General features: G+C 71.2%; 54 protein-coding genes, 3 pseudogenes and 1 riboswitch (1 of these 58 cut by a window edge). Of the genes and pseudogenes, 39 read left to right on the top strand and 18 right to left on the bottom strand.

Annotated features, from left to right (window positions below):
• Positions 1–689 carry the end of a flavin monoamine oxidase family protein gene (locus ABD299_RS00280; RefSeq protein WP_344257778.1) on the top strand. 1,018 nt of this gene lie to the left of the window's left edge, so only the last 689 of its 1,707 coding nucleotides appear in the window; its start codon lies beyond the left edge, outside the window; it ends in the stop codon at positions 687–689.
• Positions 690–814: 125 nt separating this feature from the next.
• Here the strand turns inward: ABD299_RS00280 and ABD299_RS00275 are convergent, their stop codons facing one another.
• Complete coding sequence (locus ABD299_RS00275; protein WP_344257776.1) at positions 815–1,222, bottom strand: hypothetical protein; 408 nt, start codon at positions 1,220–1,222, stop codon at positions 815–817.
• 220 nt (positions 1,223–1,442) lie between these two features.
• On the opposite strand from ABD299_RS00275, the gene ABD299_RS00270 reads away from it, so the two are divergent.
• The gene (locus tag ABD299_RS00270) at positions 1,443–2,603 is read left to right on the top strand and encodes a MalY/PatB family protein (RefSeq protein ID WP_344257775.1); all 1,161 of its coding nucleotides are present in this window, start codon (positions 1,443–1,445) and stop codon (positions 2,601–2,603) included.
• On the opposite strand, the gene ABD299_RS00265 is transcribed toward ABD299_RS00270, so the two are convergent.
• The gene (locus tag ABD299_RS00265) at positions 2,553–3,806 is read right to left on the bottom strand and encodes an MFS transporter (protein ID WP_344257772.1); all 1,254 of its coding nucleotides are present in this window, start codon (positions 3,804–3,806) and stop codon (positions 2,553–2,555) included. The two genes, ABD299_RS00270 and ABD299_RS00265, sit on opposite strands and share 51 nt — an antisense overlap.
• A 111-nt stretch (positions 3,807–3,917) precedes the next feature.
• On the opposite strand from ABD299_RS00265, the gene ABD299_RS00260 reads away from it, so the two are divergent.
• The 9 genes from ABD299_RS00260 (at position 3,918) to ABD299_RS00220 (ending at position 11,482) form a co-directional block, all read left to right on the top strand.
• Complete coding sequence (locus ABD299_RS00260; RefSeq protein ID WP_344257771.1) at positions 3,918–5,117, top strand: ROK family transcriptional regulator; 1,200 nt, start codon at positions 3,918–3,920, stop codon at positions 5,115–5,117.
• A 70-nt stretch (positions 5,118–5,187) separates the two neighbouring features.
• Positions 5,188–5,318: riboswitch (FMN riboswitch) on the top strand.
• 184 nt (positions 5,319–5,502) lie between these two features.
• The gene (ribD, locus tag ABD299_RS00255; RefSeq protein WP_344257935.1) at positions 5,503–6,591 is read left to right on the top strand and encodes a bifunctional diaminohydroxyphosphoribosylaminopyrimidine deaminase/5-amino-6-(5-phosphoribosylamino)uracil reductase RibD; all 1,089 of its coding nucleotides are present in this window, start codon (positions 5,503–5,505) and stop codon (positions 6,589–6,591) included.
• Positions 6,592–6,594: 3 nt separating this feature from the next.
• Positions 6,595–7,221 carry a riboflavin synthase gene (locus ABD299_RS00250; RefSeq protein WP_344257770.1) on the top strand — a complete coding sequence of 209 codons (627 nt, stop codon included), beginning with the start codon at positions 6,595–6,597 and terminating at the stop codon, positions 7,219–7,221.
• A complete protein-coding gene (locus tag ABD299_RS00245) occupies positions 7,218–7,874 on the top strand; it encodes a nicotinamide mononucleotide transporter family protein (protein WP_344257768.1) in 657 nt (218 codons plus the stop codon). Before ABD299_RS00250 ends, ABD299_RS00245 begins: the two co-directional genes overlap by 4 nt.
• Complete coding sequence (locus ABD299_RS00240; protein ID WP_344257766.1) at positions 7,871–9,187, top strand: bifunctional 3,4-dihydroxy-2-butanone-4-phosphate synthase/GTP cyclohydrolase II; 1,317 nt, start codon at positions 7,871–7,873, stop codon at positions 9,185–9,187. The genes ABD299_RS00245 and ABD299_RS00240 overlap by 4 nt, the downstream gene beginning before the upstream one ends.
• A 40-nt stretch (positions 9,188–9,227) precedes the next feature.
• Complete coding sequence (gene ribH / locus ABD299_RS00235) at positions 9,228–9,740, top strand: 6,7-dimethyl-8-ribityllumazine synthase (protein ID WP_344257764.1); 513 nt, start codon at positions 9,228–9,230, stop codon at positions 9,738–9,740.
• A gap of 7 nt (positions 9,741–9,747) precedes the next feature.
• Positions 9,748–10,020: a phosphoribosyl-ATP diphosphatase gene (locus ABD299_RS00230; RefSeq protein ID WP_344257762.1), complete on the top strand. Its 273-nt coding sequence runs from the start codon at positions 9,748–9,750 to the stop codon at positions 10,018–10,020.
• 110 nt (positions 10,021–10,130) lie between these two features.
• Entirely contained in the window at positions 10,131–10,982 is an 852-nt protein-coding gene (hisG, locus tag ABD299_RS00225; RefSeq protein WP_344257761.1) for an ATP phosphoribosyltransferase, read from the top strand.
• Between the two features lie 26 nt (positions 10,983–11,008).
• Positions 11,009–11,482, top strand: coding sequence for a PH domain-containing protein (locus ABD299_RS00220; protein WP_344257760.1), 474 nt, complete (start codon positions 11,009–11,011; stop codon positions 11,480–11,482).
• Positions 11,483–11,496: 14 nt separating this feature from the next.
• Here the strand turns inward: ABD299_RS00220 and ABD299_RS00215 are convergent, their stop codons facing one another.
• Both ABD299_RS00215 and ABD299_RS00210 read right to left on the bottom strand, forming a co-directional pair.
• Positions 11,497–13,347, bottom strand: coding sequence for an AAA family ATPase (locus ABD299_RS00215; protein ID WP_344257759.1), 1,851 nt, complete (start codon positions 13,345–13,347; stop codon positions 11,497–11,499).
• Positions 13,348–13,399: 52 nt separating this feature from the next.
• Positions 13,400–13,987, bottom strand: coding sequence for a uridine kinase family protein (locus ABD299_RS00210; protein WP_344257757.1), 588 nt, complete (start codon positions 13,985–13,987; stop codon positions 13,400–13,402).
• Between the two features lie 115 nt (positions 13,988–14,102).
• Here ABD299_RS00210 and ABD299_RS00205 point away from each other — a divergent pair, with 115 nt between their 5' ends.
• Positions 14,103–15,497 (top strand): peptidase C39 family protein, encoded by a 1,395-nt coding sequence (locus ABD299_RS00205; protein ID WP_344257756.1) that lies wholly within the window; start codon positions 14,103–14,105, stop codon positions 15,495–15,497.
• A gap of 210 nt (positions 15,498–15,707) precedes the next feature.
• Positions 15,708–16,892, top strand: coding sequence for an acyl-CoA dehydrogenase family protein (locus ABD299_RS00200; protein WP_344257755.1), 1,185 nt, complete (start codon positions 15,708–15,710; stop codon positions 16,890–16,892).
• A gap of 20 nt (positions 16,893–16,912) precedes the next feature.
• On the opposite strand, the gene ABD299_RS00195 is transcribed toward ABD299_RS00200, so the two are convergent.
• Positions 16,913–17,287: a hypothetical protein gene (locus ABD299_RS00195; RefSeq protein ID WP_344257754.1), complete on the bottom strand. Its 375-nt coding sequence runs from the start codon at positions 17,285–17,287 to the stop codon at positions 16,913–16,915.
• A gap of 241 nt (positions 17,288–17,528) precedes the next feature.
• On the opposite strand from ABD299_RS00195, the gene ABD299_RS00190 reads away from it, so the two are divergent.
• From ABD299_RS00190 to fxsA, 5 genes are all read left to right on the top strand, one after another.
• On the top strand, positions 17,529–17,969 hold the full coding sequence (locus ABD299_RS00190; RefSeq protein WP_344257753.1) for an Lrp/AsnC family transcriptional regulator: 441 nt from the start codon (positions 17,529–17,531) through the stop codon (positions 17,967–17,969).
• A gap of 45 nt (positions 17,970–18,014) precedes the next feature.
• The gene (locus ABD299_RS00185; RefSeq protein ID WP_344257751.1) at positions 18,015–19,655 is read left to right on the top strand and encodes an amidohydrolase; all 1,641 of its coding nucleotides are present in this window, start codon (positions 18,015–18,017) and stop codon (positions 19,653–19,655) included.
• Positions 19,656–20,120: 465 nt separating this feature from the next.
• On the top strand, positions 20,121–21,845 hold the full coding sequence (gene lnt / locus ABD299_RS00180; protein WP_344257750.1) for an apolipoprotein N-acyltransferase: 1,725 nt from the start codon (positions 20,121–20,123) through the stop codon (positions 21,843–21,845).
• On the top strand, positions 21,838–22,596 hold the full coding sequence (locus ABD299_RS00175) for a polyprenol monophosphomannose synthase (protein WP_344257747.1): 759 nt from the start codon (positions 21,838–21,840) through the stop codon (positions 22,594–22,596). The genes lnt and ABD299_RS00175 overlap by 8 nt, the downstream gene beginning before the upstream one ends.
• Before the next feature lie 3 nt (positions 22,597–22,599).
• Positions 22,600–23,244 (top strand): FxsA family membrane protein, encoded by a 645-nt coding sequence (gene fxsA / locus ABD299_RS00170; protein ID WP_344257746.1) that lies wholly within the window; start codon positions 22,600–22,602, stop codon positions 23,242–23,244.
• Between the two features lie 69 nt (positions 23,245–23,313).
• On the opposite strand, the gene ABD299_RS00165 is transcribed toward fxsA, so the two are convergent.
• On the bottom strand, positions 23,314–23,688 hold the full coding sequence (locus ABD299_RS00165) for an RNA polymerase-binding protein RbpA (RefSeq protein ID WP_344257744.1): 375 nt from the start codon (positions 23,686–23,688) through the stop codon (positions 23,314–23,316).
• A 233-nt stretch (positions 23,689–23,921) separates the two neighbouring features.
• Positions 23,922–24,653, bottom strand: coding sequence for a membrane protein YczE (gene yczE, locus ABD299_RS00160; protein ID WP_344257742.1), 732 nt, complete (start codon positions 24,651–24,653; stop codon positions 23,922–23,924).
• Between the two features lie 95 nt (positions 24,654–24,748).
• On the opposite strand from yczE, the gene yczR reads away from it, so the two are divergent.
• A complete protein-coding gene (yczR, locus tag ABD299_RS00155; RefSeq protein ID WP_344257934.1) occupies positions 24,749–26,269 on the top strand; it encodes a MocR-like transcription factor YczR in 1,521 nt (506 codons plus the stop codon).
• Here the strand turns inward: yczR and ABD299_RS00150 are convergent.
• The gene (locus ABD299_RS00150) at positions 26,257–27,732 is read right to left on the bottom strand and encodes a hypothetical protein (RefSeq protein ID WP_344257741.1); all 1,476 of its coding nucleotides are present in this window, start codon (positions 27,730–27,732) and stop codon (positions 26,257–26,259) included. The genes yczR and ABD299_RS00150 overlap by 13 nt on opposite strands.
• Positions 27,732–27,926: a hypothetical protein gene (locus ABD299_RS00145; protein ID WP_344257740.1), complete on the bottom strand. Its 195-nt coding sequence runs from the start codon at positions 27,924–27,926 to the stop codon at positions 27,732–27,734. Before ABD299_RS00145 ends, ABD299_RS00150 begins: the two co-directional genes overlap by 1 nt.
• A gap of 201 nt (positions 27,927–28,127) precedes the next feature.
• Between ABD299_RS00145 and ABD299_RS00140 the strand changes: the two genes are divergently transcribed.
• The 4 genes from ABD299_RS00140 to ABD299_RS00125 all read left to right on the top strand — a co-directional run bounded on the left by ABD299_RS00140 (position 28,128) and on the right by ABD299_RS00125 (position 32,072).
• Positions 28,128–29,366, top strand: a complete 1,239-nt coding sequence (locus tag ABD299_RS00140; protein WP_344257739.1) for a MurT ligase domain-containing protein — start codon at positions 28,128–28,130, stop codon at positions 29,364–29,366.
• Between the two features lie 16 nt (positions 29,367–29,382).
• Positions 29,383–30,108 carry a type 1 glutamine amidotransferase gene (locus ABD299_RS00135; RefSeq protein ID WP_344257737.1) on the top strand — a complete coding sequence of 242 codons (726 nt, stop codon included), beginning with the start codon at positions 29,383–29,385 and terminating at the stop codon, positions 30,106–30,108.
• An 87-nt stretch (positions 30,109–30,195) separates the two neighbouring features.
• Positions 30,196–31,149 (top strand): cytochrome c oxidase assembly protein, encoded by a 954-nt coding sequence (locus tag ABD299_RS00130; protein ID WP_344257736.1) that lies wholly within the window; start codon positions 30,196–30,198, stop codon positions 31,147–31,149.
• Between the two features lie 107 nt (positions 31,150–31,256).
• The gene (locus ABD299_RS00125; RefSeq protein ID WP_344257734.1) at positions 31,257–32,072 is read left to right on the top strand and encodes an SAM-dependent methyltransferase; all 816 of its coding nucleotides are present in this window, start codon (positions 31,257–31,259) and stop codon (positions 32,070–32,072) included.
• Between the two features lie 60 nt (positions 32,073–32,132).
• Here the strand turns inward: ABD299_RS00125 and ABD299_RS00120 are convergent, their stop codons facing one another.
• From ABD299_RS00120 to ABD299_RS00110, 3 genes are all read right to left on the bottom strand, one after another.
• Positions 32,133–33,458: an NAD(P)/FAD-dependent oxidoreductase gene (locus ABD299_RS00120; protein ID WP_425581216.1), complete on the bottom strand. Its 1,326-nt coding sequence runs from the start codon at positions 33,456–33,458 to the stop codon at positions 32,133–32,135.
• Positions 33,459–33,578: 120 nt separating this feature from the next.
• Complete coding sequence (locus ABD299_RS00115; protein ID WP_344257730.1) at positions 33,579–33,890, bottom strand: GPP34 family phosphoprotein; 312 nt, start codon at positions 33,888–33,890, stop codon at positions 33,579–33,581.
• A 6-nt stretch (positions 33,891–33,896) separates the two neighbouring features.
• On the bottom strand, positions 33,897–35,288 hold the full coding sequence (locus ABD299_RS00110) for an FAD-dependent oxidoreductase (protein WP_344257729.1): 1,392 nt from the start codon (positions 35,286–35,288) through the stop codon (positions 33,897–33,899).
• 372 nt (positions 35,289–35,660) lie between these two features.
• Here ABD299_RS00110 and ABD299_RS00105 point away from each other — a divergent pair, with 372 nt between their 5' ends.
• From ABD299_RS00105 to ABD299_RS00095, 3 genes are all read left to right on the top strand, one after another.
• Positions 35,661–36,974 (top strand): SGNH/GDSL hydrolase family protein, encoded by a 1,314-nt coding sequence (locus tag ABD299_RS00105; RefSeq protein ID WP_344257728.1) that lies wholly within the window; start codon positions 35,661–35,663, stop codon positions 36,972–36,974.
• A 200-nt stretch (positions 36,975–37,174) separates the two neighbouring features.
• Positions 37,175–37,591, top strand: a complete 417-nt coding sequence (locus ABD299_RS00100; RefSeq protein WP_344257727.1) for a cold-shock protein — start codon at positions 37,175–37,177, stop codon at positions 37,589–37,591.
• A gap of 175 nt (positions 37,592–37,766) precedes the next feature.
• On the top strand, positions 37,767–38,141 hold the full coding sequence (locus ABD299_RS00095; protein WP_344257726.1) for a DUF1330 domain-containing protein: 375 nt from the start codon (positions 37,767–37,769) through the stop codon (positions 38,139–38,141).
• Here ABD299_RS00095 and ABD299_RS00090 read toward each other — a convergent pair.
• Entirely contained in the window at positions 38,108–39,670 is a 1,563-nt protein-coding gene (locus ABD299_RS00090) for a carboxylesterase/lipase family protein (protein ID WP_344257725.1), read from the bottom strand. The two genes, ABD299_RS00095 and ABD299_RS00090, sit on opposite strands and share 34 nt — an antisense overlap.
• Before the next feature lie 284 nt (positions 39,671–39,954).
• Positions 39,955–40,728, bottom strand: a complete 774-nt coding sequence (locus tag ABD299_RS00085) for an NmrA family NAD(P)-binding protein (RefSeq protein WP_425581215.1) — start codon at positions 40,726–40,728, stop codon at positions 39,955–39,957.
• On the opposite strand from ABD299_RS00085, the pseudogene ABD299_RS00080 reads away from it, so the two are divergent.
• From ABD299_RS00080 to ABD299_RS00055, 6 genes and pseudogenes are all read left to right on the top strand, one after another.
• Positions 40,648–41,335: pseudogene (locus ABD299_RS00080) on the top strand (IS3 family transposase); the annotation flags it as partial. The gene ABD299_RS00085 and the pseudogene ABD299_RS00080 overlap by 81 nt on opposite strands.
• A 93-nt stretch (positions 41,336–41,428) precedes the next feature.
• Positions 41,429–41,740, top strand: a complete 312-nt coding sequence (locus ABD299_RS00075; protein WP_344257723.1) for a hypothetical protein — start codon at positions 41,429–41,431, stop codon at positions 41,738–41,740.
• Positions 41,741–42,086: 346 nt separating this feature from the next.
• Positions 42,087–43,411 (top strand): annotated as a pseudogene (locus ABD299_RS00070) (IS1380 family transposase).
• Positions 43,412–44,115: 704 nt separating this feature from the next.
• Positions 44,116–44,874: an ATP-binding cassette domain-containing protein gene (locus tag ABD299_RS00065; RefSeq protein WP_344257722.1), complete on the top strand. Its 759-nt coding sequence runs from the start codon at positions 44,116–44,118 to the stop codon at positions 44,872–44,874.
• Positions 44,871–46,115 carry a hypothetical protein gene (locus ABD299_RS00060; protein WP_344257721.1) on the top strand — a complete coding sequence of 415 codons (1,245 nt, stop codon included), beginning with the start codon at positions 44,871–44,873 and terminating at the stop codon, positions 46,113–46,115. Before ABD299_RS00065 ends, ABD299_RS00060 begins: the two co-directional genes overlap by 4 nt.
• Positions 46,109–46,759, top strand: coding sequence for a hypothetical protein (locus tag ABD299_RS00055; protein ID WP_344257720.1), 651 nt, complete (start codon positions 46,109–46,111; stop codon positions 46,757–46,759). The genes ABD299_RS00060 and ABD299_RS00055 overlap by 7 nt, the downstream gene beginning before the upstream one ends.
• A gap of 796 nt (positions 46,760–47,555) precedes the next feature.
• Here ABD299_RS00055 and ABD299_RS25080 read toward each other — a convergent pair.
• The 3 genes from ABD299_RS25080 to ABD299_RS00045 form a co-directional block, all read right to left on the bottom strand.
• Complete coding sequence (locus ABD299_RS25080; RefSeq protein ID WP_425581221.1) at positions 47,556–47,801, bottom strand: tetratricopeptide repeat protein; 246 nt, start codon at positions 47,799–47,801, stop codon at positions 47,556–47,558.
• Positions 47,802–47,830: 29 nt separating this feature from the next.
• Positions 47,831–49,117 (bottom strand): hypothetical protein, encoded by a 1,287-nt coding sequence (locus ABD299_RS00050; RefSeq protein WP_344257719.1) that lies wholly within the window; start codon positions 49,115–49,117, stop codon positions 47,831–47,833.
• A 176-nt stretch (positions 49,118–49,293) separates the two neighbouring features.
• Positions 49,294–49,932 carry a hypothetical protein gene (locus ABD299_RS00045; RefSeq protein WP_344257718.1) on the bottom strand — a complete coding sequence of 213 codons (639 nt, stop codon included), beginning with the start codon at positions 49,930–49,932 and terminating at the stop codon, positions 49,294–49,296.
• A 435-nt stretch (positions 49,933–50,367) separates the two neighbouring features.
• On the opposite strand from ABD299_RS00045, the gene ABD299_RS00040 reads away from it, so the two are divergent.
• Both ABD299_RS00040 and ABD299_RS00035 read left to right on the top strand, forming a co-directional pair.
• Complete coding sequence (locus ABD299_RS00040) at positions 50,368–51,798, top strand: helix-turn-helix domain-containing protein (protein ID WP_344257717.1); 1,431 nt, start codon at positions 50,368–50,370, stop codon at positions 51,796–51,798.
• Complete coding sequence (locus ABD299_RS00035) at positions 51,798–52,376, top strand: transcriptional regulator (RefSeq protein ID WP_344257716.1); 579 nt, start codon at positions 51,798–51,800, stop codon at positions 52,374–52,376. Before ABD299_RS00040 ends, ABD299_RS00035 begins: the two co-directional genes overlap by 1 nt.
• A 348-nt stretch (positions 52,377–52,724) precedes the next feature.
• On the opposite strand, the gene ABD299_RS00030 is transcribed toward ABD299_RS00035, so the two are convergent.
• Positions 52,725–52,976 (bottom strand): hypothetical protein, encoded by a 252-nt coding sequence (locus tag ABD299_RS00030; protein WP_344257714.1) that lies wholly within the window; start codon positions 52,974–52,976, stop codon positions 52,725–52,727.
• 110 nt (positions 52,977–53,086) lie between these two features.
• Here ABD299_RS00030 and ABD299_RS00025 point away from each other — a divergent pair, with 110 nt between their 5' ends.
• The 5 genes and pseudogenes from ABD299_RS00025 (at position 53,087) to ABD299_RS00005 (ending at position 55,984) form a co-directional block, all read left to right on the top strand.
• Positions 53,087–54,211 (top strand): hypothetical protein, encoded by a 1,125-nt coding sequence (locus tag ABD299_RS00025; protein ID WP_344257713.1) that lies wholly within the window; start codon positions 53,087–53,089, stop codon positions 54,209–54,211.
• 276 nt (positions 54,212–54,487) lie between these two features.
• The gene (locus ABD299_RS00020; RefSeq protein WP_344257712.1) at positions 54,488–54,757 is read left to right on the top strand and encodes a hypothetical protein; all 270 of its coding nucleotides are present in this window, start codon (positions 54,488–54,490) and stop codon (positions 54,755–54,757) included.
• Between the two features lie 28 nt (positions 54,758–54,785).
• A complete protein-coding gene (locus ABD299_RS00015; RefSeq protein WP_344257711.1) occupies positions 54,786–55,292 on the top strand; it encodes an RNA polymerase sigma factor in 507 nt (168 codons plus the stop codon).
• Positions 55,292–55,696, top strand: a pseudogene (locus tag ABD299_RS00010) (acyl carrier protein); the annotation flags it as partial. The gene ABD299_RS00015 and the pseudogene ABD299_RS00010, both read left to right, overlap by 1 nt.
• A gap of 36 nt (positions 55,697–55,732) precedes the next feature.
• A complete protein-coding gene (locus tag ABD299_RS00005) occupies positions 55,733–55,984 on the top strand; it encodes a helix-turn-helix domain-containing protein (protein WP_344257932.1) in 252 nt (83 codons plus the stop codon).
• The last annotated feature ends 249 nt before the right edge of the window (positions 55,985–56,233 follow it).

Here is a 56,233-nt window from a genome sequence, read left to right as displayed (position 1 = left end):
CATGGCTGCTGCTCAGCAAGATCGACTGCGCCGACGCCCTGCTGCCCATCGATCACTGGACGGCGGTGGAGCGCACCCACTACATGGAGTCCTCGAAGCTGTTCGTCCCCGTCGACCGGCCCTTCTGGCTGGACAAGGACGAGCGGACCGGACGTGACGTGATGAGCATGACGCTGACCGACCGGATGACCCGCGGCACCTACCTCCTGGACGACGGCCCCGACCGCCCCGCGGTCATCTGCCTGTCCTACACCTGGTGCGACGACAGCCTGAAGTGGCTCCCTCTCACCCCCGGGGAACGCATGGAGGTGATGCTCAAGTCGCTGGGCGAGATCTATCCCGGCGTCGACATCCGCAAGCACGTGATCGGGGACCCGATCACGGTGTCCTGGGAGAACGAGCCCTGGTTCATGGGCGCTTTCAAGGCGAACCTGCCCGGTCACTACCGCTACCAGCGCAGGCTGTTCACCCACTTCATGCAGGACCGGCTGCCGGCCGGCCGCCGCGGGCTGTTCCTGGCCGGGGACGACATCTCCTGGACGGCCGGATGGGCCGAGGGGGCGGTGCAGACCGCGCTCAACGCCGTGTGGGGCGTCATGCGGCACCTCGGCGGCGCCACCGACCCGGGCAACCCCGGCCCGGGGGATCTCTTCGACGAGATCGCGCCCGTCGAACTGCCCGAGGACTGAACCACGTGCCGTGGGGCCGGCCGGCGCCCGGCCGGGGGGTCAGCGGGTGGCGGCCTGAAGGGCCCGCTGGGCCCGCGCCGTGGCGTCCCCGGCGGGGGTCTCCCCGAAGTCTCCCCGAAGTGTCTTCAGCGCGTAGCGCTCGGTGTCGATCTCCCCGCGGGTCCGCACGCCGAGCGTCGGAAGAGACTGATCGGCGGGCGCCAGCCCTGCACGGCGTGCTGGACGAGGAAGGCGGTCACCACGCCGGGCAGTAGCAGCCAGCGGCGGTGGTGCACACCGGCCAGCACGGTGCCCGTGAGGGCCAGTGCCGCCGCATTGGCCCCCAGGATCCGCTCGATGTCGGATTCCTGCTCCAGCTCGGCGATGCGCTCGGTGACCGCGCCGTCGTCCCCGGAATCCATGAGCTCGGCGCTGTGCCGGACCCGCGCGGCCAGCTGGGCGTCGAGGCCGGCCTGCACCGCGGTCGCGGTGTGCTCCCGGACCCGGTCGGCCCGCTCGGTGAGGTGCAGATCGATCATCTCGGTCTCGGTCACGGCTTGCTCCTTCGTCCCGTCCTTGTCCGCGTGCGAGTACCCGGTCGCCGGCCCGGCACGCCGCACTCGGCATGGCACCACCCGGGGCGGCAGTGTTCTCCCGGACGGTGCGGGAGCCGCGTGCTGCCTCCTGGCCCCGTCGGCCCGGTTGATGTGATCATGGGATTGGTTGCCCGGCCCTTCCTCCCTGCCGGCCGGCGGGGAACGACTGGAGGCGCACATGACGGACCCACTGCCCCCCGACCGCAATCCCCTGCGGCTTCCCCTGGCGGAGCTGCGCCGCCGGACCAGCGTGAAGTGGCGCACCTATCCCGAGGACGTGCTGCCGATGTGGGTGGCGGAGATGGACGTCCTGCCGGCCCCGCCGGTCCGGCGGGCTCTTCACGAGGCCGTCGATCTCGGTGACACCGGTTACCCGGCCGGCACCGGGTACGCCCGGGCACTTGACGCCTTCACGCGGGAGCGCTGGGCCTGGGAAGTGGTGCCGGAGCACACCGCCGTGGTTCCCGACGTCATGCTGGGCATGGTGGAAGTGCTGAAGCTGGTCACCGGTCCCGGTGACGCGGTCGTGATCAGCCCTCCGCTCTACCCGCCCATCCGCCAGTTCGTCGGTCACCTGGGACGCCGGGTACTGCACGCCCCGCTGGATTCGGCCGGCAGGCTGGACCCCGAGGCGATCGAGGAGGCCTTCCGGGACGCCGTCGCCGGTGACCGGCCTGCCGCCTACGTGCTGTGCAGTCCGCACAATCCCACCGGTACCGTGCACACGGCCGAGGAACTGGCCACCGTCGCCCGGCTGGCTTCCCGGTACGGTGTCAGGGTCGTGTCCGACGAGATCCACGCCCCGCTGGTGCTGCCCGGCGCGGTCCACCTGCCCTATCTCTCGCTGCCGGGCACCGAGGACGCCTTCGTGCTCATCTCGGCGTCCAAGGCCTGGAACCTCGCCGGGCTGAAGGCCGCCCTCGTGGTGGCCGGCCCCACGGCCGTCGCCGACCTGGCCCGGATGCCCGAGGAAGTGAGCCACGGCCCCAGCCACCTCGGGGTCATCGCCCACACCGCGGCCTTCCTCGACGGCGGCCCCTGGCTGGACGACCTGCGTGCCGCACTCTCGCAGAACCGCACTCTGCTCTCCTCCCTGCTGGCCACGCACCTGCCGGAGGTCCGCATGCGGCAGGTGGAGGGCGGCTATCTCGCCTGGCTGGACTGCCGCGATCTCGGACTCGGGGACAATCCGGCCAAGACTTTCCTCCACCGGGGACGGGTCGCCCTCAACCCGGGACACACGTTCGGACCGGGCGGTGCGGGGCGTGTCCGGTTCAACTTCGCCGCGTCACCGGACCTGGTCACCGAGGCCGTGCGCCGCATGGCCGCCGCCGTGTGAACCCGCGGCCACGGCCTTGCCCGGCCGGGGGGAGGCTCCGAGCACCCCGGCCGCGAACACCAGCACGGCCGCTGCCGCCGTCACCACCGCGAAGGATGCCCGCAGTGAGGCCACCTCACCGATCAGGCCGATGAGGGTGGGGGCGAGAAGCCCGGTGGTGTACGTGATGGTGGCGACTCCCGCGATCGCCTGGCTGGGGGCCGGCCCGCTGCGCCCCGCGGCCGCGAAGGCCAAGGGCACGACGACCGCGATGCCCACTCCCAGGAGCGCGAAACCGGTGACGCCCACCGCCGGGCCGGGCGCCACGACGACCAGCAGACCGCCGAGGGCGGCAAGCAGTCCGCTGCCCCGGACCGTCCGCACCGGCCCCAGCCGCCGGATCACCGCGTCCCCCGCCAGCCGCGCCGCCGCCATGGTGCAGGCGAAGGCCGTGTAGCTGGCGGCGGCCAGGGTCTCCGAGGCTCCGGTGACGTCCTTCAGGTACACCCCGGACCAGTCCATGCTGGCGCCCTCCGCCAGGATCGCGCACAGCCCCACAGCGCCGATCAGCAGCGCGGAGCGCGGCGGCAGGGTGAACCGCGGCGGAGCCGCCTGGCCGGGTTCCGGGCGGATGTCGAGCAGCCCCCGGCACACCAGGGGAGTGAGAGCGGTCAGCAGGGCCGCGGCGACGGGGAGGTGCAGCCGGGCGTCGACCTGCAGGTGCACGGCTGCCACCCCGGCCGCGGAACCCGCCAGCGCGCCCACGGACCACAGCCCGTGCAGTGAGGACATGACCGACCGTCCGTGCCGGCGTTCGACCTCCACGCCCTGGGCGTTCATGGCGACATCCGACATCCCGGCGGTCGCTCCGAACACGGCGAAGAACACCCACAGTGCCACCGGGCCCGGGGCGAGTGCGGGCAGTGCCAGCGCGGCGCACCACAGGGCCAGCAGGCCCCGCACGGCGGCGAGGGCCCCATAACGGTGGATGATCCGGCTCGCCAGCGGCATCGCCAGCGCAGCTCCGATCGCGGGAAAGGCCAGCGCGATGCCGAGCTGCCCGGTGCTCAGCGACAGATGATCCTGGAGCCACGGGATGCGCGTGGCGAAGCTCCCGGTGACCGAGCCGTGCACGGCGAAGACCGCCCCGACGGCGCGGCGCGCCCGCCGGGTGCGGGCGGCTTCTCCTGAGGCCCGGCCGGTGGCGGGGACGGTCTGCGGCATGGGACGGGCCCTTCCTCGTCGTTTCCGATTGAGGCGTAAACTATCAGGCAGGCTTCCTGATAGTAATCCCGCCGGGCGCACCCGCTCGGGTGTCTGGGAGGATTCCCGGTCATGACCACCGCGCGTACCGCCACCCTGCGCACCACCCGCGCCATCAACGACCGGCTGGCGCTGGACCTCCTTGCCGAACACGGGCCGCTGACCGCGGCCCGCCTGCGGGAGCTGACCGGTCTGTCGCGGCCCAGCGTCTCCGACCTCCTGCGCCGGCTGGGCCGCGACGGACTGGTGACCGTCGTCGGAGAGGCGGGGGAGAACCGCCGCGGCCCGAACGCGCGGGTGTACGGGCTGGTCGCCGACCGTGCCCACGTGGCCGCGTTCGACGTGCGCACCGACAGCGTCGCCTTCGTCCTCGCGGACCTCACCGGACGGACCGTGGGCAGCGCCGGCCTCCCCGTTCCCGGACGCGGCGGCCGACGAGTCGTCACCGCGGTCACCGACCGCCTGGCGCGCGTGATGAAAGAGGCGGCCGTGCCCTCCCTGCACACCACCGTGATGGGGGCGCCGGGATTCGCCGACCCGGCCACCGGGGCACTGCGCCGTGTCGGTCTCCTGCCCGCCTGGCACGGGGAGCTGCTCACCGCGCTGCGCACCCGGCTGGGTGCCCCCGTGATCCTGGAGAACGAGGTGAACCTCGCCGGCCTCGCCGAGCACCGGCTCGGTGCCGTCCGGGACCGGGACACCTTCGTCCTGCTCTGGCTCGGGCACGGGGTCGGTGCCGCAGTGGTTCTCGGCGGAACACTGCGGCGCGGTGCGTCCGGCGGGGCGGGGGAGATCGGCTTCCTTCCGGTGCCCGGCACCGGAGGCCTGCCCTCCGCCGAAGGCTGCGACCAGGGCTTCCACGCCATGGCCGGCAGCGCGGCGGTCTGTGCCCTGGCCCGGGAGAAGGGACTGGCCGCCGACGCGGCCGATGACGCGGCGGCGGCCGAGCGCGTGGTCCGCGAGGCCGCGGAACGAGGTGAGGGGGCGCACGCAGAATTCCTGGAGGTCCTGGCCGGCCGCGTCGCGGTCGCGGCCGCCTCGGTCGTCTGCGTCCTGGATCCGGGGTGTGTGGTCCTGGGCGGAGAAGTCGGCAGGGCCGGCGGTGCACCCCTGGCCGCGCAGGTCGGCAGGCGCCTGGCAGACCTCTCACCGCTGCCCACGGAGGTCCGGGCCGCCACGGTCGACGGCAGCCCCGTCTTGGGCGGAGCCCTGACCACGGCACTGGACACCGCCCGGCAGGATGTCTTCAGCCCGGGCCCGGACACGGTGTGAGTGAATCCACAGGGCCGGTCCGGTAGGAACCCGGAGAGCTCCGTGGCAGACTGTGAGGGCAAGCATGACGTAGCGCACTCCGGGGTCGGTGAAAGTCCGAACCGGCGGTAACAGTCCGCGACCCGGCCGCAGCCAGCGGCCGGTTGACCAGGTGAAATTCCTGGACCGACGGTGAAAGTCCGGATGGGAGGCAGTGCGCGGCGGACCACAGCCGGCCCAACGATGGCCCGGCGCCCCTTCGCGGGCGCCTGCCCCCGCCAGTCCGGAGGCGAGACCTTTCGCCGGCCCGCTCACGTGCCACCTGCCCCGGAGTCCGTGCCCGACGAGGCAGGAGGACCCGGTGGCCCCCGCACCCGCAGCGCCCGCCGCGCGCGAGAGCGACGCGATGCGCCGCGCCATCGCCCTCTCCGCCCGCGGCCTCGGCGCCACCAGCCCCAATCCCGTTGTCGGCTGTGTCGTCCTGGACGCGGCCGGCCGCCCCGTCGGCGAGGGATGGCACAGGAGGGCGGGTGGACCGCACGCCGAGATCCATGCCCTGGCCGAGGCGGGCGACGAGGCCCGCGGCGGTACGGCGATCGTCACCCTCGAACCCTGCGACCACACCGGACGGACCGGCCCGTGCACCCGGGCCCTGGTCGACGCGGGCATTGCCCGCGTCGTCTACGCCGTGCCGGACCCGCACCCGGCCGCGCGGGGCGGCGCCGAGACCCTCGCTGCGGCTGGGATCGACGTGGAGGGCGGACTGCTGCACGCCGAGGCGGCCGAGGTGAACACTGCCTGGCTCACCTCCGTCAGGCTCGGACGCCCCCACGTGACCTGGAAGTACGCCGCGGGACTGGACGGCCGGGTGGCCGCCGCCGATGGCACCAGCCGCTGGATCACCTCCCCCGAATCCCGCGCAGACGTGCACCGGCTACGGGCCGAGGCCGACGCGGTGCTGGTGGGATCCGGCACCGCCCGCGCCGACGACCCGCACCTGGCGGTGCGAGGCGTACCCGGTGCCCCACAGCCGATGCGGGTCGTGGCCGACACCGGCGCGGACGCCGTGCACCCCGGAGCCCGGATCCTCGACAACGCCGCCCCCACTCTCATCGCCGTCGCCGAGGACACCCCGGTCCGGAAGACCGCCCGCCTTCCGGAACACGCCGAGGTCGTCCGGCTGCCCCGGGCGCAGGCCGGCGGCCGCGGACTGCACCTGCCGGCCCTGCTCGCAGCGCTCCACGAACGGGGGGTGCGCGCGCTGCTGCTGGAAGGCGGGCCGACGCTCGCGGGTTCCTTCGCCGCGGCCGGCCTCGTCGACCGCGTCACCGGCTATCTCGCCCCCGCTCTGCTGGGCGAGGGACCCCAGGTCCTTGCCGGTGCGGGATTCACCACCCTCGCGCACGCCCTTCGCCTGTCGCTGACCGACGTCACCCGGATCGGGCCCGACCTGCGCATCACCGCTGTCCCCCTCCCTGCCACCGAGGAGTCCTGACACATGTTCACCGGAATCATCGAAGAGCTGGGCGAGGTCACCGCCGTGGAGGATCTCGGCGACTCCCGCCGTCTCCGGCTGCGCGGGCCCCTGGTCACGCAGGACGCCCGGCACGGCGACTCGATCGCGGTGAACGGCGTGTGCCTGACCGTCGTCGAGAGTGCCGACGGAGAGTTCACCGCCGATGTGATGGCCGAGACCCTGCACCGCTCCGCGCTTGCCGCGCTCCTCCCCGGCTCCCGCGTCAACCTCGAGCGTCCCATGGCCCTCGGCGGACGCCTGGGCGGACACCTCGTCCAGGGGCATGTCGACGGCACCGGCACCATCCTGTCGCGGACGCCCGGTGAACACTGGGAGGTCGTCGCCGTCTCCCTGCCGCCGGCACTGTCCCGCTACGTGGTGGAGAAGGGGTCCGTCACGGTCGACGGGGTGAGTCTCACCGTCGTCGACGCCGCCGCGGATCACTTCACCGTCAGCCTGATCCCCACCACGCTGGCCCTGACCACACTCGGCCGCAAACAGCCGGGGGATCCGGTCAACCTGGAGGTGGACGTGGTGGCCAAGTATGTCGAGCGGATGCTCGCCCACCGGGCCGTGCCCGCCGGCCAGGAGCCGGAGGCCGCACGATGAGCTTCCTCGGACAGCTCAACGAGACCGCGTTCACCGCCTTCGGCCAGCAGGTCATCTGGTCGGACATGGTGGGCAACCTGCTGGGCCTTGCCGCCCTCGCGCTGGGCTGGCGCCGCTCGCTGTGGACCTGGCCGGTCCAGCTCGCCTCCGGGACGGTTCTGGTGGCGGCCTACGCCTCCGCGCAGCTGGGCGGGGGAGTGGGCAAGCAACTGCTGGTCATCACCGTCGCCCTGTGGGGCTGGCGGCAGTGGCACAGCGGCCGGCAGGACACTGCCGACGGCCAGATCGCCGTACGGTTCGCCACCTGGCGCGAACGAGGCCTCCTGCTGGCCGGCGCCGTGCTGGGCACGCTGGCCGTCGGATCCCTCTTCACCCTCTACCCGCAGCTGTCCTGGAACCCCTGGCCGGACGCCTACATCTTCGTCGGCACCCTGGTGGCCATGGTCGCCCAGGCCCGGGGACTGGTGGAGTTCTGGTTCGCCTGGCTGCTGGTCGACCTGGTCGGCGTCCCGCTGGCCTTCAGCAGTGGCCTGGCCTTCTCCGGTCTGGTCTACATCATCTACTTCGTCCTCGTCCTGTGGGGTCTGCGCGCCTGGTGGCTGCGCACCCGCGCCACCGCGGACCGTCGCGCCCCCGAAGGAGCAGCAGCATGACCACGGCGCAGCACCCTCCCGTTCTCACCCCCGCCCCCGGCGGCCCGCCGCCGGAGTACACCCTCGACCCGGTCGAGCGCGCCGTCGCCGACATCGCCGCCGGACGCCCGGTGGTCGTGGTCGACGACGCGGACCGGGAGAACGAGGGGGACCTGATCGCCGCCGCCGAACTCATCACCCCCGAGACCGTCGCCTTCATGATGAGCGAGTGCCGGGGCCTGATCTGCGTGCCGATGGAGGCAGCCGACCTGGACCGCCTGAGCCTGCCGCAGATGGTCCAGGACAACACCGATGCCATGGGCACTGCCTTCACCGTCTCCGTCGACGCCACCGCCCGCCACGGCGTCGGCACCGGAATCTCCGCCGCCGACCGTGCCACCACCATCCGGCTGCTGGCCGATCCCGCCTCCGCCGCCTCCGACTTCGGCCGCCCCGGCCATGTCTTCCCGCTGCGCGCCCGCGCCGGTGGTGTCCTGACCAGGAACGGCCACACCGAGGCGGGCGTCGACCTGGCCCGGCTGGCCGGCCTGCGGCCCGCGGCCGCCATCGTCGAGATCGCGGGCGAGGACGGCACCATGCTGCGCCTGCCGGAACTCGTTCCGTTCGCCCGCAAGCACGGCCTGGCGATCATCTCGATCGAGGACCTCATCGCCTACCGCAGCACCGCCGCGCCGTCGGCACGGCCCGCCGTGCGCCGCGAGGCGGCCACCGCACTGCCCACAGTCCACGGCGACTTCCGTGCCTACGGTTACCGTTCCACGGCGGACGGCGTGGAGCACATCGCGCTGGTGACCGGAGACATCGGTGACGGCCGGGACGTCCTGGTGCGCGTGCACTCCGAATGCCTGACCGGGGATGTCTTCGGCTCACGGCGCTGCGACTGCGGGAACCAGCTGGAGACCTCGCTGCGGCGCATCAGCGAAGCCGGCCGCGGAGTGGTGGTCTACCTGCGCGGTCATGAGGGGCGCGGCATCGGACTGCTGTCCAAGCTGCGCGCCTACGAACTCCAGGAACGCGGCCGGGACACCCTGGACGCCAACCTCGAGCTCGGGCTGCCCGCCGACGCCCGCGACTACGCGGCGGCCGCACAGATTCTGTCCGATCTCGAGGTGAGGTCCGTGCGGCTGATGACGAACAACCCCGACAAGACCGCAGCCCTGTCCGCTCACGGCCTGCTCGTCACCGGTCGTGAGCCGATGCCGGTGCGGGCCGGAGAGCACAACCTGCGGTACCTGCGCACCAAGCGGGACCGGATGGGCCACGACCTTCCGTGGCTGGACGCCGGGCAGGCCCGTGCGGGCGCCGTCCGGTGACAGTGAACGATCCGTACCAGCGAACCCTGAGGAGCAGCACGTGAGTGGCAAGGGCGCCCCCGAAATGGCGGTCGGTGACTGCGGTGACCTGCGCGTCGCCGTGATCGCCGCCCAGTGGCACGAGACGGTCATGGAGGGGCTGATCAAGGGGGCGCTGCGGGCCCTCCACGAGCTCGGCATCGACGAGCCCACCCTGCTGCGGGTGCCCGGCAGCTTCGAACTGCCGGTCGTTGCCAAGGTGCTGGCAGACCGGGGTTACGACGCCGTGGTCGCACTCGGAGTGGTGATCCGCGGCGGCACACCGCATTTCGACTACGTCTGCCAGGGCGTCACCCAGGGGCTCACCCAGGTCGGCGTCGACACCGGAGTGCCCATCGGCTTCGGCGTACTGACCTGCGACACCGAGGAGCAGGCCCTGGACCGGGCAGGCCTGCCCGGATCCCACGAGGACAAGGGGCACGAAGCGGTCACCGCGGCCGTGGCCACCGCCGCGACACTGCGCACCGTGTCGGAGCCCTGGCGCAGGCCCACCCGCTCCGGCGGCGTAGGCTGAGACCACCATGGCCAACAAGACATTCGAGGAGCTCTTCGACGAGCTCCGGCACAAGGCCGCCGAGGGCGACCCGAGTACCTCCCGCACGGCAGAGCTCGTGGCGTCCGGCGTTCATACCATCGGCAAGAAGGTCGTCGAGGAGGCGGCCGAGGTGTGGATGGCGGCCGAGCACGAGGGCGCCGACCGCACCGCCGAGGAGATCTCGCAGCTCCTGTACCACCTTCAGGTGATGATGGTCGCCCGCGGTATCTCGCTCGACGACGTATACGCTCACCTCTGAGCGCCTCCGCAAGGATTCCCACGCCGCCGGCCCGGCCGTGCCCGTCCGGCCGACCGGGCCCCCGCACGCCCCCGGACCATCCCGACCTCCCGACACGAAGGAAGCCGTCCATGCTGCGCATCGCCGTCCCCAACAAGGGTTCACTGTCCGAGCCTGCGTCGGCGATGCTCCATGAGGCGGGCTACCGGCAGCGCAAGGACAGCCGCGAACTGGTCCTCGTGGACTCCGGCAATCAGGTGGAGTTCTTCTTCCTGAGGCCCCGGGACATCGCCGTGTACGTCGGCTCGGGGAAGCTGGACATCGGCATCACCGGCCGGGACCTCCTCCAGGACTCCGGAGCCGATGCCGAGGAGATCCTCCAGCTGGGCTTCGCCGCGTCCACCCTGCGGTACGCCACCCGGCCCGGCACCGTGCGGGATGTCTCCCAGTTCGGCGGCCTGACCGTGGCCACCTCCTTCTCCGGAGTGGTCACCCGCCACCTGGCCGAACACGGCGTGAACGCCTCCGTCGTCCACCTGGACGGGGCCGTCGAGACCGCGATCCAGCTCGGCGTCGCCGAGGTCATCGCGGATGTCGTGGAGACCGGCACCACGCTCCGCAACGCCGGGCTGGAGATCATCGGTGAACCGGTGCTCAGCTCCGAGGCGGTCGTCATCCGCCGGACCGGGCGCCCCACCGAGGACGAGCCCAAGGTCCAGCAGTTCCTGCGCCGCATGCAGGGCGTCCTGGTCGCCCGCCGCTACGTGATGATGGACTACGACATCCGCGCCGAACTGGTCGAGAAGGCGGTCGCGCTGACTCCCGGCCTGGAGTCGCCCACCGTCTCCCCGCTGCACGACCAGGGCTGGGTCGCGGTCCGTTCCATGGTCCCCACCCAGGATGCCCAGCGGATCATGGACGACCTGTACGACCTCGGTGCCCGGGCCATCCTGACCACGGGCATCCACGCCTGCCGCCTGTGACCCGCCCGAGTGAGACGGAACCCGTTGTGCCCGCCACCGAAGCACCCCTGCCCGCCCTTCCCCGCACTTTCCGCCCGTTGCGCACCCGGGTGGTGCTGCACACCTCCGGAGCCGTGGTCTTCGGGGTCCTGACGCTGATCGCCTTCCTCCTCCCGGCCGGCGGGGCGATGAGCTGGGGACCGGGCGACCGGGCGGCCATCAGCGCCAGCGGACTCCTGGCATGGGCGGTGCTTGCCCTGCTCAGCCGGCCGAAGGCAGTGGCCGACCCCGGAGGGGTCACGGTGGTCAACCTGACCACCCGCCGCCGGCTGGCCTGGGCCGAGATCATCCGCGTCAACCTGAGGCCCGGCGACCCCTGGGCGTCCCTCGACCTGGCCGACGGCACCACGCTCGCCGTCATGGGCATCCAGCCCGGCATCGCACGGGGTCAGGCGATGGCCGACGCCCGCGCCCTGCGGGACCTGGTCGACCACCACGGCGCCGGGGCCTCCGGCAGCTGACCGCCGCCCCCGGGCTACCCCGGCGGGGGGATTCCCTGGTCCCCCGCCCGGCCCATCCCCCGTCCGGCCATCACCTCTCCGTACGCCTGCATCAGGTCGGGCAGCCGCAGCGTGGCCAGTTCCTGCCGGGTGGGCGTCTGCGCCCCCTGGGAGAGCCGCACGTCCCGGAACGCACAGCTCGTCTCGTACAGCGTGCGCAGGAACCGGCCGTTGCCCAGCTCGTCGATCCAGCCCTCCGCCACCACGTGCTCGCTGATGCTGTGCAACTCCTCCAGCGCCTCGCCGTCCCAGCTGTCCCCCTGGTCCTCCGCGAGCAGCCGTCCGATGGCCGCCAGCTCCTCAGGCCGGTAACTGGGGAAGTCGACCCGGGCCGAGAACCGGGACGCCAGCCCGGGACTCGACGCCAGCAGCCGGTCCATCCCCTCCGGATACCCCGCCAGGATCACCACCAGGTGGTCCCGGCTGTCTTCCGCCCGCTTCAGCAGCACCTGCAGCGCCTCGTCACCGTAGGCGTCGCCCTTGCTGTAACCGGAGTGCACCAGACTGTACGCCTCGTCGATGAACAGCACCCCGCCCAGCGCCGAGTCGATCAGACGGTTCGCCTTGACCGCCGTCTGCCCCAGGAACTCGCCCACCAGATCGGCCCGCTGCGCCTCCACCAACCGGTCGTGACTGAGCACGCCCAGCGCCTGGAAGACCCGGCCCAGGATCCGCGCCACCGTCGTCTTGCCGGTGCCCGGCGGCCCGGAGAACACGAAGTGCCGCTTGGGCGGCTGCACCGGAAGCCCTTGGCCGGACCGCAGGCGGCCCATCCGGAGCTGGGCCGACAATGCCCTGACCTGTTCCTTCACCGGCTCCAGGCCGACCATCCGGTCCAGCTCCGCCAGCGTGCGGGCCAGCAGCGCGCTGTCGGGCGTCCGCACCGCTTCCGCCCCCGTCAGGGGCACCGCGCCGAACGGCGCCGACCCGTACGGTCCGGTGGCGGACGCCGGTGCGGCCCGCCCGTCCCGGCCCCCGGTGCCCGGCGGGCTCCCGCCGGGCACCGGCAGCGCCGCCTCCGCCGCCGCGGAGAGTACCGGGGGAGCGGCCTCGCCGTCCTCCGCCGTCAGTGCGTCCAGCCGCGCGGCGGTGTCCATGAAGCCGGCGTCGGCCTGGTGCACGGCCCGGTACAGCGCGAGCGCAGCGGCTCCCCGTCCGCGCCCCTCCCGCGCCCGTGCCAGCCAGTAGCGCAGTTCCTTGCGCTGCGGCTGCTCGCTGCGGCACCGCATCAAGGCCGCCGCAAGCAGCGGCTCCGCCTGCTCGAACATCTCCATCCGGACCCGGGCCATCCCGGCGAACAGTCCCGCCTCCACGCCCAGCTGGGGGTCGTCCAGCAAGGTGGAGGTCAGCCGGAACAGACCCTCCCAGTCCTTGGCCAGATAGGCACGGCAGGCGTGCAGGAACCGGGCGAAGGGATCCTCCGCGGGAGCCGGGCACCGGTCCAGTGCCCGGTCCAGTTCCGCCAGCCGCCGGCCGTCCAGCAGATGCGAGGCGTAGGCCAGGTGCAGGTCCCGGCCGGTCTCCAGGACCGGCTGCACCCACCAGCCCAGCCAGTACCAGGAACTCAGCGGACGGCCGTGCCGGGCCCGCTGCTCCCCGAACCGCTCACGGTTCTCGTACATCCGCAGTAAGGCTGTCCCCGCGTCCGAGCGCAGTGCGTGCAGCCCCAGCCAGGCGTCCGCCATTCCCGGGTCCGCGCGCACCGCCTCGCGGAACTCCTCCTCCGCTTCCGTGCAAGCGGCCGCGGCATAGGCGTCCACCCCCCGGAGCCAGGCGAGTTCGGCCGCGGTGCGCTGTTGGTCGAGGCCCTGTGCGCCAGAAGTCATGCTGCACCCCCACAACGGGTTCCTGCGCCTGCCTGCCCCGCCCACAGGACTGTTACACGCACTCGCGGTAGCCCGCACCTGTCGGCCTCAACAGGATATCCGCCTCCGGGCGCGAAGGATCACCGGCGAAGTGCCGCCGTTCGGCCTCCTGCCAGCGGCGCCAGAAAGCGGACAGCTCGGGCCCGTCCCTGCGCCGCCCCCGCTCCCACGCCTCCTCCCGGGGCACGTCCACCCAGATCAACAGGGCGAGATACCGGCGTACCGCGCGCCGCCCGGCCCCGACCCCTTCCACGAGCACCACCGGCGCGGGCTCCAGCACCTCGGTGGTGCCGAACATCCCCCGGTGCCAGTCGTACACCTCGTACACCGCCCGCTCGCCCCTTCCCAGCGGCCGCAGAACCTGCTCGCTCAGCCGCCCGGTCCAGCCGAAGAGCGCGTCGTGGCTCGCGAGATCGTCGAGGTGTACGACCGGTGCGTTGCCGAGCTCAGCGGCCAGCACCCGGGCCAGGGTGCTCTTGCCCGACCCGGCATGCCCGTCGACCCCCACCAGCCGCACCGGCCCGCACGAGGGCCGCAGGGAACGCAGCCGCGACGGCAGCCCGCCGGGCAGGCGGTACCGGTGATCGGCGGCTGGGCTCACCCGCTCACCCTACGGACCACTGCGCCGACCGGCGGAAGCCGGTGCTTCCTGCCGCGCGCCGCCCGCGCATTGCCGGGACTCCGCCCGGGAATGGTCATAGTGGACGTGCTCCTCCGTGCCGCGCCGACCCCGGGAGACCACCGCCGTGCCCCTGCCGCCCGCCCCGCGCCGCACCGTCCTGGCCACCGCTCTCGCGGCCCTCGCCACCGCGTTCGGGCCGGCCGCCTCGGGCACCGTCCGGCCTCCGGGACCGGGTGACCCGTCCTCCGAGGGGCGGGCGGCCACCACCGTCGGGCATCACGCCTGGGCCTCGGCAGCCGACTGGCGCGCGGGCACCGGCAACGGCACCGCGCCCGGACGCCGGTCCGGCCTCGTCATGGAGCGTGCAGCCGGAAGGGTGCCCTACCACGATCCCCACAGCGGGCGGACCGGCAACTGGGAGTACGCCACCTGGTTGTCGCCGCTGCACCGCTCCGCCGTCCCGGCGGGGGAGCTCATCGCCTACTGGAACGCGACGACCCCGGCCGGTACCTGGCTGCGGACCGAAGTGCAGGGCACCTACACCGACGGCACCCTCACCCCCTGGTACACCATGGGCATCTGGGCCTCCGGGGACGGGGACGTCCTGCGCACCTCCGTCGACGGCCAGCAGGACGGCACCAGCAGCGTCCGGACCGACACCGTCGCAGTCGGGGAGGACACCCCGCTGCGCCTGGCCGCCTTCCGAATGAGACTGACGCTGTACCGGGCACCGGGCAGCAGGGCCACTCCCGTGGTGAGGCGGCTGGGCGTGACGACATCCGACCTGCCGGCCCGCTTCGAGGTCCCCGCGACGGCGCCAGGCGAGGCGGCCGACCGTGAACTGACGGTCCCCGCCTACTCGCAGAACGTCCACACCGGCCGCTACCCGCAGTACGACAATGGTGGCGAAGCCTGGTGCAGCCCGGCGTCCTCCCAGATGGTCGTCGAGTACTGGGGGCACCGTCCCACCGCCGCCGACCTCGCCTGGGTCGACCCCTCCTACGACGACCCGCAGGTCTGCCACGCGGCCCGGGCCACCTATGACCACCAGTACGAGGGATGCGGCAACTGGCCGTTCAACGCCGCCTACGCTGCCTCCCACCCGGGCCTGCAGGCTGTCGTGACCAGGCTGGACAGCCTCACAGCAGCCGAACGTCTCGTCGCTGCCGGCATTCCGGTCATCACCTCGCAGTCCTTCCACGAGAAGGAGCTGACCGGAGCCGGTTACGGGACCGCCGGACACCTGATGACCGTCACCGGATTCACCGCCTTGGGTGACGTGATCGTCAACGACCCGGCCGGCCGGAACAACCGCGACGTACGCCGGATCTACAACCGCCGCGAGTTCGAGAACGTCTGGCTCCGCACCCGACGCAAGGATGCCGAGGGCCGCACCAGGAGCGCGTCGGGTGGAGTGTGCTACCTGTACTGGCCCTCCAGAGCCACCCCGGCCCAGCTGGCCGCCCTGTCCGCCGCGGGAGTCCGCTGACCCCGGCCGCCCGGATGCACCGGACCGTGCCCTCGGTCATCCTGATCCGGGAGGGCGGGTGCGCCGGTGACGGCGCACGGACCATCAGGCATACTCCAATCCGCCGGAACCGCTGATCACCGGCCGTNGGCCGTGGCCCGGCGAATTCACCGGCAGCGTCGCCGTACCCGGGGCGTCGGCTGCCGCAGCGCCTGACAGGGAGGAACTGCGATGACCCCCGCCGACGGCCCCCGGCCCGTGGAGCGACGCCTGCCCACCGAGGAAGCCCGTGATCTCATGGCTCTGGTCCGCGAGATCGCCGAGCGCGAGATCCGGCCGTCGGCGGCCGAGGAGGAGGAAGCGGGCACCTTCCCCCGTGCCACCTTCGAGCGGCTCTCCGCGGCCGGGCTGCTCTCCCTGCCCTACCCCGAGGAGCACGGGGGCGGAGCCCAGCCCTACGAGGTGTACCTGCAGGTCCTCGAAGAGCTCGCGGCCGCACGGCTGACCGTGGGGCTCGGCGTCAGCGTCCACACCCTCGCCTGCCACGCCCTGGCGGCCTTCGGAAGCAAGGAGCAGCGGGCCGAGTACCTGCCCGCCATGCTCGGCGGCGGAACCCTCGGCGCGTACTGCCTGTCCGAACCCACCTCCGGCTCGGATGCCGCCGGCCTGCGCACCCGCGCGGTACAAGATGGGGACACCTGGGTGCTGGAGGGCACCAAGGCGTGGATCACCCATGGAGGCATCGCCGACTTCTGCACGGTCCTGGCCCGGACCGGCCCGGACGGCTCGCGCGGCATCACCGCCTTCCTGGTTCCCGGTGACGCCTCCGGTCTCACCGCCGCGCCGCCCGAGCGCAAGATGGGCATGGCCGGGTCGCCCACCGCGCAGCTGCATTTCGACGGTGTGCGGGTGGACGACGCACGCCGCATCGGAGAGGAAGGGCAAGGGTTCGGCATCGCCCTGGCCGCTCTGGACTCCGGCCGGCTGGGCATCGCCGCCTGCGCCGTCGGGGTGGCTCAGGCCGCCCTGGACGAAGCACTGGCATTCACCGCGGGCCGCCGGCAGTTCGGCCGGCGCATCGCGGATTTCCAGGGACTGCGGTTCATGCTGGCCGACATGGCCACCCAGATCGAGGCCGGACGCGCGCTCTACCTGGCCGCGGCCCGGCTGCGTGACGCCGGGCAGGACTTCACCCGGCAGGCTGCGATGGCGAAGCTCTTCTGCACCGATGCGGCGATGCGCGTGACGACCGATGCGGTCCAGCTCCTCGGCGGGTACGGCTACACCACGGACTTCCCCGCCGAGCGCTACATGCGTGAGGCGAAGGTTCTCCAGATCGTCGAGGGAACCAACCAGATCCAGCGCATGGTCATCGCCCGGTATCTCGCCGGGCCACCGGCCGGCCGGATGTCCTGACAGTCCCGGGGCTGGTACGGTCAGGCCGCCTGCCGCAGCCGGATCGGCCGTGCCCCGGCCCCGCCCACGTGGGAGAACGGCTGCAGCCGCCAGTCCAGGGTCTCCGGCAGCGCCACCAGGGGGATCGTCTCCAGGGACTCCTGTGTCACGTGCGGGACCAGCCCGCCGTCGGCGGCGACGGTGCGGCCGGAGCCGGGACAGACGGTCAGCCCGAACGGATCCCAGCGGGTCGGGCACAGCGCATGCTGCGGCAGGGCGTCGTCCGCCGTCGCGAGAGCGATCGACTGGGCGCACTCCGGGCACGTCACCCGGACCTCCCCGGCGAACAGGATGTCCGGCTCCTCCTCCGGAAAAGCGGAGCCGACGTGGAAATCTTCGGTCTGGTTCTGCTTCATGGTGCGCATGGCATCCCCCTAGGACGGCGCGATGGCCTTGGCCACAGCAAGCATTTCCCTCCGGAACCGTTCAGTAATCGCAGCGCACCACCGCGCACGGGCGCACGCCTGTGGCATTCGTCACAGCGGGCGGGCACGTTCCCGCCGCACCGCGCCCCCGCGGGTGCCGGCCGGCCCCGCCACACCCGGCCGGGACGGCTCGGCGCGCCACCGGTGGCGACCGCGCGGTAAGTTGCTGCCCGTGGAGGAACTGGATCGGCGCATTGTGGAGTTGCTCGTCAGGGACGGGCGGATGAGCTACACCGACCTGGGCAAGGCCACCGGCCTGTCCACCTCGGCCGTGCACCAGCGGGTGCGCCGCCTGGAACAGCGCGGCGTCATCCGGGGCTATGCCGCGGTCGTGGACCCCGAGCACGTCGGGCTTCCGCTGACGGCCTTCATCTCTGTCAAGCCCTTCGATCCCAGCGCCCCCGACGACATCGCCGACCGCCTCGCCGACGTGCCGGAGATCGAGGCCTGTCACAGCGTGGCCGGTGACGAGAACTACATTCTGAAGGTCCGGGTGGCCACCCCCCTCGAACTGGAGCACCTGCTCGCCCGCATCAGGACCCTCGCCGGCGTGTCCACCCGGACCACCGTCGTGCTCTCCACCCCCTACGAGGCCCGGCCCCCGAGCATCTGACCCCCGGTCGCCGCTCCGCTCCGCGTGAGCGGGAGACTGGACACCATGACCGACAGCACCCCAGGCCACGGCACCGGCCGCACCGTCCTGCTGCGCCGCGGTGAGATCCACAGCCCGGCCGACCCGTTCGCCACGGCCATGGTCACCGAAGGGGGCCGCATCGCCTGGATCGGCTCCGAGGGCGCGGCCGACTCCCTCGCCGCGAACGCGGACGAGACCGTCGACCTGGACGGCGCGCTCGTCACCCCCGCCTTCACCGACGCACACGTGCACACCACGGCCACCGGGCTGGCCCTCACCGGGCTCGACCTCACCGGGGCCGGCTCCCTTGCGGAGGCCCTGGCCCTGGTCGAGGCCCACGCGAAGGCTGCCCCGGCAGGACTGACGCTCCTGGGACACGGCTGGGACAGCAGCCGCTGGCCCGAACAGCGCCCGCCCGCCCGCGCCGAACTCGACCGGGCGGCCGGCCACCGGCCGCTCTACCTCTCCCGCGTCGATGTGCACTCCGCACTGGCCACCACCGCGCTGCTCGAACTCGTTCCCGGCGTCACCGCACGAACCGGCTACCATCCGGACGCACCGCTCACCGACGATGCCCACCACGCGGTGCGCAAGGCCGCCTACGCAACCGTCAGTCCTGCCCAGCGGACCGGTGCCCAGCGGGCGGCCCTGCGGCACGCAGCAGCCCTGGGCATCGGTTCCGTTCACGAATGCGCGGGCCCGGACATCTCGGGTGAGGATGATTTCGCCTCCCTTCTGAGGCTGGCGGCCGAGGAGAACCTGCCGCGGGTCTTCGGCTACTGGGCCGAGCACTGCACCACAGTCCGTGACACCGGGCGAATCCGTGAACTGGGCGCCATCGGGGCGGCCGGGGATCTCTTCGCCGACGGCTCGCTCGGCTCCCACACCGCTCACCTGCACACTCCCTACGCGGATACCGGCCACACCGGAACCGCCCATCTGGACGCCGGGGACATCGCCGCACACGTCACGGCCTGCACCGAAGCCGGCCTGCAGGCCGGCTTCCACGCCATCGGCGACGCCGCGATCACGGCTGTGACCGAAGGCGTCCGTGCCGCCGCCGACAAACTGGGCCTGCACCGGGTGCGAGCGCTCCGGCACCGCGTCGAACACGCCGAAATGCTCACCGACGGCACCATCGCCGCCTTCGCGGACCTCGCGCTGACCGCCTCCGTGCAGCCCGCCTTCGACGCCGCCTGGGGAGGCACCGAGGGCATGTACGCCCGGCGGCTGGGCAAAGACCGGGCCCGCACCCTCAATCCCTACGCCGCGCTGCTGCGTGCCGGCGTCCCGATCGCCTTCGGCTCCGACGCTCCGGTGACCCCCCTCGACCCCTGGGGGACGCTGCGCGCCGCCGCCTTCCACCGCACCGCCGAACACCGCATCTCCGTCCGGGCGGCCTTCACCGCCCACACCCGGGGTGGCTGGCGTGCCCTGGGACGCGACGACGCGGGAGTCCTGGCCCCGGGCGCACCGGCCGACTACGCCGTCTGGAAGGCCGGGGACCTGCTGGTGCAGACACCGGACACCCGGATCGCCCGCTGGTCCACCGACCCGCGCTCCGCCACCCCCGGCCTGCCCGACCTCACTCCCGGCACCGGCCTGCCCCAGTGCCTGCGCACCGTCGTGGCCGGGCGTACGGTCCACGACCGGCTGAACGAGTGATCATGTGCGGCCCCGGTACCTCCGAAAGAGGAACGGGTCCGCCGCGGGCAGAACCGCCAGGTCGCCACTGACCAGCACTTCTCACGCGAAACCGCAGGTGGGGGCGATGTTGAACGGGGAGGTCACCGACCGGTAGGTTCGGCACCGTCCACCACAGGACGTCCGGCCGGTGCGCTCTTCCGCACAGTCGTCGAACGCTGCTGGGCCAGAAGGCGGGGCCGGAAGGCGTCCCGCCGCTGGGAGCCAGGTCCAGCGCCCGCGGCACGGGGGCGGAGATTCCCGCCCGGCCGGCAGGTGCGACCCGGTCGGGGCCCGGAGGCTCAGTAGACAACGGCTTTCGGTCGACCCGCAGCCAGCGGGTTCCAGGTCGGCCCGAAGGGCACCGGGCCCCGATCCGCCTCCGCCGTACCTCCTGTCCCGGGGTACCGTCACACCAGAACGTCCCCCGCCAGGAAGGCCCTGACCGTGTCATCGGGTCCCGAGACGACCACCGCCGGCCGTGACAGTGTCGTGCGCCCCGCCTTTGCCCGCCCGGACGGCGCGGACTCGCGGGCGACGGCCGACCGCGTGCCGTCCCGCCGGGCCGCGCGGCTGGCCGTCGCCGCCGGTACCCACTGGCCCACGACGGTTCTGGCCGCCCTGGCCGGGCTCGCCCTCGCCGCCGCGTTCCCGCCCTACGCCATCGCCCCGCTGTCCGTCCTCGCGGTGGCCGCCCTCTCGCTGCTGACCCGCGGTCGTTCCGCCCGGTACGGTGCCTGGCTCGGCTTCGCCCTCGGCCTGCCCTTCTTCGTCGTCCTGCTGAAGTGGCTGCATGTCATCGGCTGGGATGCCGTGATCGGTCTGTCGGTGCTGCAGGCCCTGTTCTTCGTTCCGCTGGGCGCCGGCCTGGCGGCCACCTCGCGCCTGCCGCTGTGGCCTCTGTGGGGCGCCTGTCTGTGGGTTGCCCAGGAGTGGGCCCGGGACCGCATCCCATTCGGAGGCTTCCCCTGGGGTCGGCTCGCGTTCGCCAATACCAGCACCGCCTACACCCCGCTGGCCGCCCTCGCCGGCGCGCCGCTCGTCACCTTCGCCGTTGCGCTGACCGGCACCCTGCTGGCCGCTGCCACCCTCGCGCTGCACCGTCTGTACCGGACGGAACGCTCCCGCCGTTCCCTGGCGGCCGCCCGCCCGGCCGCGGCTGCCGCGGTACTGGCCGCCGCCATCACTCTTGCGGGGTATGCGGTCCCGGTACCCACCGCGGCCGACGACACCGTGGCCGTCGCCGTCGTCCAGGGCAACGTCCAGCAGCCGGGCATGGACTTCCTCGGCCGCCCCATGCTCATCCTCAACAACCACGTCGAGGCCACCCTGGAGCTGGCCGACGACGTCCGGGAGGGGCGGGCCGAACAGCCCGACGTCGTCCTGTGGCCCGAGAACGCCTCCGATCTCGATCCCTACCGTCACCGGGAGGCGCGCGCCGCCATCGACCGGGCGGCCCGGGCCATCGGCGCTCCCATCCTCGTCGGAGCCCTGGTCGATCACCCCACCGAGGAGGGGTACGTGGAGAACCAGGGCATCGTCTGGGACCCCGAGAGCGGCCCGGGGGAGTCCTACACCAAGCAGCACCCCGTCCCCTTCGGGGAGTACGTGCCCTTCCGGGAACAGCTCAGCAAGGTCATCACCCGCCTGGAGAGAGTCCCCCGGGACTTCTACCCCGGGGACGCCCCCGGCGTGCTGGACGTCGGCCCTGCCCGGCTGGGCGATGTCATCTGCTTCGAGGTGGCCTACGACGGGATCGTCCGCGATACCGTCCGCTCCGGAGCCCGGGCCCTGGTCATCCAGACCAACAACGCCACCTACGGCCACACCGGCCAGCCCGAACAGCAGCTTGCGATGTCCGAGCTGCGGGCCGTGGAGCACGGCCGGGCCGTGGTCACCGTGGCCACCAGTGGCATCAGTGCCGTTGTGGCGCCCGACGGGACCGTCGTGCAGCGCACCGAGGAGTTCACCCAGGACGTCCTCACCGCCCGGCTCCCACTGCGTGACGGCCGCACTCTGGCGGCCACCGTGGGGGCTGTGCCGGAATGGGCCCTGGCCATCGCCGGACTGCTGGCCTTCGGGACGGCCCACCGGATCACCCGCCGCGGCTCCTCGCGGAGCCTGCCGGGCAGGAAGGAAGGCAACGCCGTGAAGGAGCCGCCGCGTGCCTGAGAGCGGCCATCGGCCACTGGGCCGGATCCTGGTGATCATCCCGACCTACAACGAGGCCGGCAATCTTCCATCCCTGCTGGAACGCCTGCGCACCGCCGTCCCCCAGGCCCATGTCCTCGTCGCGGACGACAACAGCCCCGACGGAACGGGGAAGATCGCCGACGAGATCGCCGCCGCCGATGACCTGATCACCGTCCTGCACCGGCCCGGCAAGGAAGGGCTGGGCGCGGCGTACCTCGCCGGGTTCGAGTGGGGCCTGGCCCGCGGATACGGCGTGCTGGTCGAGATGGACGGTGACGGCTCCCACCAGCCCGAGGAACTTCCCCGCCTGCTCACGGCCCTGCGCGATGCCGATGCCGTCCTCGGTTCCCGGTGGGTGCCGGGCGGGCGCATCGTCAACTGGCCGCGCTACCGCGAACTCCTCTCCCGCGGCGGCAGCACATATTCCCGGCTGCTGCTGGGGCTGCCCGTCCGCGACGTCACCTCGGGGTTCCGGGCGTTCCGCAGCCACGTTCTGGACGACGGACTGCTCGCCGACGTCGCCTCTCAGGGCTACTGTTTCCAGGTCGATCTGGCACACCGTGCCGTGCGGGCAGGGCACCGGGTGGTCGAGGTCCCCATCACCTTCGTCGAGCGGTCCCACGGTGACAGCAAGATGAGCCGGGACATCGTGTTCGAGGCGCTGTGGCGTGTCACTGCCTGGGGTTTGGCGGCCCGCTTCGGCCGGCTGGCCGGCCGCAGGCACACTTGAGTCATGACGACCGGTAACCCGAAACCGCCTCACTCGCGACGTGCCATGGGCTTCGGCATCGCCCCCACAGTGGTGGCAGCAGGCCGGGCCCGTGCCCTGCTGCCCCTGCTGCCGCTGGTTCTGGCTGCCTTCGCCCTGCTCGAGCTCTGGCTGCTGCTGGCCCTGGGACGCGCCGCCGGTGGATTGACCGTCTTCCTCGTCCTGGTGGCCGGCCTGGTGTCCGGGGTGCTGGCCGTCAAGCGGGGCGGGCGCGCTGCCTGGCGCCGGCTGGGCGACGCCGTGCGCTCCGCCCAGGAGGGCCGGAAGGAACCCATGGAGCGCCGGCGTGGTGGCGGCCATGCGCTGACGATCCTCGGCGGTCTCCTGCTCATTCTCCCTGGGCTGGTCTCCGACGCCGTGGGGCTGCTGCTTCTTTTCCCGCCCACCGCGGCGCTGCTGCGCCGCGGTGGGCGGCGTTTCCTCATCGCCCGCAGCGGGCCGCTGGGAGCCGCTTACGAGGAGGCCCGCGCGGCGCACGAACAGATCCGCATCAGGCGCCCGGACGGCAAGGTGGTGCCCGGCGAGGTCGTCGACGAGGAGCGCCCCGGGGGCCGGGGACCGGAGGCAGGGGAGGACGAGGACCCCCGGCCACCCCGGCGCGACAGCTGAGGCAGCCGGCCGTACACAGCGTGAGGCCCGGGCCACCTGGCGGTGGCCCGGGCCTCACGGCCTGACGGATCAGGCCGACTTACGGCTGTCGCGCGGATGCACGGCAATGTTCATGGCGCCCGAACGCAGGACGGCCAGCCGCTCGGCCAGCACTTCCTCGAGCTCCTCGCGGGTGCGCCGCTCCATGAGCATGTCCCAGTGCGTACGCGCGGGCTTGCCCTTCTTCTCCTCCGGCCCCTCGCCGTCCACCAGCAAGGCTTGAGAGCCGCAGACCTTGCACTCCCACTCCGGCGGGACCTCGGCCTCCACCGAGAAGGGCATCTCGAACCGGTGCCCCCTCTGGCATGCGTACTCCACCGCCTGGCGCGGGGCCAGGTCGATGCCGCGGTCCGTCTCGTAGCTGGTCACCACGAGTCGCGTGCCACGTAGAGCTCGCTCACTCATGAATCGTGCCTCCCGGGCTGGTCGCCCACAGGACAGGTGTCGCTGTCGTCATCATCTGGTCAACGTCCGGTCGGCGGTGAAGATTCCCGATGTGGGACATGTGTCGCCCGTCGTGCCGCCCACTGTTGTACCCACCGTCGCCCGGTTTGTCACCTCTGGCAGGAGATGTCACCCTGGGTCCGCACAGCTGGGCGTGCGGTGAACAATTCATCCGGTGGTATCGGACACATACTCTACCGGTCAGCTGCCCCGCAGTCGAAATCCGGCCAGGGGGGCGAAGGGTGAGTACGCGGCCCGGGTCCGTCGTTCTCCGCCCCCGACGCCGGCCCTTCCCCCGCCCGGTGGCTGCCGCCCCGAAGTGGAAGAGAGGCGGGTCCGGACGAGAAGAGCCGCAGGAAGGTCTGTGCCAGCGGGCCGATGGCCACCGCGTACAGCACCGTTCCCGCGCCCACGGTCCCTCCCAGCAGGAAGCCGGCCGCCAGCACCGTGACCTCGATACCCGTGCGCACCAGCCGGACCGAACGGCCCGTCACCCGGTGCAAGCCGGTCATCAGGCCGTCGCGCGGCCCGGGACCGAACCGGGCCCCGATGTAGAGCCCGGTGGCCACGGAGTTGAGCACCACCGCGCCGGCCAGCAGCAGAACCCGTGCCATGAGCCCGTCCGGAGCCGGAAGCACCGCCAGTGCGGCATCCACCGCCAGGCCGACCACGATCACGTTGGACACTGTGCCCAGCCCCGGGCGTTCCCTCAGCGGCACCCATAGGGCAAGCACCCCGGCCCCCACGGCGATCACCATCGTTCCCATGGACAGTCCGGTGCGCTCCGCGAGCCCTTCGTGCAGCACATCCCACGGAGCCAGTCCGAGTCCGGCCCGGACCATCGCGGCGAGGCTCACGCCGTACAGAACCAGCCCGGCGTACAACCGGAGCAGCCGGTGTACAAGACCGTCACGGGGCAGGGACATGGAGCTCTCCTCCGGCGAACTGGACTGACCTGTGACACCCTGTGGCATGCTGGCGGCAAGGAACCATGGCCAATCGGAGAAGGGTGGACCGCGAGATGTCCCAGTGGACGTCGACCGTGGGGGCCAGGCAGCTGGCCCACCTCCTTCAGTCCCAGCGAGTCCAGCCCCCGTCCGGGCCCTCCGCCGCCCGAAGCCGCCGCACTCCCGCCTACCGGTCGCTGGCCGAAGGGGTCCGGCTGCTGGTTCTGGAGGGCCGGCTGCCGGTCGCCGCCCGCCTGCCCGCCGAGCGGGAACTCGCCGCCGCCCTCTCGGTCAGCCGCACCACTGTGGCGGCAGCCTTCGAGGCGCTCCGGGCCGACGGCTTCCTCCAGTCCCGCCGGGGGTCGGGAAGCTGGACCGCCGTGCCGGCCGGCCGCCCCCTGCCCACCCGGGGACTGACGCCGCTTCCTCCCGAGACGGCAGGCACCGTCATCGACCTCGGCCACGCCGCGCTGCCCGCACCGGAGCCCCTGCTCACCCGCTCCTTCCGGGAAGCCCTCAACGCTCTGCCGTCCTCCGCCCACACCCACGGAGACTTTCCCGCCGGCCTGCCCGCCCTGCGGCAGGTCCTCGCCGACCGGTACACCGCCCGCGGCGTTCCCACCATGCCCGAGCAGATCATGGTCACCACCGGCGCCATGGGGGCGGCCGCGGCCATCTGCCGCATGTTCACCCCGCGCGGGGAACGGGTCGCCGTCGAGCACCCCTCCTACGCCAACGTTCTTCAGCTCATGCGCGACGCCGGGGCCCGCCTGGTACCCGTCGCCATGGCCGAAGGCCTCAGCGGCTGGGACCTCGCCGCCTGGCGCCGGGTGCTGCGGGACGCGGCACCGCGCATGGCCTACGTCGTCGCCGACTTCCACAACCCGACCGGCGCACTGGCCGGCGAAAACCAGCGCCGGCAACTCGTCTCCGCGGCCCGCTCGGCGGGAACCGTGCTCGTGGTCGACGAGACCATGGCCGATCTCGCCCTGGACGTCCCGCCGGACCTGCCGCTGCCCGGGCCGGTCTGCGCCCATGACGCCGCCGGCTCCACGGTGGTCACCCTCGGCTCGGTCAGCAAGACCTTCTGGGCAGGCATGCGCATCGGCTGGGTGAGAGCCGCTCCCGAGATCATCCGGCGCCTGGTCGCCGCCCGTGCCTACGCCGACCTCGGCAGCCCCGTGCTGGAACAGCTCGCCGTCACCTGGCTGATGACCGGCGGGGGATGGGAGGAGGCCGTCGCCCTGCGCCGCGAACAGGTCCGCGACCAGCGAGACCGCCTTGTCGCGGCCTTGCGCACCCACCTGCCCGACTGGGAGTTCGAGGTCCCGCACGGCGGCCTGACCCTGTGGGCACGCACCGGCGGGCTCTCCGGATCCCGTGTGGCGGACGCCGCGGAGCAACTCGGGGTGCGCGTGCCCTCGGGGCCCCGGTTCGGAGTGGACGGCGCCTTCGAGGGCTACATCCGTCTGCCCTTCACCGTCAGCGCTCCCGTCGCCGAGGAAGCCGTCACCAGGCTCGCGACCGCCGCCCGGCTCGTCGCCGAAGGAACCGGCACGGCCTCCCTGGACACCCCGAGCAGCTATATCGCCTGAACACTGCCTGCCCCCTCTCCGTCCGGCTCGCCCTCCGGACCTCCGCAGACAGCCGACGGTGGCAGCAGCTCCAGCACCGCCCTGCGCTGCGGATCCCCGGCGGCCCGGTCGTCCGGATCCGGAGCCGCCGGAGTCTGGATCCGCAGCGCTCGCCCACCGCCGACCCGGGCCCAGCCGCGCCCCGCCGGCCACTCCGCTGCGGGGGTGCCTCCTGCCGGCACCCCCAGAATCTCCTGAACCCGGGACGGCGGCGCCGGTCCCAGCACCACACGTGCCCGGGCGCACGTGAGCACGGCGGCCCCCAGGCTCTCCAGCTCGCCGATGTGCTCCGCCAGCACCACCGTCACCCCCGCGGCACGGCCGTAGCGCAGCGGCACCTCCAGCAGTTCCCGCGGAGCGGCCGCGCCCTCCAGCTCCGCCAGGTGGCCCAGCAGCCCCGGCCGGTCCACCACGATCCACAATGCGCGTCCTTCCCGTACCCGCTCCCGGCCGCCGGCCGCACCGGCGTCCAGCAGCCGCCGTTCGGTCTCCCGGGCGGCCCACTCCAGAGCCGCCACCGCGGCACCGGGTGCCGACTCGACCGCTACCACCCCCCGCCGGCCGGCGAAGCACGCGTACTCGCCTGTTCCGCTCCCGTCGATCAGCAGCACCTGGCCCGCCCGAAGGGCCTGCAGCGCCACGCAGCGCAGCAACGAGGTGGCACCCGAGCCGGGCAGCCCGGCCACCAGCAGATGCGGGAACTGGGAGCGGACCCCCGTTCGCCACACGACCGCTGCCGCGTCCACTGCCGAGCCGTCCCCGGTGTCCACCGGCAGGGTGCGGTCCACAGCCCCGGCGTCGGTGAATCCCAGTACCACCTCGCCCGGAGCGGTCACGAACCGCTGCACGCACCAGCCCGTCGGCAACTCCTCGGCGACGGTCACGCACACCTCGTTGCGCTCCTCCTCCCAGCGGAACCGGACCTCGCGTTCTCTGCCGAGCTTGGCCGCCAGCACCTGCTCGACCCGTTCGCGCTGCCCGGAGTCCCCGTCGGCGAAGTAGGCCGGGTAGCGCAGCCGCAGAGCGGTCAGTCGTCCCTCCGCCCCGAACCGGAACTCCGCGATGCACTTCTGACAGTCCTCCCCGTGGGCATGGAGCCGGTCCTCGACAGGCCAGTCGGGCGGGGCGGAGAACACCGCGGCGAGAGCGTCGTGGATGACCCGCAGCCGCTCGCACTCCCGCGCATCGGGTCCCTGCGCGGTCCCTTCCGTCTCCCCGGAATCCGCGCGGCCGGCCCACCATGCCGCAGCGGTGAGTCCCGCCGCGGCGATCAGCACGCCGTAGGGCACCACCCAGGCGGCCACCGCCGCCGCTGCAGCCGCCCCGAGCACTGGCCCCCGCCGGCCCGTGGACTGCGGCCACCACTGCCGGGCGGCCGACATCAGCCGCACCAGGCCTCGCAGCACCACCCGGGCGAGCGGCACTACAGCGAGATCCCGCCCAGCAACTGAGCCAGGCTTGCCCCGCCGGCCTGGATACCCGGAGCGATCGCGGTACCGGCCAGGTAGAACCCGAAGAGGGTGCAGACGGCGGCATGGGACAGCTTCATGCCGTCCTTGCGGAACAGCAGGAACATGATGACCCCGAGCAGCACGACCCCGGAGATGGACAAGACCATGAGGCACTCCTGACACGGCGAATCGGCATGCACGGTAAGTACATCAAAAATGACAAAAAGTATCTATCGTCCGATAGATGTGAACGGGTGATATCGCGTGTGGTTCCCGGCCGGGGAACAGCCGAGCGGCAGCGCGATTCGGGCCCTGATGCGGACATCGATAGGCTGGCCCCCGGTCAAGGGCAAGGAGGAGCAAGGACGATGGCAGAGAGCACGGAGCCGTTGTCGCCGCGGGCCAGGCTGGCCGTGACGGCGGGCAGAGCAGCGGCCGCTGTGTCGCGGGCGGCGGGCCGGGGGAGCGGGTCGGTGATCGGCGGACGGGTGGCCCTCAAGCTCGACCCGGAACTGCTCCGCAGGCTCGCGGGACACCTGGACGTCGTCCTGGTGTCCGCGACCAACGGCAAGACCACGACCACCCGCCTCATCGCCGAGGCATTGCGGGCCGGCGGCGAGGTGGTCTCCAACGCTCTCGGCGCCAACATGCCCGCCGGCATCACCTCCGCCCTGTCCGGCGGCTCTTCCGCCCGGTACGGCGTGATCGAGGTGGACGAGAAGTATCTCGCGGCGGTTGCCCGGGACGTCTCGCCCAAGGCCATCGCTCTGCTGAACCTCTCCCGCGACCAGCTCGACCGCGCCGCCGAGACCCGGATGCTGGCCGAGCGCTGGCGCGAAGGTCTTCAGGGCAGCAAGGCCACCGTCATCGCCAACGCCGACGACCCCCTGGTGGTCTGGGCCGCCTCCTCCTCCACCAGCGTGGTCTGGGTGGCCGCCGGGCAGGAGTGGAAGGACGACGCCTGGTCCTGCCCCGCATGCGGCGGCGTCCTCCAGCGGCCGGACGACACCTGGGCGTGCAGCGAGTGCGGCTTCAGCCGCCCCGAGCCCACCTGGGTCCTCGCGGGCGACAGCGTTCTGGACCCGTACGGGTCGGCCTGGCCCATCCGGCTGCAGCTGCCGGGCCGGGCCAACAAGGCGAATGCCACCACCGCCGCCGCCGTCGCGGCCACCTTCGGTATCTCCCCCCAGGTCGCCCTGGAACGCATGCAGTCCGTCGCCGCGGTCGCCGGCCGCTACGACGTCGTCACCTACCAGGGCCGTGACCTCAGACTGCTGCTCGCGAAGAACCCCGCAGGGTGGCTGGAGACCTTCTCCCTCATCGACCCGCCGCCCACCCCGGTGATCCTCTCGGTCAATGCGCGCAGCGCCGACGGAACCGACACCTCCTGGCTGTGGGACGTGGACTATGCCCGCCTGGCCGGCCACCCGATCTGTGTGGTCGGGGACCGCCGCCTCGACCTCGCGGTGCGCCTGGAAGTCGCCGGCCTGGAGTTCCACGTCTGCGACAGCCTCGCGGAGGCGGTCCGCCTGTGCCCGCCCGGCCGCATCGAGACCATCGCCAATTACACCGCCTTCCAGGACCTGCGCCGCACCGTCGGCAACTGACACGTAAGGACAGAGCATGAGTGAATCCAGCCTGCGTGTGGTGTGGCTCTACCCCGACCTGCTGAGCACCTACGGCGACCAGGGCAACGTGCTGGTGGTGGAGCGCCGTGCCCGCCAGCGAGGGCTCAAGGTCGAGCGGATCGATGTCCGGTCCGACCAGACGATCCCCACCTCCGGCGACATCTACCTGCTGGGCGGCGGAGAGGACCGCCCGCAGCGCCTGGCCGCCGAACGCCTGCGCCGGGACGGCGGACTGGAGCGGGCGACCGGTAATGCCGCGATCATCTTCTCGGTCTGTGCCGGCTACCAGATCCTGGGCCGCGAGTTCATCAACGATCTCGGGGAACGGGAGCCCGGCCTGGGGCTGCTCGATGTCGTGAGCACGCGCGGCGGCGCCGAGCGCTGCGTCGGCGACGTTCTCGCGGACGCCGACCCGGGCCTGGGACTCCCGCAGCTCACCGGCTTCGAGAACCACCAGGGGGTCACCCAGCTGGGACAGGGTGTGCGGCCCCTGGCCCGGATCCGCATGGGCCAGGGCAACGGTACGGGGGACGGCACCGAGGGCGCCTGGCGCGACACCGTCTTCGGCACCTATCTGCACGGGCCCGTCCTGGCCAGGAACCCGCAGATCGCCGACCTGTTGCTGAAACTGGCCCTGGACGTGAACGCCCTCCCCCCGGTGGACGACCGCTGGTACGAGGCCCTGCGAGCCGAGCGCATCGCCGCGGCCACCGCGCCCTGATGCCGCCTTCCGGGGCCCCTGCCCGAGGGCCCCGGACAAAGGCGGCTTATCGTTTCCGGTGAGCGGTACGGATCAGGAGCGTATGCCATGGACCACGGAGAACACGGTACGGCGGATCTGCCGCCCTTCACACTGGGGCGGGGGCTGGAACTGGGCGGTGACCCGCTCTTCGTGATCGGTTGCCTGCTCCTGATCGCCGGCTACCTCTGGGGCGTCGCCCGCCTTCGCCGCCGCGGCGACACCTGGCAGCCGGGTCGGACCGTGTCCTTCGTGCTCGGTGTCCTCACCGTCGCCGCCGTCACCGGTACCGCACTGAACGACTACGGCATGGTCCAGTTCAGTGTGCACATGGTCCAGCACATGGTCATCAGCATGCTCTCCCCGATCCTGCTGCTGCTGGGCGCACCGGTGACGCTGCTGCTGCGGGCTCTGCCGTCGGCCGGCCGGGGGCACCGTGGCCCCCGGGAGATCCTGGTGTCCCTGCTGCACAGCCGGTACATCCGGACGGTCACCAGCCCGCTGTTCACCATCCCCATGTTCATCGCCAGTCTCTACGGGCTGTACTTCACCCCCCTTTTCGACTTCCTCATGGAGAGCAGGGCCGGTCACACCGCGATGATGGTGCACTTCCTCGCCGTGGGACTTGTCTTCTTCTGGCCGATCATGGGAGTCGATCCCGGCCCTCACCGGCCCGGACACCTCATGCGCATGCTGGAACTGTTCGCCACCATGCCGTTTCACGCCTTCTTCGGCATCGCGCTGATGATGGCCTCCGAGCCGCTGATCGCCACCTATGCCCACCCCCCCGCTTCCCTGGGCATCGATGCCCTCGCCGACCAGAACGCGGCGGGGGGCGTGGCGTGGGCATTCAGCGAGATCCCGACGGTGATCGTGCTGCTCGCCCTGGTGATTCAGTGGTACTCCTCCGAGCAGCGCCGGGCGCGGCGCCTGGACCGTGCGGCGGACCGGGACGGCTCGCGGGAACTCGCGGACTACAACGCCTATCTGACCTCCCTGCACAGCCGCTCCCGCGTCCCCTGAGCGGCAGAGGAGCCGGCGCACGGCTCTCCGGCTCCGACCGTAGCGGAGGCAGCGCGGTGCGTGATTGCATGGGCCGGGAATCCGGACAGACGCAGGAGTGAGGCCCAGTGACTGAGGACAAGGCCGTTGACCGCGGGCGGGCATCGAAGATCGACACCACCGTGCCGCATTCGGCCCGGATCTGGAACTACTGGCTCGGCGGCAAGGACAACTACGAGGTCGACCGCCTGGCGGGAGACCAGTACCGCCAGGCCTTCCCGGGCATCGTCGACGGAGCCAGGACTGCCCGGCACTTCCTGACCCGGACCATCCGCTACCTGGCGGCGGAAGAAGGCATCCGGCAGTTCCTCGATGTGGGGACCGGCCTGCCGACGGTCGACAACACTCATGAGGTGGCCCAGCGGGTGGCTCCCGAATCCCGGATCGTCTACGTCGACAACGATCCCCTCGTTCTCATGCACGCCCACGCCCTGCTGACCAGCACCCCGGGGGGAGCAACCGAGTACATCGAGGCGGACCTCCATGATCCCGAGGAGATCGTGGTCACCGCGGCCCGCACCCTCGACCTGTCCCGGCCGGTCGGCCTGATCCTCAGCGGCATCCTCGGTCACGTCGCCGACTACGGGACGGCACGGTCCATCGTGCGGCGGCTGCTGGCCGGCCTTCCGCCCGGCAGTTGTCTGTCTCTCCACGACGCCACGGACACCGACCCCGAATGGGTCGCCGCACAGGAGCAGTACAACCGCAGTGGCGCTGTTCCCTACCACCTGCGCACCCCCGAGCAGATCGCCGGCTTCTTCGAGGGACTGGAACTGGTGGAACCTGGTGTGGTCCCGGTCGCCCAGTGGCGTCCCGAGGTCGTGCTCACCGACCCCTCGCCCGCGGCGAACGCCGGAGTCGGCGGAGTCGGCCGCAAGCGGTGACGGCGTTCCCGGCCCGCACTGCGAGCCCGGGCCGGGAACCCGGAGCCGGAAGGGCTGTTCTCACTCCCGTGAGTGCGAGGGGGTGAGCGGCGCGTACGGGGCCGTGGTGTCCAGCGGGACCGACCCGGACCTGACCAGGCCCAGCTGGACGGCCTGGCGCGGGAGAACGGCGTTCAGCAGCCAGTCGTTGGTGACCCGCGCCCGGTTCCCCGGCAGCGTACTCAGGTGAAGGCCACGTGTGACCAGGTTGGCCACCGGGCCGGACAGCGGTATGTGCAGGGGATTGGCGGCAGCGTGGACACCGCCCAGGTCGATGGCGAAACCGAGGTCATGGTGCCGATAGGCCCGCGGCTTGCCGTGGCCGAGAGCGGCCGCGATGTTGTGTGCCGCCGTCTTCCCCTGCCTGCTGGCATGCTGTGCCGTCATGGGAGTGATCTGCCCCGGCCGCGTGAGATCGGGGACCGCCGCCGCGTCACCGCATGCCAGCACCTCGGGGTGGCCGGGCACCGCGAGGTAGGGATTGACGATCAGCCGGCCGTTGTCCGTCGGCAGTCCCAGATCGTGGACGAGGGGATCGGGCCGCACCCCGACACACCACACCAGCGTGTGCGTATCCACCGTCTCCCCGCTGTCCAGGACAACCGCCCGGGAAGTGGCCTCCTTCACCGCGGTACGGGTGCGGATCTCCACGCCGCGCTGCCGCAGCACACGGTCGCTGGTCCGTGACAGTCGCCGGTCGAGCTCCGGCAGAATCCGCGGAGCGATGTCCACCAGCAGCCAGCGCGGGTCCTCATCATGGTGATCGGTGTGCTGGCGCGCCAGGGAATCGGTGAAGAGCTTGCCGTGAGCGGCCACCTCGGTGCCCGTGTACCCGGCCCCCACCACGACGAAGGTGCGCCGTGCCCTGCGCCGGGCCGGGTCCGGCTCCGTGGAGGCCAGCGCCATCTGCCGCGAGATGTGATCACGAAGATAGAGAGCCTCGGGCATCCCCCGGAAACCTCTGGCGTGCTCGGCGATGCCCGGGATGGGGAGCAGCTTGTTGACGCTCCCGACGCTCAGCACCAGCCGGTCGTACTCCAGCGAGCCCTGCCGGTCCTCCGGGTCGGTGTAGCTGATCCGGCGCTTCTCGAGATCGACCCCGTGCACCTCCCCGAGGACCAGCCGCACCCGGGGCAGCGTTCCGGCCAGCGAGACGGTGACCCGGCGCGGCTCCAGCACACCGGTCGCCACCTCCGGCAGCAGCGGCAGATAAAGGAAATAGTCGTTCGGATTCACCAGGACGATCTCGACATCGTCATGTCGCAGTTTCCTCGACAGCGCGCGGGCGGCGTGATACCCGGCGAAGCCGGCGCCGACGATGACGATCCGATGCGGTCGGTCGCTCACGGTCATACCCCTTCCTCGCGAGAGGCTCGGGTACCCGAGGGCTGAGACGGCTACACGGAACACGCCCGCCCGCTGAGCCCGGACCGCTACCGCCGATGCGGGGGCACAGCCCCGGAGACATCACTGTCCTGCGGTCGTCGTGGCCGCAGTGGTGGCGGCCACCATCACTGCGGTCATCGCCGCCTGAACGGACTCCACCGCCTTGCGCACAGCAGGGGCTGCCCACGCCTGCCGCGAGACAGCCTCCATGCGGTCTGCGACCGCCCTTCGCCGGGCACGCCCGGTGAGCTGCCCGAAGACAAGCTTCTGCAGGCCGGCACCGTGCAGCACGGCGACCAACGCGCAGTCCACGCTCCTTCCCTCTCCCGTCGTCTCCCCGGAGCGAGGATCGAGGGACAGCAGCACTTCCCCGGCCGGGGTCAGATCTTCCATGAGCGGTCACGTGCCACTGCGTGGTCCGGTAAACTGGTTCACCGGACCATGCTGCTCCCTACGGAGCCGTGCCGCTCTCGGCCTCCCGCCACCACGGCGGGTCGGATGGGGAGCCGGGCGGCCTTCCGAACGCACCGCCCGGGCGATACGCGGAGCGAACAGCGAAGTGAGAGGCGACGCCAGGGACAGTGCCGAACGGAACGCGGCACCGACCAGGGGATCCGCGGCCGCACGCCGCTGGACGCGTGCCAGGTACCAGTTCACCGGCCGGTCGACTGCACGGGATGCCGCCGCGTTGCCCGTCGCACCGGGCATCGTTTTGTCCGATCCCGCGGAGATGTCCCAGGCCTGCTGCGAGGAGCGGAACACAGCCCGCTGCACGTGTCTGGTGCCCGGCGTCCGGCGAGAGCCCAGAGCCTCGCGCAGAGCCACCGCGTTGAGAGCGGCGACGGCCATTCCCTGCCCGTAGACGGGGTTGAACGCGCACAGGGCGTCGCCTGTGGCCAAAAACCCCTCGGGCCCCGAACGGTCGTAGCGGCGGCGGATGTTGGCTGTGTTGCGGAAACCGTGCACCGCCGACACGGGTTCTGCCTTCACCAGCCACCGGTGGACCAGAGGATCCGGCAGTCGCCTGGCGAAGTCGGTGAATCCGTCGTGATCGGTGGGAGGCTCGCCGCCGCGCAGACCGGAGAGCGTCACCAGCGTCCGGCCGTCCTCCACGGGGAGCACGACGGCGCCGTGGACCTGGCCGGGGTTGGGGACGATGTAGTATCCGAGGCTGTCGGTGGAATCGTCGGCCTCGGCGCGGTACACGCAACTGGCATAGGCCAGACCCGTGTCCAGCGTCTCCTCGCGAGGCGGCTCCGCCCCGATCGCGGCCAGCCAGCCGGGAGCCTTCGAACTGCGGCCCGAGGCATCCACCACCAAGTCCGCGATCAGGGAACGCAGGCCTTGCGAGGCACCGGAGCCTCGCTCACGCACCACCACCCCGCCGACGCGGGCGGCATCCCCCTCCAGTCCCACGACCTCGGTCCCCTGAGCCGTCTCGACCCGCGGATCGGCCAGCACCCGGCGACGGATCAGCCATTCCGTCAACGGCCTGGAGCCAGTGAGCAGATGAGCCGTGGCCGGGGTCCTCCGGTACCACGCCCCGGCCTGCCACTGCACCAGGTCCCGCGGAACACCGACCCAGGGGGCCCCGGCTTCACGCAACTCACCGACGAGTCCGGGCAACAGCGATTCCAGGGCCTGCTGACCACCCGTCACCAGAACATGGGTGTGACGGCTCTGCGGGACTCCGGGGCGTGGATCCGCGCTCTCCGGCAGCCTGTCGCGCTCGACCACGGTGACGCGGGCGTAGTGGTCGGCGAGAACCCGGGCCGCCAGCAGGCCGGCCATGCTGCCGCCGATGACCACAGCGCGTCGTGGAGAAGCGCCGCTCGAGGGTTCCGCGCCACGCCCACCCAAGGCCTCCGCCGTCCGTTCCGGCACTTCCCCCATGCTCATTCCTCCTGCTCTGCGCGGCAGTTGACGTTCGCCGGCGCTCCAGTATGCAAGTCGGGCCCACCAGCGGAACGGGCAGCCTTCCGGTTCCCGGCTCTCGCCCGGGGGTTCGTCGGCCACTACGGGGCAGTCGGCGCGACCGGCGCCCGGGTGGGAGCGCTTCCATGGCGTGGTGTGACCATGCCATACTCCCCGCGGGAACTTCCTCCGAAGGGCGGATACCTCGTGCGGCTCTTTCGCATCGCACCGTTTCTCAAGCTGCTCGGCGTGAGCACGGTGGTGCTCGTACTGCTCGCCGCCTCCTCCGTGACGGGAGCCCGCTGGGGCGTCGGCCCTTCCGGGCCGGAGGAGCAGACGGCCGCCGGCCGTCCGTCACCCGACCGGCCCTGGGTGCACACCTGGACGGCCATGCCGCAGCTGACCGAGCCCCACAACATGCCGCCCCCGCCGTTCACCGGCGAGGACGCGGTGCTGACGGACGCCACTCTCCGCCAGACCGTCCGCGTCACGGTCGGCGGGGAAAGCCTGCGGCTGCGCTTCTCCAACGCTTTCGGGGACACCGCACTGCCTCTGACCGCTGTGTCCGTGGCGCTGCCCCGCGACGGGCGGGCCGGGGCCGGCGCCATCGAGCCCGGCAGCGTCCGTGAGGTGACGTTCAGCGGGCGCCGGTCCGTGACCGTCCCGGCAGGAGCGCAGATCGTCTCCGACCCCATTCCGTTCCCGCTCCGGTCCGGTTCCAACCTGACGGTCACCACCTACCTGGCCGAAGGGCAGGCGTCCCTGGCTCTCACTTCTCACCCCGGCTCGCGTACCACCTCCCACCTTCTGAACGGAGACCACACCTCCGCCGTGGACCTGCCCGGGGCGACGCCGGTGGACCGCTGGTACCTGCTCAGCGGGGTCGAGGTGCGGGCCCGTCCGGCGACGGCGGCCCTCGCCGTCATCGGTGACTCGCTGACCGACGGTCGGGGCTCGACCACCAACGGCAACGACCGCTGGCCCGACCAGCTCTGGGACAGGCTCCAGACCGGGAAGTCCACACGCGACATCGCGGTCCTCAACCAGGCGGCGGGCGGCAACCGGGTACTCAACGATGGCCTGGGCCCCAATGCCCTGGCGCGCCTGGACCGGGACGTCTTCGCCCACAGCGGCGTCAGCTGGCTCCTGGTTTTCCACGGCGTCAACGACATCGGGACGGCGCCCGCCACGGCCGCCGCGCAGCAGGAGGTGGCTGGACAGCTGATCACCGCCTACGAGCAGATCGTCGTCAGGGCCCACGCTCAAGGGCTGCCCGTCTACGGCGCGACGCTGCTGCCCTTCGGAGGCAATGAGGGCTACGACGATCCCGAGGGGCACCGTGAGTCCGCTCGCCAGGCGGTCAACGACTGGATCCGGACAAGGGGCGCGTTCGACGCGGTCATCGACTTCGACCGGGCGGTGCGGGACCCCGCCCAGCCCGAGAGGCTGCACCCCGCCCTTCACGACGGTGACTGGCTGCATCTGAATCCCGAGGGCTACCGCATCCTGGCCGAGGCGGTCCCCGGACACCTCTTGCGGCAGCCCGCCCACCGCCCGCGCTGAACATCTATCCGCTGGGGGGGCGGACGGCGCGGCCAGGGGTAAGGCCGACGCCACCCGGTGAGAACCTGACCCCTCTCCCGTACGGGTTGATGGAAGTAGGGGTCGTACGTCGCCGCAGGGGTGTGTAGGTTTCTTTCGTGGGGGCGCTTCCGTGAGGAAGCCCTCGGTAATGGTGTGCGCTGGCGCTGGAGTGGTGAGCTGTGTTGATGACTGGCAAAGTACTGCGTTTCGATGAGGTCCGTGGTTACGGATTCATCGCCCCGTCGGAGCCGGGCGAAGACGTCTTCATGCATGCGAACGACCTGATCGACGAGAAGTACTTGTACGGCGAGGGAAGCGACGTCGAGTTCTTCATGGAGATGGGGGAGAAGGGACCGAAGGCGTCCCGGATCCGGCTGATCCACCAGCCGTCCCCGAACCGGATCGTCCGTACCCCTGTGTCGCCGGACGAGAGCGACTCGGCAGTCGTCGGAGGCGCCGAGAGCGTTGCCCGGTTCCGGGCCGAGCTGACGGAATCGCTGATCGAATCGGTGGATTCACTGACCGCCGCACAGATCAAGCAGATCCGTGGCTGCGTGGTCGAACTGGCCCGGAAGAATGGCTGGGTGACCGCTTGATACGAGCCCGAGTCGGGTGCGCGGGCGGTACCGGCCCCGGTTGAACTGGCTTTGGGCCTCGTACGGTGAGGGCGCGCGGGTCAAGCGGCCGACCCTCTGTGCGGTCGGCCGCTTGACCAGGCTGGGTGCCCGGATGGGATACTGGTAAGCAAGCGCTTGATCGCAGGAGGGTGTCGTGGCTGTGGAACCTGCACGAGAAGAACTCCAACGGTTCGTGGAGGAAGACCCGGACGGTCCGGTGGTCATGCTCAACCTGCTGCGTTTCGCCGAAAGAGGCCAGGAGTCCTACCGCCGGTACTCCCGGGCAGTGGCCGAGACGTTCCTTCCCCGTTACGGAGGGCAGGTGCTCTACGCCGGGAAGGGGGAAGCGGCGCTGGTCGCTGAAGAGGGCCAGAGCTGGGACGCGGTGCTCCTGGTCCGCTACCCCAGCCGTGCGGCATTCCTCCGCATGGTCTCCGACCCTGAGTACAGGCAGGTCGCCCAGTGGCGCACCCTTGCTCTCCAGGAAGCCGTCCTTCAGCCCACCGTCCCCTGGGGACGGTCTGTCTGAGCCGCACTGCCCGGACGGTCACGCCGAGGCGGGCGCCATTCCCCCTGGAGCTTCCGGCGCCACAGGTCATGGATCGCGGCGTTGTCGGGGAGAGCGGGACTGTCCGGTGTGCTCCAGGTGCGGCCGGCCGCCCCGGGAGAGCCGACGGGTCTCCAGCCAGGATGGCCGTCGGTCGCGAAGCCGGCCCAGGCTTCCCCCATGCGCCGGGACAGCCGATGGTCCGCGGCAGTGGGCGAACGGCCAATGAGAAACGCGACGTTTTCATCCGTGAGAGTGCCGAAGGCGAAGGGGATGTCCGCGCAGTGCCACGCATGCACCACTGCTGGAGGGGCGGTGCGCCGGCGCGCGAAGCAGGACTCGAACGCCCGCCCGCCCGACCGTGCGTGAGCCTCTGCGAGCCGCCAGGCGTACTGACTGAACAGCAGATCGCCGAAGACGGCCAGGTAGAGGTCGAGGACGGGAGCTCCGGGCATCAGCCCTCGGTAGCCCTCGATCAGCTCATCGGGGAGTTGGAATGCTTCCGTGAAGTCTGCCAACTGTTCGCCGGTGGTGACTGCCGGGATGCTGTCGGTGGCGTGCAGCAGCCAACCCTCCTCCGCGGTGTGGCAGACCAGCAGGTCCACTCCGCCGGTTGCTGCGCGGGCTGCGAGGGATACAGGGTCACCGGGCAGAACATCGCCGTCAATGACGGGATTGTAGTACCGAGCTCCTGAACCCGGGCACCCTCGGTAGTCGCGGACGACCTGCTCCGAGGCCACGATCAGTGCCTCAGGGGTTGCGGAAGCAAGACCCGCCGACGTGGCCGGGACACCGGCCGCCGCGGCAACCCTGTGGGTGGTCTCGACAGCGAGCTCCGCCGGAAAACAAGGCCCGACCGGGCTGTGGGCAATGACGCGGCGGAACAGTCCGCGGGCCCGCTCCATCACCATCAGGCAGGCGGCCGAGGTGGCTCCGGCGGACTGCCCGGCCACCGTGACGTTGGTCGGATCACCGCCGAAGGCGGCGATGTTGTCGCGTACCCACTCCAAGGCGGCGAGCTGGTCGAGCAGCCCTCGGTTCTCCGGGCAGCGCGGACCGGCTTCGGACGGCATGTGCCCGAAACCCTCGAAGCCGAGTCGGTAGTTCATGGACACCAGGACCACTCCGGCGCGAGCGAGTGCCGTGCCGTCGAAGTCGGGCTGCGCGGAGGAACCGAAGGTATAGGCACCGCCATGGATCCAGACCACGACCGGCAGTGGCCCTCCGGGCGCAGCCGGGGTCCAGATGTTCAGCGTGAGAATGTCCTCCCTGCCGGGCGACCACGCCGGCATCCCCGGGAGCTCGGCGGACTGCGGGGCCACCGGGCCGAAGGACCGGCAATCGCGCACCCCTTCCCACCTCCGGACCGGACACGGCTCCCGGAAACGGTTGGCTCCGAAAGGCGGGGCGGCATAGGGAATGCCGAGAAACGCCAGAACCCCGCGGACTGAGCCGCGTCCCCGGACCCGCCCGTTCTCCGTTCTGCGGACCTCCACAGCCTCCCCCGGCATGTTGCGTGTGACCCGGCCGCCGGCACAGGCCGCCTGCTCTCAGTCTGACAGTGCATCACACCGCTGGTGGCGCAACCAGAAGTCCTGCCCCGGCTGACGCACGACGGCGCGCTCCCGGTGCCCGGCCAGGAAGGAGTCCAGGCGCAGCTCCGGCGAACTGCCCCTGTGAAATATGTGGCTGAGAATGGCCAGCATGGTCGGGAAGAGCCGGAGCCGGGTCGGCGCACGCCGGCCCCGGCTCCGGCCGCGGACGCCTCCTCATCTGTGACCCGCCGACCGCCGCGTCAGGCCCCGAAGACCGCGGCGTTCTCCCGCATCCACTGGGCGAAGGTCCGGCCGGGCTGCCCCGTGACCTCTGTCACCGTCGGCAGCACGGTGCGGCCCGCCTCCGGCGGATTCGTCCGTATCGCCAGGAAGAACTCCACGTCGTCGTCGCTGTAGCCCTGCTCACGCCAGCGGGCGATCACTTCCTCCCGGCTCAGCTCGATGTACCGCACCTCACGGCCCAGAACCTCGGAGATGACCGCTACCTTCTGCGGCGCTGTCAGCGCCTCGGGGCCGGTCAACCAGTACTCCTTGCCGGTATGACCGTCCGTGGTCAGCACCGCCGCGGCGACGGAGGCGATGTCCGCCTCGTGCACCATGGAACTGGGCACGTCCGGGAAACCCTCGCGGACGACACCCTCCTTCTGCACGGACTGCGCCCACTCCAGGGCGTTGGACATGAACTCCACCGGTGCGAGGTACGTGTACTCCAGACCGCTCGCTTCGACAGCCTCGTCCAGCCCGGTCTTCTCCATGTCGCCCTTGAGGATCGTCACTTTGCGCACCCCGGCCTCCACCGCGATCTGCGCGATCTCGGCCCCGTTGGCCAGCGGTGCGTAGTCGTCACCGAAACTGATCAGGTGCGCCGCCGTCACGCCCGCGAACGCCTCGGGAAGGCTCGATGTCACGGCCAGGTTCCCGGCCACCACCTCCGCACCGTCCGGGAGGTTCGCCCTGCTGGGGTCACGGGTCAGGCCCCGGACCCGATGCCCGGCCGCCAGCAGTTGCTCCACCAGCGGGCGGCCCACATGTCCGGACGCACCGGAAACAAGAATTGTCATGAGGAATCTCCTTCGGTCCTGCCGCCCAAGCTAGGCCCCCTCGCGGACAGCGGGTCGGCGCCGAACACCAAGTACGTGGGCGACATCACGTATCTGCCCGTCGGTGACGGCGAGTTCCTGTATTCGGCGACGGTCGTGGACTGCTTCTCGCGCCGCCTGGCCGGGTGGTCGATCGCCGACCACATGCGCACGGAACTGGTCGCCGACGCGCTGAAGGCCGCCGCGGCCACCCGCGGCGGCATGGCCGGCGCCGTCTTCCACACCGACCACGGTGCGCAGTACACCAGTCGTGAATTCGCCGATCTGTGCGGCGAGTTGGGCGTGACGCAGTCCATGGGAGCGGTCGAGCGCGGACGACGCCGCCGCCGAGTCGTTCAACGCCAGCCTGAAACGGGAGACCCTGCAAGGCGCCCGTCGCTACGACGGCGCCCGCGCCTGCCGACTGGCGGTCTTCCGCTGGGTCACCAGATACAACACCGCACGGCGACACTCGGCCGCCGCACAGATGTCCCCCATCGGCTACGAACACGCACCAGCTACCATCACACTTGCCGCATAACCGCACGAACAGGTGTCCACTTTCATGGGGGAAGGCCCCCATCCGTCGTCCCCAAAGGGGGGACAGCGGTTTCCGGAAGGGCTGTTCGCGGTCTTGGACGACCGCGGAAACGCGTGGCTCGCGGACGGCCGGGGCCTGGCCTGCCCGGCCGCCACCCTCGTGGACCGGGCTGCCTGGGCATTGTCCGCAGGGCTGGGCCAGCCGTGGCTGCACAAGGCGGGCCGGGACAGCGACCCGCTGGTGCTGCTCACCCCGGAGGCCACGGCCCGGTTCGGTCTGCCCGGACACCTGGCCGACCGGCGCGGGCTCCGGTTTGCCGAGGACCATCCCGTGGTGCGGGAGTTGCTGGTGCAGGGCTGTCGTCGTGCTCGCGGGCACTTGCCAGTCGCATGTTCTCAAACGTGACGGGTGGCACAGGGGCGTGTGGCGCATACTTTCGGTCAATCGCCAGCCTGGCGGGTCTGGGCAGCTCCGAGGCGAGCCCACTGAGTCGACGCCGGCAAGCGTGCTCTGTGGGGGGCCTTGCGTATGCGCCTCGGTCCCGGGGTCTGCATCACTCCTTTTCGCGTTGCACCTACGGTGAATCTTGTGATCATTTCGTCCTGAATCGGATGGGATGGAGGTCTGAGCCTGGATCCACCGTGTGATCGCCGTCTGTGACCGGGGGCCGGAACGGGGAAGTGCCTTGTGACCTGCGATGATGGGAGTTCTTCAGGCTTCCAGCACGCACGATCAGCAAGGCACTTCGTAAGTGAAATCCTCCCACACGGCGACGGCGACGTTTGCGGCGGCCGATGACTCGAATCTGATCGCGTACGGCGGCCTGGCTGCCGGGGTACGGCTGGCCGAGAGGTGCGGCCTGCCCCGCCTGGTCCGCGACAAGCTCAGCCTCGCCGGGGCTGCGAACGGTGCCGGTACGGCAGCGGACGCGAAGGTGATGTCGCTGGTGGCGGGCATGCTCGCCGGGGCGGGCAGCATCGACGATGTGGATGTACTGCGGCACGGAGCGATGCCCCGCGCCTTCTCCGGGATACGCGCCCCTCCACCCTGGGCACGTTCCTGCGCGCCTTCACCTGGGGCCACGTGCGTCAACTGGAGTCCGTCACCAGGACATTCACGGCGAACCTGGTCCAGCACTGCGGTCTGCTGACCGGCGCGCAGGCGGTGGTGTTCCTGGACATCGACTCGAAAGTGAAACAGGTCCACGGCTACCAAGCAGGGCGCCGCCTTCGGCTACACGAGGCAGCGCGGCCTGCACTTCCAGATCGTGACCGCCTCCACACCGATCGCCGCGCCGGTCATCGTGGCCTCGCGGCTGCGCAAGGGCTCGGCCGGCTCCGCCAAGGGCGCCGCCCATCTGATCGCCGAGGCGGTCAACACGGTCCGGGCCATGGGCGTGAGGGGCCAGATCATCGTGCGCGGGGACTCCGCGTTCTGCTCCCACAAGATGGTTGCCGCCTGCCTCCGCCTGGGGGTGCGCTTCTCCTTTACGATCGCCCAGCGCAAGAAGGTCCGCACCGCGCTCGCCGCCATCGACGAGAACGCATGGACGGCGATCAAGGACACGGACGCGGTCTTCGACGAGGACGAGCAGCGATGGGTATCCGACGCCGAGGTCGCCGAGACCGGATACACCGCCTTCACCGGCAAGCCGAAGAAGTACCACGCCACAGCCCGGCTCCTGGTCCGCCGCGTCAACGGCTCGGTCAGCCTCATGTCCTCGACGGACAACGCGAGTTGTTCACCGCTCATCGCTTCCACGCCGTGTTCACCGACACCGCGCTCGGCCTCGTCGAAGCCGAGGCCACCCACCGCCGCCACGCCATCATCGAGCAGGTCTTCGCTGATCTGGAGGACTCCGCCCTCGCACATCTGCCGTCGGGAAAGTTCACCGCGAACGCCGCCTGGCTCACCCTCGCCACCCTCTCCCACAACCTCACCCGCGCGCTCGGCACCCTGGCCTCCACCTTCCACACCAGGGCCCGCACCGGCACCGTCCGCCGCCACCTGATCGCCGTCCCCGCCCGCCTTGCCACCAGCGCGCGCACCCTGACCTGGCACTTCCCCGACCGATGACCCTGGTGGCAGGCGCTGGAGCACCTGTGGACGGCCGTCGGCCACCGCCTGCGCACCTGACCAGCCGGACCGACTGCCCACCCACGACCCGAAAGACCTCGGAGACCCCGCCACCGGAACGGCCATCCGGCACCCACCCCTGCCCGAAACCGGAAAACCAGCCAAGAACCGATCAGCAAACCCACTCAGATTCACGCGGTGGATCCAGGCTGAGATCAACTGCTGTCGTTGCATGTGTCAAGGAAGCAACTTAGAGTCACGTGCGCTGTTTCGAACACGCTGTGTGTCAGCTTGAACACATGAAGGAGAATCACTTGATGAGACGTTCCATAGGCCTTCTGGGAGCGGCTGCGCTCAGCCTGCCTCTTCTGGCGATTGCCGCGGCACTTCTGCGGATGTCTCCGCCCAGGCACTGGAGTGCACGACCAGCGCGGGCAGTACGGGAGGGTGGGCGGAGTGCACCGGCTCCGGCCAGTGGCGTGCCAAGGCTGACTGCGTGGGCGAGTCGGACAAGTACAGCTCGTGGGTCACCCAGAGCAGCGGCACCACCCGTGTCTATGTCCCCGACTGCACGTGGAGTATCCGGCAGGTCGTTGTCGAACTGCGCTGACAGGGCGCGTTACACGTAGTGTGCGGTGCGGGGCGCAGTGGAGTTGTGCCCCGCACCGGCACGACATCAAGGGTCTCATGTGAACGTCATTGAGTTGAACGGTCTTCATCAGGGTTACCGGGGCAAGCCGGTGCTGCGCGGTGTCAGCCTGTCCCTGGAGAAGGGTGTGTACGGTCTGCTGGGGCCGAACGGGGCAGGGAAGAGCACTCTGTTGCGGGTGCTGGCGACAGCCGCCGCTCCCCAGGAGGGCACCCTGCGGCTGTTCGGCGGCGAGGTGCGGACCAGGGGCGAGGTGCGGGCGGCGCGGCGGCGTATCGGCTGGCTGCCGCAGAGTTTCGGCTGTCCTCCCGCTTTCACCGTTGAGGACTTCGTGCGTCACTGCGCGTGGCTCAGGGAGATCCCGGCCGGCCGGATCCCCGAGGAAACACGCACGGCTCTGGCCCGGGTGGATCTGCTGGACCAGGCCCGGACACCGATGAGGAAGCTGTCGGGCGGCATGGTGCGCCGGGCCGGTATCGCCCAGGCCACGCTGGGGTCTCCCGCTGTGGTCCTGCTGGACGAGCCCACCACCGGGCTCGATCCACGCCAGCGGATGCAGTTCCGGTCCATGCTGCGGGAGCTGGGCGGGAGTGCCTGTGTGGTGCTGTCCACCCACATCGTGGAGGACCTCGCCCACAGCGCGCCTCGCCTGGGTGTGCTGCACGGGGGCCGTGTGGTCTTCGACGGCACTCCGCGGGAACTGGCGGATCTGGCCCATGAACAGGCGCCGGGAGACACCCCGCTGGAACAGGGCTATTCCGTGGTCCTGGGACAGGACACCGGCCTTTCCACCTCGTCGGGAGCGCACGGATGACCGGGTTCCTCATCGAATGGCGCCGCAGCCCCCTGCGCTGGTGGGCTCTCCCTCTGATCGGCCTGGCCTGCCTTCTCACCCTCTCCACAGGCGGTTTCCCGCCCGATTCCTGGCCACGCGCCTCAGCAGCCGCCACAGCGGCGGGTCTGCCCTTCGTGATCGCGGCCCTCGCCCTGTGCGCGGACAGAGCCGCACGCGCTCACCGCAACGCGGATACCTCCCCGGTCTCCGCCCGCCCGCCCCACCACGCCGCCCTGACACGCCTGGCAGCAGACCTGGGCTGGCTCCTGCCCGCCTACGCCGTCCCCGTCCTCATCCTCTGGACAGCCACCTGGAGAGGCGGAGCCCCCGGCAGCCCGTGGCTGGAGTATCCGGTCTTCGGCATGACCGGGATCATCTTCGCCGCCGGCCTGGGACACCTGGCCGGAACCCTCGCCCCCAGCCGCTTCACCGGCCTCATCGCCGCAACAGGAGCCCTGGTCCTCTTCCTCTTCGTCTTCACCCAAGATTCCCCCCTCACGGCAAGCGTCCCGTACCAGGCCATCTCCTTCCGCCTCGCCGAAACCCACCTGATGTGGCGCGCGGCCGCCGCGGCCTGCGCCGTGATCCTGGCCATCGCAGCACCCCACCTGGCCGCACGCCTCACCGCCCGACGCGACGGAGTGCCGCGCCTGCCACGCCCGGCTCGCACACCCCTGCTGGCGGCCGGCGCGCTGGCGGGCGTTCTGCTGGCCATGCCGAACAACCCCGACGCCCCACTCGTCGGACCCCGTACCTCACCCGCTGAGCCAGTGTGCGCGCAGGCCAGCGGCAGCGAGGTCTGTGTGTGGCCCGAGCACGCCCACCGCCTGAAGGACGCGGTCTCCGCCGTGACCGCCGTGCACACCCGGGGACTGGACATCCTCCCGCCCGCCGACCGCTACACCGAAGACGGCCTCTCCGGCACCGGCTTCCTCCTCGACCACGGGAAAGGAGACCTGCTGGCCACCTTGGTGACGCAGCAGATGGACGAGGTGACCGTGTGGTGCACACCGGAACCGGACCCCGACCGCATGCTCCACCACCAGGCACTCAGCCTGTGGCTGGAGACCCGCGTCAGACAACTCGACGCCCCACCCTCCTACGGCCACTACGGCGACACCTCCCACGTCGACGAGGTCACACGAGTCCTCGCACTACCAGAACAGGAACAACTCAACGAAGCACAGCAATGGGCCCACTCCGTGAGCCAGCCATGCTGACACCCCCCATACTCCCGAACACGGAACCAGCCGAACAAACGCGCCGAAAACTCCATTGGAGCTTCTGCCGCTCCCACCGACTGCCCCTGGTCACCACACTCCTCACCCTGAGCGCCACCCTGCTGCTCCCGCGCGCCGACGACCCCCTGCTGTTCCCCGACCTCGCCGGTGGCCCACCCCTGCCGGTGCCCCTGGCCGCCTGCGTGCCGCTGCTCATGGCCTGCTTCGCGGTCGGCGCAACCATGGACACCATGGAGGGCTTCTCCGCCCACGCCGCCCGCCCCAGGTATCTGATGGCCGCACTCGCCGGCGCCATCGGCGCCGCAACGGCCGCCGTCCTCACCACCACCGCGCTCGCCGCGGCAGGACAACCAGCCGACATTCCCCTGGCCCTGCGCGCCCTGACGGGGTTTCTCGGTCTGGCCTGCTTGGGCGCCGCCGTGGTCGGAGTCCGCGCCTGCTGGACCGTCCCGTTCCTGTGGGCACTGCCGGTGTTCCTCCTCGGCCAGGACCCGCCCCTGCCCGCCTGGGCCCGATGGCCGGTAGCCGAGAACGGTGACCCCACCGCCTGGACAACCGCCGCCCTACTGGCAGTCACCGGCACAGCCGCGTTCCTTCTCCGGCTCTCCCACCGCCGCCGCTGACTGCCCGCGACGGCTATGCCCGCGCGCAGGCCACCCGGGCTCTGACCCCCAGTCAACACCGGGCAGGGCCCGGGCCGCGGCCTGGACGACGGCCACATCGCCCGAGCGGGAGTCCCGCAGGGCTTGAGAGTGGCAGCGTGGCCGTGCGGGGACCGTGACGCCTGGCCAGCTGATGGCTGATGTAGGGCTTGCTCGGAGATCCGCAGGGTGGGCCCGCGATCGTACGACGCGGCCGCACCGCGCTTGTTCAATTGGGCGCTGCACCACTGCCAGGCCCGGGGCCGAGCAGCGGGCCGAGCGTGCCGCCCAGAGCGAGCTGGAGGGTGGGATGGAGAGGCGGCTGGCCGCAGGCGTGATCCGAGGACCGCTGTGCGGCTGCGTTCGTGCTCAGACTGTCGCTGTTCTCGACCCTTCACACCGCACGATTGCGCTCCCTCACGCTGGACAACCACTCCGCAGCCCGCTGCCCGCACACCCCGCCGGGCCCGGGAGGGCGCCGGCTGGTGTGGGCGGGGCACCGTGCCCAACGCCGCTCTCGCCCTTGCGGTCACGGTCAAAGGGGGCGGCTGCGGGGCGGGAGAACAGATGCTCGACCTACACGCCAGGGGTCCGGCGGGTTGGTGCGTCGAGAGCTTCCCCGGGGCTTCGCCGCCCGTCCGGACCCTCCCCAGGCCAGTTCTGCGGCCTTCTCTGGCAGAACATCCCTGGATGGCGCGGAAGGCGGCTGCCTGGACAGAATCGTTCAGCACACGATCCAGGCACGCAGTCCCCCCGGGGCTACGGCGTGGGCATGCTGTCAATCCGTCCCGACCGCCCCGGCATCTCCCTCGCCCCCCAGCCAACGAGCCAGCGCCGCTCGCGTGGCCTCAGTGCCGGGGTGCTCCGCACCGAGCACGCGTTCGCGGTCGGCCAGGACCTGCTCCAGCAGCGCGATGGCTTCCGTGGTGCGCCCGGCGTCGGCGTAGGAGGTGGCGAGGTTTCCGCGTGCGAGCAGGGTGTCGGGGTGGTGGGGGCCGAGGTGGTTGTGGGCGGTCTGCTGCAGCTGTGTCCAGTACTCGGTGGCCGGGGTGGTCAGTCCGGCGTCGAGGAGGCTGATGCCGGTGCGGTAGAGGACCAGGTGTCCTTGAGGGTTCCAGAGGTGGGCTGGGTGTGGGTGTGGAGGGTGTCGGTGTTGGCGCGGAGGGTGGTGGCGAGGTCGCGGTGGGGCTGGTCGGGGTCGGGCCACAGGGCCAGGAGGGCGTCGGCGGCTGTGGTGGCCAGGGCGGGTTGCTGGTGGGCGGGGGTGGTTTCGCGGACCGCGCGGGCGGTGAGTGCGTGGATACGGACAGCCCGGGGGCCGTTGGTGCGGTCGCGGGTGAGGAGTCCGTAGCGGTGCAGGGCTGCCAGTGCCGCGTGTGCTTCCCGTGCGGTGATCTTCTTGCGCCTTCGGCGTTTCCACCAGGCGGTGTGGTGGGCTGCGGTCAGGTAGGCCAGGACAGGCGGGGTGTCCCACAGGCCGAGGGGGTGGCCGTCGGGGTCCAGGAGCGCGGCGAGGCGCAGGGCGGGTTCGACGAGGCCGGGCGGGCCGGTGGCGGTGGCCGCCTGGAGGTTGAGGAGGAGGGCCGCGGTGACAGGCTGGCCGTAGTCTTCGGCGTCCGCCCACGCAGGCAGAGCATCGGAGAGCAGGCCGTTGGTGAGGTGGTCGAGGTACTCGCCGCAGGTGGCGTCTTCTTCGATCATGTAGGCGGCAGCGAACCCGAGCGCGAGGGGCAGCCGCCCGAGCTGTTCGATGATCTGCCCTGCCGCCCCGTGGTGGTGGAGGCGTGCGCGGCCGGCGGCGGTGAGCCGGTCTTTGAGGTAGGTGTGGGCTTCCTGGGGGGTGTAGACGTCGACGGGGACCAGGGTGCGGCCGGCGGCGGTCAGCCGTGCGTCAGTGTGCAGCCGGGTGGTGGCCAGCACCCACCCGGCTCGTCCTTGGGGCCACCACTTCTGTACCGCGGCGGGGTCGGTGATGTTGTCCAGGACGACCAGCCAGCTCCGGCTGGTGGTGGCCAGCCAGGCCATGAACTGCTCGGCATCGGCCACCGGATCGTCCCCACCGGCCCCTGGTGCGTGGACGGCGGTGGCTGCGCGGGCGTAGGTGGTGATGAGTGCTTGTTCTTCGGCTGCGTGTACCCATACGACCAGTTCGGTGCCGCTGTTGATGGCGTCGTTGGCGTAGGCGGCGGCGAGCTGGGACTTGCCGTATCCGCCGCCTCCGGCCAGGACCTGGGTGAGGACCACACCTCCCCTACCGGCCCGGGCGGTGTCGATGGTCTCCCGGACCCTGGTGCGGTTCTGGAACGCGGCCGCGAGCGGCGGGATGGCCCCGATCCGCACCGGCCACTCCACCGACTCCCGAGCCGCAGGGAGGTGGAGGTGCGTGGCGCCGTAGTCGATACGGCCAATCGTCCCGGCGGCGGGGGAGTGGTTCCCGCGGGTCTCGATGTCCGCCTTCTGGCGGGGGGCTGTTCGAGGGCTGGGTGAGCTGGGGTGTGTGTTCTCCGGGGCGCGGTTCAGCTCTGGTCCGGCCCCGGCCGCGAAGGGCCCGGCGCCTCCCCCTCCCCTTTGCCCTCCTCTCTCCCTTCCTCTTTGCGTTCCTCGCGTCCGGTCTTGCCGTCCTGCCCCTCGCCGGGACTGCTGTCGGAGACAGCGGCCGGGGCGGGGGGAAGGTTGCCGAAGGTGAGGTCGCCGGTGTTGCCGCCGATGACGGGGGACTGGTCACCGGAGGTGGTCATGGTGATGCCACCACCCGCCGTGGTCCCACCGCCGGAAGATGAAGTCATGCTGCCGATGTCGGCGGTCTTCACCGCGCCCAGTGCTTCGGCGAGGTCCCGGGCGAAGGCAGGGTCGTTCTTCACCGCGCGGGTGAGGGCGTAGACGAGCGCGCCGTGAGTCTCTTGCGACAGCGCCGGATCCCCGGCCGCACCGGCGCCGGGCGCGGTGTCAGCCGCAGCAGCTTCGGCTTCTTCCTCAAGGCCCGCGAGCGCATCATGGTCCTCCCCGAGCCGCCGCCGCACAACGGCAGCAAGCCGGCCGACGACAGCCTCCAGAGACGTGTCGACCGCACCGGTGACCGCACCAGCCGCGGCCCGCGCCCGGCCAATGGCCCACATGTACAGGTAACCCGGCACGCTCGCGACATCAACGTCCATGCCCCACCCCTCCTGTTGTCACCCGCCAACGGCGCCCCCGCGCACAAGGGCCGCCCCTGACAGGGAAGGAAACCTCCCGTGTCCTGAACACTAGTCAGCACCGCGCCGGTTCCAGGCCCCTACGCAGAACTCCCTCGCACTGCTTCCTGCCCCGACCTCCGACACCGCGGCCGCCGCGGCCTTGTTCGGTGCCGCCGTGGTGGTCCGCTGGGGCGGTACACACCAGGGTTGTGCTTCATGGCGCCGTGCCCGGGGAGGGCCCCCTCACTTCCGGCTCGACGCGGTCCAGGTGCTGGTTGTCTCCTCGTGGCGCTGCCCGGCCGGCTGGCTCGCATCCCCCGGGAATCGCTCGTGTGTTCCCTTGGTCCTGGCGCGATTCCAGAATTCCGCCATGAAACGTCTAACCAATGTCCATCCTTCGGTTAGAATGGTGCCATGGCTGAGGATCCTGTGGCGGCGTTGCTGGCGGAGGCCAAGCTCGCGGCGAAGTTCGCGGACCCGGGGGAGCGGCGCCGGCTGCGGACGGCGGCCGGCCTGTCGTTGGAGCAGGTCGGTAAGGCGGTCGGGGTGGGGCGGCAGACCGTGTCGAACTGGGAGAGCGGCTCGCTGTCGAACTCTCCGGCGCGGGGGGCGTATCTGCGGCTGCTGGAAGGCCTGGCGGAGATCTACCCCACCCCCGAAGCCGCCCCGGCCGCCTCAGCCGCCCGGCCGTCGGCCCCCGAGGCCGCCCCCGCCCCGGCCACCCCGCAGACCGCCCCCGCCCCGGGTCCGGGTCCGGCTGTTTCTGCTGCCAGTCCCCCCGAGAGCCCGAAGGCCCAAGCCGCCCGTGCCGCGCATACCCGGCACCAGAACCGGCGCCGCACCACCACGGCGGAACAGACTCGTTCCGAACTGAGCGAGAAGATCACCGCCGCCGTCAGCACCGAGCTGGAGCGTGCCGGTGGGGACGCGGACGCCGCGACCGGGGCTTTGATCAAACGCGCGATCCCGGACGTGATGGCCCTGTTCGCTGCGACCCGGCGTACGGCCCGCTACGAGCACACCTCCTACCCGCGCATGCCGGATATCTTCACCAAGCCCAGCAAGCGGGAAGCCGATCTGATCTGGGAGGCCCGCCCGTCCTGGCGCCACCCGCACCTGCGCCGGACCCCGGACGGCGACCTCACCGTCACCGTGCTGGACGTCAACGCCGCCTACCTGTCCGCGTTCAAGACCTGGCTGCCGATCGGCCGCCTCGAACACCAGCAGGGCGGAGAGCACGACCGGAAGCGGGCCGGGGTCTACCTCATCGACCCCCCTGCCTGGCGGCACCCCACCGGCCCCAGCCCGCTGGGGGACCGGGAGGAGAGCGGCCCGCTGTGGATCACCGAACCCACCATGCGCCTCCTGCTGCGTATCGCGGGGCCGAAGTACGGGCTGATCGACGCCCCGCCGCGCATCCACGAGTCCTGGACGTCGGGGGCGACGGAGACGCTGCTGGACTCCCTGCGCCAGCTCCTGGCCGATGCCCGCACGAACGCCATCGCGGCCGGGGACGACGTCACGCTGACCTACGTCAAGCAGATGTACGCCAAGTTCGTCTCCACCCTCGGAGAGAGCCCACACAACCGGGAGATCGTCCGCCCGGACTGGGTCCACCTCATCCGCTCCCAGGCCTTCGCGAACCTGTGGTGGCGCGCTTACAAGGCCGCCACCGCAGGCCTCACGGTGATCACGGTCGCGGGCACCGACGAGCTGCACGTCGCCGGCCACTGGCGGCAGGTGTTCACCGAGGGCACCGGCCTGGCCGACATGAAGGTCAAGACCCACCCCCACACCGGTGAACCCGTCACCTACACCGCCACCCTCACCGGACAGGACGCCTGATGGCCGACAACTACCGCTGGGCCCAGCTCGGACAGCTCGGCGCCGCTGGTGTCCACGGCGCGCAAGCTCTCGGCGCCGGCATCGAACGGATGGTGACCGGCATCGCCTCACCACCCCACACCCGCCGCGGCTGGACCGCCCGCCTGAACTACCTCACCAGATCCCCCGCTGGCCGCGATGCCCTCACAGCCGCCGGTATCAGTCGACGCGCCCTCGCCGCCTGGACCGCAGGGAAACGCTCCCCTTCCCCGAAGAACCGCGCGGCGCTGGACCGCGCCTACTGGGACCTGCGCCGCCGCAACGTCGCCAACCACCTCAAACGCCGCCTCGCGAACAACGGCCGCGGCACCCGCATCGAAATCGACCCCGTCGACCAGCGCAACGTCCAACAGCCCCACCGCCGCGACCTGCCCGTACGCCACACCAACGTCCGCCCCCGCATCTGGAACGCCGCTGTTGACGCTTGGCTGGCCGGCGACCGTCAGGCGATGGAAGGCATCTGGGACGAGATCATCATGGACCTCGGCTCCGGCTACGACGCCTACACCAACGTCTCCTCGACGGGATGGGCAGCGTAAGATCGCCGCCGCACCGCACCCTGCACAAGGAATCCCCGTTCTCAAGCATCGCGACGCCTGGAGTTGAAGGTGGCCCCCTGTGAGGGGTGACTTGTTGCCACGGCGCCCACCAGTTGCTGCCGCAGGTCGCCGACGAAGGCCATGAGCGCCACGCCCGCCAGTGAACCGACCGTGGACGAAAGCAACTGTCCCCAGCGAAGCCGCATCCGGCGCCTGCCTGCGCCCACCCCCGGCCCAGTGGTCCCCCCGGGGCAGACCACGCGGTCGGCCTCGTGCCCGGCACGGTGCTGCCGGCCGGAACACTCACATCGGTTTGTCGTCCTCGGACGCACCCATAGCCCCGGGGCGTCAGCGGTACCAGGGGGCAAGGCGCAGCAGCAACAGCAGGGTGCGGCGGGCGGCGTCACGCTGTTCGGCCCGGCCTGCGAACGACGCGCCGAACGCGAGGGCGGCCACCACCGCCAAGATCAGCAGTACAGCCGCCCCGAACACGAGCAGGGCGAGGCGCCCGCCGGCGGACAGCCCGACCACGGCCGGTCCGGCGACGGCGACCACCGCCCCCGTGCGGCACCGGCGGCGCGCCCGGGTTGTTTCTGACATCACACTCTCTCTTCTCGTCCCTCGGGGCGGGGCCGCCCTTGTGGTCGACCAGTAAGCCAGGTCGGCGCCGGGAGTTATCCGGGCAGGTCGCGGGGTTCTAAAGTGGCGAGATGCCCAGAGGCGAACCGAGCAGCGCGGACCGGGAGTTGATCACGCTGCTGGCCGAGCGGGAGCTGGTGGTATCGGCGGCGCAGCTGGAACGGTGGCGTCGCGCCGGCCTGCTGCCGCGCCACCGGCGGCGGTGGCTGGGACGCGGCCAGGGGTCGGCTGCCGTGCTGGAGGCGATGACGGTGGAGATCGCGGCGTCCCTGGCGCGTCATGCCCGCCAGGGACGTGACCTGCGGTGGACGGTACTGGGCTGGTACACCGAAGCGGGTCGCCCGCCCCTGCCGGGGCACGCCGCGGTGCCCGCACCCCCGTGGACGGCGGTCCGCGAGGCGCTGTTGTGGGCCATGGCGGCGAGCCCGGCGCATCGGCTGCTGGTTCAGGCACGGGCCGCGCGCGGCGAGGCCGCTCAGGACGCCGTCTACACGGCAGCGGACCGCCTCCTGGCGCACGCGCCCGGGGACGGCCCGCATCCCAATCGGGTACGCCAGATGCTGCTGGCCGGCGGGGAAGAGCCGTGCTGGCGCGGGCCCGGCAGGCGCCCGGTGGCCCAGCTGGCCGTCGCAGCCGGGATGGGGGCCGATGAGCTGGCCGCCTCCCTCCTCACCGGATCCCTCGCCGCCACAGGGATGCTGGCCCCCGGCGGCGGCCAGGCACTGTCTGAGAGGCTGGAGCAGGCCGAAAAGGACGGCACTCTCCTGCCCTGGCTGGCCCAGCTCGTCGACGGCTACGACCCGCTCGCCGCCCTGGCAGCCGCCACCGAGCAGGAGATGGCCCGGGCCCGTGAAGCGGCACTGACGCTCGCCGGGTTCGGCGGCCTGTACGTGATGCACGGCCTGCTGATGCCCGACACCCCCGCCCTGGCGGCGTTGCGGGACGCGATCGACCAGGCCGGTGGCGGCCCGCTGCTGCGCAACGCCCTGGCAGCGATGACCCACCCGCAGTACGTCGCTACGATGCTGTCTTCCTGCCTGACCCCGGCTGTGGCCGCGTTCGGGGACTACCTGGGCCAGGCCCTGGCCGGCCATCCCCAGGGCCTGTTCTACCGCCCCGAGCAACCCCACGACCGCGACCAGTACATGAACGAGTGGATCGCCGCGATGCGCGCGGCGACATACCACGGCGCATGACCTGGCCCAGGCGCCGCCGCGGGTGGCGCGCCTGGCCGACAGCCTGAGCCTCGGGGGATGCGGAGAGCCGGCCGGGGCAGTCTGGCCGAGTGGTGTCTACAGCAGAGTGACGGGGCACCTGCCCTGGCGCTGCCCCGCGAGACTCAGTTGTTCGGGGAGACCGTTTGAAGCCGTAGGAATCCTGAAGGCAGTTCAACCCTCTTGATACTTCTCAGCCTGTAGTAGGTGGGGCCGCGGTGAGGACCGCGGCACACAAACAGGGGACGGAGTCTGTCGGTGGGCGTCGAAGTGTGGATGATCGTGTTTCCGGCAGTGATCGGTCTGGCCGGGTTGTTCCTTCGCTCCCGCGCCGGGAGCTCAAACCTGTGGGATGTGCTCCATGAGCTGGCCCGAGGGCGCGCCAGGGTCGGACTCGAGCGAGAGCAACGGGTCACGCTCGAGGTGATGCTCGAACGCCTGCCGAAGGCAGGGCTGAGGATGGAAGATGCGCAGCAGGGCCGTCGGACGGTCATCGCTGCCGATCGCTCCGTGGATGACTGTAGATGAACGGGTGGCCGGGAAGCAGGGGGGATGCGTGAAGCCGACCTCAGTGGAGTTCGCCCGCTTCTTGACCGAGTGGGAGCCGCAGGTGCGGCGTTATCTTCTGTGGCTGGAGGGGGACCCGGGGATCATAGACGATGCTGCGCAGGAGACGATGATCTCCGCCCACCAGTATTGGGGGCGGGTATCGCGGTACGAGAACAAGCGGGCTTGGCTTTTCCGTGTGGCTGGTCAGCGGTTAAGCCGGGCGCGAGAAGCGCGGCGGCGGAATGGCTTGAGTACAGATCCCCATGAGTTGCCGGATAAACTTGATGACCGAGATGCTCTGGTATGCCGGGTCGTCCGGATCGATATCTTGGATGCTGTCCGTAAGCTACCGCAGCAGCAAGCCACGGCGATTGCGCTTCAGCTCCAGTTTGACTACCTGCTCAGCGATATTGCAGAGATCATGGGCGTTTCCACGGGAAGTGTGAAGACGCACTTGCACCACGCCCGGAAGACTTTGGAAACGCTCCTAGCTGATACGGACGGGGGTATCTGATGGGCATCGAAGACCAGCTGCGCAGTGCCGTTCAGGCCGTGGATGAACTGTGGGCGGACCCGATTGACACCGCAGAGAGGCTGGCCCGTCTCCAGGACCGGATGGCTGCTGAGCAGACCTCTACAGTCGGGTCTCGACCACGCACGGAGGTCGACGAGATGCCGCAGCGACTCCTTGACCGTTGGCGGGTAGAGTCGACTACCCGGTCCGGCCTGCTGTTGTGGCTGCGGGAGTATGCAGCGTTTATTCTCAAGTTTCCGGAAACAGAAATCGATCCTCGAGTGCCACTCGTCCAGTACGGGATGGATTCACTCATCGCGGTCGAATTCGCGAACGGTCTCAAGGAGGTCTGCCTGGAAACCAGCCCCGCGCTGCTGTACGATAACCCCACTCTGGAAAGTCTGGGTGCCCGCCTTTTCGCCATGCTCCCGGATACCTCTATGGCCGTCTCTAGCCAGGGGAGGGAAGAGCGCCGAGCCGATGGGGCGTACTTTCTCACCGTGGCCGAGGTCGCGTCAATTATGAAGGTCTCAAAGATGGCCGTGTACCGACTCATTCACGACGGTCATTTGCCTGCGCTCCGAGTCAAGCGCTCGTTTCAGGTGCCAGTAGACGCCGTTCACGAGTACCTGCGTGAAACTGAGGCCCAGTTGTCCGTCGCATCGGTCTCTTCTGAGTCGGAAGAGCTGTAGGCAGGCTGCGCCCCACCCACGGCGTTGAGCCCAGTGAGGTTATTTCAGTGCAATGATCTTCGCGGAGTGGGATGAAGTGTCGGATGGCGGTATGGATCGGACGCAGAGGCCCCCGTGGCTGGCAGACGTAAAGCCCCTGGCAGGACGGTTCTCACCACAAGGTCGTCCGCAGCGCCAGAGGCTTCTCGTTGGTCACCTATGCTGCCATGCTAGCCTCGATGTTTCGTGAGGTCCCGTCAGCTTGCTGGC

The organism is Streptomyces sodiiphilus (assembly GCF_039529215.1).
GTDB lineage: Bacteria > Actinomycetota > Actinomycetes > Streptomycetales > Streptomycetaceae > Streptomyces > Streptomyces sodiiphilus.
This window is presented reverse-complemented; position numbering and strand designations above follow the sequence as displayed.

What these genes read in the sequence shown, in the direction of transcription:
- ABD299_RS00270 (WP_344257775.1), top strand. Translation starts at nt 1,443, where the DNA reads ATGACGGACCCACTGCCCCCCGACCGCAATCCCCTGCGGCTTCCCCTG.
- ABD299_RS00265 (WP_344257772.1), bottom strand. Translation starts at nt 3,806, where the DNA reads ATGCCGCAGACCGTCCCCGCCACCGGCCGGGCCTCAGGAGAAGCCGCC.
- ABD299_RS00260 (WP_344257771.1), top strand. Translation starts at nt 3,918, where the DNA reads ATGACCACCGCGCGTACCGCCACCCTGCGCACCACCCGCGCCATCAAC.
- ribD (WP_344257935.1), top strand. Translation starts at nt 5,503, where the DNA reads ATGCGCCGCGCCATCGCCCTCTCCGCCCGCGGCCTCGGCGCCACCAGC.
- ABD299_RS00250 (WP_344257770.1), top strand. Translation starts at nt 6,595, where the DNA reads ATGTTCACCGGAATCATCGAAGAGCTGGGCGAGGTCACCGCCGTGGAG.
- ABD299_RS00245 (WP_344257768.1), top strand. Translation starts at nt 7,218, where the DNA reads ATGAGCTTCCTCGGACAGCTCAACGAGACCGCGTTCACCGCCTTCGGC.
- ABD299_RS00240 (WP_344257766.1), top strand. Translation starts at nt 7,871, where the DNA reads ATGACCACGGCGCAGCACCCTCCCGTTCTCACCCCCGCCCCCGGCGGC.
- ABD299_RS00230 (WP_344257762.1), top strand. Translation starts at nt 9,748, where the DNA reads ATGGCCAACAAGACATTCGAGGAGCTCTTCGACGAGCTCCGGCACAAG.
- hisG (WP_344257761.1), top strand. Translation starts at nt 10,131, where the DNA reads ATGCTGCGCATCGCCGTCCCCAACAAGGGTTCACTGTCCGAGCCTGCG.
- ABD299_RS00215 (WP_344257759.1), bottom strand. Translation starts at nt 13,347, where the DNA reads ATGACTTCTGGCGCACAGGGCCTCGACCAACAGCGCACCGCGGCCGAA.
- ABD299_RS00200 (WP_344257755.1), top strand. Translation starts at nt 15,708, where the DNA reads ATGACCCCCGCCGACGGCCCCCGGCCCGTGGAGCGACGCCTGCCCACC.
- ABD299_RS00195 (WP_344257754.1), bottom strand. Translation starts at nt 17,287, where the DNA reads ATGAAGCAGAACCAGACCGAAGATTTCCACGTCGGCTCCGCTTTTCCG.
- ABD299_RS00185 (WP_344257751.1), top strand. Translation starts at nt 18,015, where the DNA reads ATGACCGACAGCACCCCAGGCCACGGCACCGGCCGCACCGTCCTGCTG.
- fxsA (WP_344257746.1), top strand. Translation starts at nt 22,600, where the DNA reads ATGACGACCGGTAACCCGAAACCGCCTCACTCGCGACGTGCCATGGGC.
- ABD299_RS00165 (WP_344257744.1), bottom strand. Translation starts at nt 23,688, where the DNA reads ATGAGTGAGCGAGCTCTACGTGGCACGCGACTCGTGGTGACCAGCTAC.
- yczE (WP_344257742.1), bottom strand. Translation starts at nt 24,653, where the DNA reads ATGTCCCTGCCCCGTGACGGTCTTGTACACCGGCTGCTCCGGTTGTAC.
- yczR (WP_344257934.1), top strand. Translation starts at nt 24,749, where the DNA reads ATGTCCCAGTGGACGTCGACCGTGGGGGCCAGGCAGCTGGCCCACCTC.
- ABD299_RS00145 (WP_344257740.1), bottom strand. Translation starts at nt 27,926, where the DNA reads ATGGTCTTGTCCATCTCCGGGGTCGTGCTGCTCGGGGTCATCATGTTC.
- ABD299_RS00140 (WP_344257739.1), top strand. Translation starts at nt 28,128, where the DNA reads ATGGCAGAGAGCACGGAGCCGTTGTCGCCGCGGGCCAGGCTGGCCGTG.
- ABD299_RS00135 (WP_344257737.1), top strand. Translation starts at nt 29,383, where the DNA reads ATGAGTGAATCCAGCCTGCGTGTGGTGTGGCTCTACCCCGACCTGCTG.
- ABD299_RS00130 (WP_344257736.1), top strand. Translation starts at nt 30,196, where the DNA reads ATGGACCACGGAGAACACGGTACGGCGGATCTGCCGCCCTTCACACTG.
- ABD299_RS00115 (WP_344257730.1), bottom strand. Translation starts at nt 33,890, where the DNA reads ATGGAAGATCTGACCCCGGCCGGGGAAGTGCTGCTGTCCCTCGATCCT.
- ABD299_RS00110 (WP_344257729.1), bottom strand. Translation starts at nt 35,288, where the DNA reads ATGGCCGGCCTGCTGGCGGCCCGGGTTCTCGCCGACCACTACGCCCGC.
- ABD299_RS00090 (WP_344257725.1), bottom strand. Translation starts at nt 39,670, where the DNA reads ATGCCGGGGGAGGCTGTGGAGGTCCGCAGAACGGAGAACGGGCGGGTC.
- ABD299_RS00060 (WP_344257721.1), top strand. Translation starts at nt 44,871, where the DNA reads ATGACCGGGTTCCTCATCGAATGGCGCCGCAGCCCCCTGCGCTGGTGG.
- ABD299_RS00055 (WP_344257720.1), top strand. Translation starts at nt 46,109, where the DNA reads ATGCTGACACCCCCCATACTCCCGAACACGGAACCAGCCGAACAAACG.
- ABD299_RS00045 (WP_344257718.1), bottom strand. Translation starts at nt 49,932, where the DNA reads ATGGACGTTGATGTCGCGAGCGTGCCGGGTTACCTGTACATGTGGGCC.
- ABD299_RS00040 (WP_344257717.1), top strand. Translation starts at nt 50,368, where the DNA reads ATGGCTGAGGATCCTGTGGCGGCGTTGCTGGCGGAGGCCAAGCTCGCG.
- ABD299_RS00035 (WP_344257716.1), top strand. Translation starts at nt 51,798, where the DNA reads ATGGCCGACAACTACCGCTGGGCCCAGCTCGGACAGCTCGGCGCCGCT.
- ABD299_RS00030 (WP_344257714.1), bottom strand. Translation starts at nt 52,976, where the DNA reads ATGTCAGAAACAACCCGGGCGCGCCGCCGGTGCCGCACGGGGGCGGTG.
- ABD299_RS00025 (WP_344257713.1), top strand. Translation starts at nt 53,087, where the DNA reads ATGCCCAGAGGCGAACCGAGCAGCGCGGACCGGGAGTTGATCACGCTG.
- ABD299_RS00005 (WP_344257932.1), top strand. Translation starts at nt 55,733, where the DNA reads ATGGCCGTCTCTAGCCAGGGGAGGGAAGAGCGCCGAGCCGATGGGGCG.